General features: G+C 33.6%; 51 protein-coding genes and 1 tRNA gene (2 of these 52 only partly in view). 15 read left to right on the top strand and 37 right to left on the bottom strand.

What is annotated here, in order from left to right; genetic code table 11:
- From LNP81_RS01410 to LNP81_RS01400, 3 genes are all read right to left on the bottom strand, one after another.
- Positions 1-722, bottom strand: the 5' portion of a protein-coding gene (locus LNP81_RS01410; protein ID WP_230032906.1) for an alpha/beta fold hydrolase. 130 nt of this gene lie to the left of the window's left edge; 722 of the gene's 852 nt are visible here — the first part of the coding sequence; its start codon is at positions 720-722; its stop codon lies off the left edge, out of view.
- Between the two features lie 349 nt (positions 723-1071).
- Positions 1072-1851 (bottom strand): zinc ribbon domain-containing protein, encoded by a 780-nt coding sequence (locus LNP81_RS01405; RefSeq protein WP_065450969.1) that lies wholly within the window; start codon positions 1849-1851, stop codon positions 1072-1074.
- A gap of 3 nt (positions 1852-1854) precedes the next feature.
- Positions 1855-2949 carry a Nif3-like dinuclear metal center hexameric protein gene (locus LNP81_RS01400; RefSeq protein WP_230032904.1) on the bottom strand — a complete coding sequence of 365 codons (1095 nt, stop codon included), beginning with the start codon at positions 2947-2949 and terminating at the stop codon, positions 1855-1857.
- 182 nt (positions 2950-3131) lie between these two features.
- Here LNP81_RS01400 and LNP81_RS01395 point away from each other — a divergent pair, with 182 nt between their 5' ends.
- The gene (locus LNP81_RS01395) at positions 3132-3956 is read left to right on the top strand and encodes a KilA-N domain-containing protein (protein WP_346432733.1); all 825 of its coding nucleotides are present in this window, start codon (positions 3132-3134) and stop codon (positions 3954-3956) included.
- A 44-nt stretch (positions 3957-4000) separates the two neighbouring features.
- Positions 4001-5023 (top strand): tetraacyldisaccharide 4'-kinase, encoded by a 1023-nt coding sequence (lpxK, locus tag LNP81_RS01390; RefSeq protein WP_230032900.1) that lies wholly within the window; start codon positions 4001-4003, stop codon positions 5021-5023.
- A 42-nt stretch (positions 5024-5065) separates the two neighbouring features.
- Here lpxK and LNP81_RS01385 read toward each other — a convergent pair whose 3' ends face one another.
- The 3 genes from LNP81_RS01385 to lipA form a co-directional block, all read right to left on the bottom strand.
- The gene (locus LNP81_RS01385) at positions 5066-7237 is read right to left on the bottom strand and encodes a tetratricopeptide repeat-containing hybrid sensor histidine kinase/response regulator (protein WP_230032899.1); all 2172 of its coding nucleotides are present in this window, start codon (positions 7235-7237) and stop codon (positions 5066-5068) included.
- A 26-nt stretch (positions 7238-7263) separates the two neighbouring features.
- A complete protein-coding gene (gene gap / locus LNP81_RS01380; RefSeq protein ID WP_230032897.1) occupies positions 7264-8262 on the bottom strand; it encodes a type I glyceraldehyde-3-phosphate dehydrogenase in 999 nt (332 codons plus the stop codon).
- Positions 8263-8336: 74 nt separating this feature from the next.
- The gene (gene lipA, locus LNP81_RS01375) at positions 8337-9203 is read right to left on the bottom strand and encodes a lipoyl synthase (RefSeq protein ID WP_202701570.1); all 867 of its coding nucleotides are present in this window, start codon (positions 9201-9203) and stop codon (positions 8337-8339) included.
- Between the two features lie 328 nt (positions 9204-9531).
- Between lipA and LNP81_RS01370 the strand changes: the two genes are divergently transcribed.
- Positions 9532-10410, top strand: a complete 879-nt coding sequence (locus LNP81_RS01370) for a M48 family metalloprotease (RefSeq protein ID WP_230032895.1) — start codon at positions 9532-9534, stop codon at positions 10408-10410.
- Between the two features lie 66 nt (positions 10411-10476).
- Here the strand turns inward: LNP81_RS01370 and LNP81_RS01365 are convergent, their stop codons facing one another.
- From LNP81_RS01365 to hisC, 8 genes are all read right to left on the bottom strand, one after another.
- The gene (locus LNP81_RS01365) at positions 10477-10857 is read right to left on the bottom strand and encodes a PH domain-containing protein (protein WP_065450978.1); all 381 of its coding nucleotides are present in this window, start codon (positions 10855-10857) and stop codon (positions 10477-10479) included.
- A gap of 223 nt (positions 10858-11080) precedes the next feature.
- Positions 11081-11905, bottom strand: a complete 825-nt coding sequence (locus LNP81_RS01360; protein ID WP_230032893.1) for an energy transducer TonB — start codon at positions 11903-11905, stop codon at positions 11081-11083.
- Positions 11906-12061: 156 nt separating this feature from the next.
- On the bottom strand, positions 12062-12613 hold the full coding sequence (locus tag LNP81_RS01355; RefSeq protein ID WP_194616885.1) for an RNA polymerase sigma factor: 552 nt from the start codon (positions 12611-12613) through the stop codon (positions 12062-12064).
- The gene (locus tag LNP81_RS01350) at positions 12604-13710 is read right to left on the bottom strand and encodes a glycosyltransferase (RefSeq protein ID WP_230032891.1); all 1107 of its coding nucleotides are present in this window, start codon (positions 13708-13710) and stop codon (positions 12604-12606) included. The genes LNP81_RS01355 and LNP81_RS01350 overlap by 10 nt, the downstream gene beginning before the upstream one ends.
- Positions 13711-13793: 83 nt before the next feature.
- Positions 13794-14408: an FMN-binding negative transcriptional regulator gene (locus LNP81_RS01345; RefSeq protein WP_230032888.1), complete on the bottom strand. Its 615-nt coding sequence runs from the start codon at positions 14406-14408 to the stop codon at positions 13794-13796.
- Between the two features lie 2 nt (positions 14409-14410).
- On the bottom strand, positions 14411-14878 hold the full coding sequence (locus LNP81_RS01340; protein WP_230032886.1) for a GNAT family N-acetyltransferase: 468 nt from the start codon (positions 14876-14878) through the stop codon (positions 14411-14413).
- Positions 14879-15021: 143 nt separating this feature from the next.
- Entirely contained in the window at positions 15022-16035 is a 1014-nt protein-coding gene (gene murB / locus LNP81_RS01335) for a UDP-N-acetylmuramate dehydrogenase (RefSeq protein ID WP_230032884.1), read from the bottom strand.
- 152 nt (positions 16036-16187) lie between these two features.
- Positions 16188-17288, bottom strand: coding sequence for a histidinol-phosphate transaminase (hisC, locus tag LNP81_RS01330; protein WP_230032883.1), 1101 nt, complete (start codon positions 17286-17288; stop codon positions 16188-16190).
- Positions 17289-17440: 152 nt separating this feature from the next.
- Between hisC and LNP81_RS01325 the strand changes: the two genes are divergently transcribed.
- Positions 17441-18274, top strand: a complete 834-nt coding sequence (locus LNP81_RS01325; RefSeq protein ID WP_230032882.1) for a hypothetical protein — start codon at positions 17441-17443, stop codon at positions 18272-18274.
- Positions 18275-18322: 48 nt separating this feature from the next.
- Here the strand turns inward: LNP81_RS01325 and LNP81_RS01320 are convergent, their stop codons facing one another.
- The 4 genes from LNP81_RS01320 to recF form a co-directional block, all read right to left on the bottom strand.
- Positions 18323-19378, bottom strand: a complete 1056-nt coding sequence (locus LNP81_RS01320) for a glycosyltransferase (protein WP_230032881.1) — start codon at positions 19376-19378, stop codon at positions 18323-18325.
- An 89-nt stretch (positions 19379-19467) separates the two neighbouring features.
- Complete coding sequence (locus LNP81_RS01315) at positions 19468-20145, bottom strand: DUF2461 domain-containing protein (protein WP_230032880.1); 678 nt, start codon at positions 20143-20145, stop codon at positions 19468-19470.
- A gap of 10 nt (positions 20146-20155) precedes the next feature.
- Positions 20156-20854, bottom strand: a complete 699-nt coding sequence (locus tag LNP81_RS01310) for a thioredoxin domain-containing protein (protein ID WP_230032873.1) — start codon at positions 20852-20854, stop codon at positions 20156-20158.
- A 368-nt stretch (positions 20855-21222) separates the two neighbouring features.
- Positions 21223-22302: a DNA replication/repair protein RecF gene (gene recF / locus LNP81_RS01305; protein ID WP_121322067.1), complete on the bottom strand. Its 1080-nt coding sequence runs from the start codon at positions 22300-22302 to the stop codon at positions 21223-21225.
- Positions 22303-22715: 413 nt separating this feature from the next.
- On the opposite strand from recF, the gene LNP81_RS01300 reads away from it, so the two are divergent.
- From LNP81_RS01300 to LNP81_RS01270, 7 genes are all read left to right on the top strand, one after another.
- On the top strand, positions 22716-23501 hold the full coding sequence (locus LNP81_RS01300) for a tetratricopeptide repeat protein (protein ID WP_230032870.1): 786 nt from the start codon (positions 22716-22718) through the stop codon (positions 23499-23501).
- A gap of 76 nt (positions 23502-23577) precedes the next feature.
- Positions 23578-24150 carry a 6,7-dimethyl-8-ribityllumazine synthase gene (ribH, locus tag LNP81_RS01295; RefSeq protein WP_230032868.1) on the top strand — a complete coding sequence of 191 codons (573 nt, stop codon included), beginning with the start codon at positions 23578-23580 and terminating at the stop codon, positions 24148-24150.
- A gap of 164 nt (positions 24151-24314) precedes the next feature.
- Positions 24315-26243, top strand: a complete 1929-nt coding sequence (gene mutL, locus LNP81_RS01290; RefSeq protein WP_230032866.1) for a DNA mismatch repair endonuclease MutL — start codon at positions 24315-24317, stop codon at positions 26241-26243.
- Positions 26240-26989 carry a rhomboid family intramembrane serine protease gene (locus LNP81_RS01285; protein WP_230032864.1) on the top strand — a complete coding sequence of 250 codons (750 nt, stop codon included), beginning with the start codon at positions 26240-26242 and terminating at the stop codon, positions 26987-26989. Before mutL ends, LNP81_RS01285 begins: the two co-directional genes overlap by 4 nt.
- 41 nt (positions 26990-27030) lie before the next feature.
- A complete protein-coding gene (locus LNP81_RS01280; protein WP_230032862.1) occupies positions 27031-27894 on the top strand; it encodes a rhomboid family protein in 864 nt (287 codons plus the stop codon).
- Between the two features lie 18 nt (positions 27895-27912).
- Entirely contained in the window at positions 27913-28959 is a 1047-nt protein-coding gene (locus LNP81_RS01275) for an endonuclease/exonuclease/phosphatase family protein (RefSeq protein ID WP_230032860.1), read from the top strand.
- 161 nt (positions 28960-29120) lie between these two features.
- The gene (locus tag LNP81_RS01270) at positions 29121-31283 is read left to right on the top strand and encodes a S9 family peptidase (RefSeq protein ID WP_230032858.1); all 2163 of its coding nucleotides are present in this window, start codon (positions 29121-29123) and stop codon (positions 31281-31283) included.
- A 120-nt stretch (positions 31284-31403) separates the two neighbouring features.
- Here LNP81_RS01270 and LNP81_RS01265 read toward each other — a convergent pair whose 3' ends face one another.
- The 8 genes from LNP81_RS01265 to LNP81_RS01230 all read right to left on the bottom strand — a co-directional run bounded on the left by LNP81_RS01265 (position 31404) and on the right by LNP81_RS01230 (position 40685).
- Positions 31404-32018 (bottom strand): WbqC family protein, encoded by a 615-nt coding sequence (locus LNP81_RS01265; protein WP_230032855.1) that lies wholly within the window; start codon positions 32016-32018, stop codon positions 31404-31406.
- A gap of 90 nt (positions 32019-32108) precedes the next feature.
- Positions 32109-33665: a signal peptidase I gene (lepB, locus tag LNP81_RS01260; protein WP_230032853.1), complete on the bottom strand. Its 1557-nt coding sequence runs from the start codon at positions 33663-33665 to the stop codon at positions 32109-32111.
- Between the two features lie 64 nt (positions 33666-33729).
- Positions 33730-34434, bottom strand: a complete 705-nt coding sequence (gene dapB, locus LNP81_RS01255; RefSeq protein WP_230032852.1) for a 4-hydroxy-tetrahydrodipicolinate reductase — start codon at positions 34432-34434, stop codon at positions 33730-33732.
- 38 nt (positions 34435-34472) lie between these two features.
- Complete coding sequence (locus LNP81_RS01250) at positions 34473-35033, bottom strand: DUF5683 domain-containing protein (protein ID WP_230032851.1); 561 nt, start codon at positions 35031-35033, stop codon at positions 34473-34475.
- Positions 35033-35935 carry a ParB/RepB/Spo0J family partition protein gene (locus LNP81_RS01245; RefSeq protein WP_230032850.1) on the bottom strand — a complete coding sequence of 301 codons (903 nt, stop codon included), beginning with the start codon at positions 35933-35935 and terminating at the stop codon, positions 35033-35035. Before LNP81_RS01245 ends, LNP81_RS01250 begins: the two co-directional genes overlap by 1 nt.
- A 5-nt stretch (positions 35936-35940) precedes the next feature.
- Positions 35941-36708: a ParA family protein gene (locus LNP81_RS01240; protein WP_065450999.1), complete on the bottom strand. Its 768-nt coding sequence runs from the start codon at positions 36706-36708 to the stop codon at positions 35941-35943.
- A 244-nt stretch (positions 36709-36952) separates the two neighbouring features.
- Entirely contained in the window at positions 36953-38179 is a 1227-nt protein-coding gene (locus tag LNP81_RS01235) for a hypothetical protein (RefSeq protein ID WP_230032849.1), read from the bottom strand.
- Positions 38166-40685, bottom strand: coding sequence for a DUF2339 domain-containing protein (locus LNP81_RS01230; RefSeq protein ID WP_230032848.1), 2520 nt, complete (start codon positions 40683-40685; stop codon positions 38166-38168). The genes LNP81_RS01235 and LNP81_RS01230 overlap by 14 nt, the downstream gene beginning before the upstream one ends.
- 313 nt (positions 40686-40998) lie before the next feature.
- Between LNP81_RS01230 and LNP81_RS01225 the strand changes: the two genes are divergently transcribed.
- Entirely contained in the window at positions 40999-43167 is a 2169-nt protein-coding gene (locus LNP81_RS01225; protein ID WP_230032847.1) for a pectate lyase family protein, read from the top strand.
- A gap of 125 nt (positions 43168-43292) precedes the next feature.
- Here the strand turns inward: LNP81_RS01225 and LNP81_RS01220 are convergent, their stop codons facing one another.
- Positions 43293-43697 (bottom strand): septal ring lytic transglycosylase RlpA family protein, encoded by a 405-nt coding sequence (locus LNP81_RS01220; RefSeq protein ID WP_230032845.1) that lies wholly within the window; start codon positions 43695-43697, stop codon positions 43293-43295.
- Positions 43698-43921: 224 nt separating this feature from the next.
- On the opposite strand from LNP81_RS01220, the gene LNP81_RS01215 reads away from it, so the two are divergent.
- Both LNP81_RS01215 and trxB read left to right on the top strand, forming a co-directional pair.
- Positions 43922-43996, top strand: a tRNA-Pro gene (locus LNP81_RS01215).
- 1244 nt (positions 43997-45240) lie between these two features.
- Entirely contained in the window at positions 45241-46188 is a 948-nt protein-coding gene (gene trxB, locus LNP81_RS01210) for a thioredoxin-disulfide reductase (RefSeq protein WP_230032844.1), read from the top strand.
- A gap of 150 nt (positions 46189-46338) precedes the next feature.
- Here the strand turns inward: trxB and LNP81_RS01205 are convergent, their stop codons facing one another.
- The 5 genes from LNP81_RS01205 to LNP81_RS01185 form a co-directional block, all read right to left on the bottom strand.
- Complete coding sequence (locus LNP81_RS01205) at positions 46339-47172, bottom strand: GIN domain-containing protein (RefSeq protein WP_230032843.1); 834 nt, start codon at positions 47170-47172, stop codon at positions 46339-46341.
- 85 nt (positions 47173-47257) lie between these two features.
- The gene (locus LNP81_RS01200; protein ID WP_230032841.1) at positions 47258-47989 is read right to left on the bottom strand and encodes a head GIN domain-containing protein; all 732 of its coding nucleotides are present in this window, start codon (positions 47987-47989) and stop codon (positions 47258-47260) included.
- Positions 47990-47992: 3 nt separating this feature from the next.
- Positions 47993-49738 (bottom strand): PspC domain-containing protein, encoded by a 1746-nt coding sequence (locus tag LNP81_RS01195; RefSeq protein WP_230032839.1) that lies wholly within the window; start codon positions 49736-49738, stop codon positions 47993-47995.
- Between the two features lie 3 nt (positions 49739-49741).
- Entirely contained in the window at positions 49742-50074 is a 333-nt protein-coding gene (locus LNP81_RS01190) for a PadR family transcriptional regulator (protein ID WP_008464689.1), read from the bottom strand.
- A 178-nt stretch (positions 50075-50252) separates the two neighbouring features.
- On the bottom strand, positions 50253-50732 hold the full coding sequence (locus LNP81_RS01185) for a DUF4870 domain-containing protein (RefSeq protein WP_230032835.1): 480 nt from the start codon (positions 50730-50732) through the stop codon (positions 50253-50255).
- Positions 50733-50963: 231 nt separating this feature from the next.
- On the opposite strand from LNP81_RS01185, the gene LNP81_RS01180 reads away from it, so the two are divergent.
- Positions 50964-51416 (top strand): DUF4442 domain-containing protein, encoded by a 453-nt coding sequence (locus LNP81_RS01180; RefSeq protein WP_230032833.1) that lies wholly within the window; start codon positions 50964-50966, stop codon positions 51414-51416.
- Between the two features lie 347 nt (positions 51417-51763).
- On the opposite strand, the gene LNP81_RS01175 is transcribed toward LNP81_RS01180, so the two are convergent.
- The 5 genes from LNP81_RS01175 to LNP81_RS01155 form a co-directional block, all read right to left on the bottom strand.
- On the bottom strand, positions 51764-51919 hold the full coding sequence (locus LNP81_RS01175) for a hypothetical protein (protein ID WP_230032827.1): 156 nt from the start codon (positions 51917-51919) through the stop codon (positions 51764-51766).
- Positions 51920-52050: 131 nt separating this feature from the next.
- Positions 52051-54303, bottom strand: coding sequence for a multicopper oxidase family protein (locus LNP81_RS01170; RefSeq protein ID WP_230032826.1), 2253 nt, complete (start codon positions 54301-54303; stop codon positions 52051-52053).
- Between the two features lie 9 nt (positions 54304-54312).
- Entirely contained in the window at positions 54313-56847 is a 2535-nt protein-coding gene (locus LNP81_RS01165) for a heavy metal translocating P-type ATPase (protein ID WP_230032825.1), read from the bottom strand.
- Between the two features lie 233 nt (positions 56848-57080).
- Positions 57081-57641 (bottom strand): AraC family transcriptional regulator, encoded by a 561-nt coding sequence (locus LNP81_RS01160; protein WP_230032824.1) that lies wholly within the window; start codon positions 57639-57641, stop codon positions 57081-57083.
- 2 nt (positions 57642-57643) lie between these two features.
- Positions 57644-57671, bottom strand: the 3' portion of a protein-coding gene (locus LNP81_RS01155) for a DUF3347 domain-containing protein (protein ID WP_230032822.1). 503 nt of this gene lie beyond the right edge of the window; the window shows 28 of its 531 coding nt (coding positions 504-531); its start codon lies beyond the right edge, outside the window; the stop codon is at positions 57644-57646.

The raw sequence follows: 57671 nt of genomic DNA, 5'->3' as shown, positions 1-57671 counted from the left end.
GCGACAATTTTATCTGAAGTGTCGTGCGCAATGAAACCCGAAACATTAAATTGTGATGCGAATTTTTGTGCGGAGAAATCCCCAATTTTAAAGTTGAAACGATTGATGAATTTAGTTTCAAGAAGCGAAAACATTTTTGTATTCAGGCTCAACATGGCAATATAATTGTCGATCAAAGTTTTTAAATCTGATGGCGCTCCAAGAATCACCATTTTATTAATACTCGTGTTAGGAAATAAATATTGATGATAAACGCAAGCTGCGCCACCAATCGAATGACCAATAATAATTGTGGGTTGATACTTTTCTACCGCTTTGTTGATGAATTCGGCATAAAGCGGAATGTTAAATTCTTTGCCACTGCTTTGTCCGTGAGCCGGAGCATCAATTGCAATAATGGTACTTCCTGATTTTTGAAGATGTGGTAAGGTTTTTTTCCAGCGTGCGGCATTGCTTTCCCAACCGTGAACAAGCAGAATTTTGGTTTCGTTTCCTTTCCAGATATAAGTCTGAAAATGATGTTCGTTATGATGAAACGTTTCAGTTTCTGTATTTTTTAATATTTTGGGTAAATCTTCTTTTTGCAATCTTCCAATTCTGGGCTGACTAAAAAGAGCATAAGAAAGTTCAACAGCTTTTTGCGGACGAACATAACTTAGAAAATTAATATACGACCCAACCGATTTTAATGTAATGAAACGGATTCCTTTTTTAATTCCCAAAACTTAATTTTTTATAAAGATAAAAATATGATTTTAAACTTGATGAAAAATATTTTGCCACAGATTTAAAAATCCTTTTGTTAATCTTTAATTGATCAATTATAATACCTCTATAAAGAGAAAAAAATTATCGAAGAGAACAATAAGTTTTCTTTTACTCTTAGCTTTTATAAAAAGGCATCCCGAAGCCTCGGGACGCAAAGCTTTGTATTGATTTAGCTTTTCGAACTTTGTGCTTTCAAAAGCAATCTTAGATAAAATCTTTGCGTTCTTTGCGGTAAAATTCTCCATAACATTTTAGCAAAATAAAGGCAAAAAAAAATCCCGATTAAATCGGGATTTTGAATATTTAGAATTTAGAGAACAATTGTTCCATTTTTTCTTTTTCTTCTTCAGCTAGTGCGCTGTCAACTAAAATTCTTCCAGAGTGCTCATCAGTAATGATTTTCTTTCTAGAAGCAATTTCTACCTGTGTTTGAGGCGGAATTGTAAAGAATGATCCTGCAGAAGCTCCTCTTTCGATAGATACAACCGCTAATCCGTTACGAACACTAGTTCTGATTCTAGTATAAGCAGCCAATAATCTTTCTTCGATCTGAGCAGAGAACTCAGCTGATTTCTCAGATAAGAAGATTTCTTCTTTTTGAGTTTCAGCCATAATAGCATCTAGTTCAGATTTTTTATGTTTTAAGTGAGAACTTTTAGCGTCAAGTTTTTCTTTTAAGTTCGAAGTAACTTCTTTCTTATGTTCGATAGAAGCTTTCATTTCTTTGATTTGCTTTTCAGCCAATTGAATTTCTAATTCCTGAAATTCAACCTCTTTAGTCAAAGAATTAAATTCTCTGTTATTACGAACTGATTCTTGTTGTTTTGTGTATTTTTTGATAACCTCTTTGTGCTCATCAATAGCATTTTTCTTTGCTTTGATAAGATCTTCAATAACCTCAAGTTCACTTTTCAGTTTCTCTGAACGCGTGCTTAAACCTGCAACTTCATCTTCTAGATCTTCCACTTCTAAAGGAAGTTCTCCTCTCACGTTTCTGATTTCGTCAATTCTAGAGTCAATAAGCTGTAAATCGTATATTGCTCTTAACTTGTCCTCAACACTTAATTCTTTCGTATTCGCCATATTCTATAAGTACTTAACTGGATTTGTATTTTCTTCTGATAAAATGATGGCAAAATTAAGGATTTTTTTTCGAAGATAATCAACAATATAGTTTTTTGTATAGCGTTCGCTCTCAAAATGACCAATATCGGCTAAAAGTAGTCGATTTTCGGCTTCATAAAACTGATGGTATTTTAAATCGGCAGTCAAAAATGCATCGGCTCCGGCCATAATTGCATTTTTTATGGCAAAACTTCCTGAGCCTCCCAAAACGGCAACTTTCCTGATTTTTTTTCCCGTAAAAGCCGAATGGCGAATTCCGTCGGCAATCATCTTCTTTTTTACAAAAAACAGAAAATCTTTTTCATCCATTTCTGTTTCAAATTCTCCAATCATTCCTAAACCAATATTCTGATGCGCGTTTTGTAAATCATAAACTTCATAAGCGACTTCTTCGTAAATATGATTCGCGAAAAGTGCTTTGAGGATTTTAGATTGTAAATGTTTTTCAAAAACAACTTCAATTTTTATTTCGGTTCCGGTATGTAATTTTCCTTTTTCTCCAATCACGGGATTGCTGTCTTCATTTCCTTTAAAAGTAAAAAAGCCTTCGGTATTAAAACTGCAATTGTCATAATTGCCAATAGTTCCGGCGCCAGCTTCAAACATAGCATTTCGAACTTTATCAGCATTGTCAGGAGTCGTATAAGTAACTAGTTTTTTGATGAAATTTTGTTTAGGAATTAAGACCTTAGTATTCGTTAACCCTAAAGCATCACAAAATATTTTATTAACTCCCGCCGAATGATTATCTAAAGCTGTGTGAACTGCATAAATAGCAATATCATTTTTGATCGCTTTCAGGATCGCGCGCTCTACATAATTTTTACCTGTAATTTTTTTAATTCCGGAGAATAAAATCGGATGAAAGCAAACTACAAGATTGCAGCTTTTTGCAATAGCTTCATCGATGACATTCTCTAAAGCATCATGACAAACTAAAACTCCGGTGCTATCAGTTTCAGCATCGCCAACTAAAAGGCCAACATTGTCAAAATCTTCGGCGTAAGCCAAAGGTGCCATTTCTTCGAGAACTGCTAATATTTCTTTGATTTTCATTATTTTTTATTTCAGGTTTTAAGTTTCATTTTTTTGCGATTAAGGAAATCTGAAACTTGAAACAAATTAACGAAAAAAATTATACTTTCGTAAAAGGAATACAGTAAGTAAGTTTTTTCTTCTTTTTGTGTTTTGTGAATTTTGACATGTCAAGGTTCTCTTAAAAAATATAAACATAATGTATGGCAAAATTGAATAAAATGGAGGTGAATGGTAATTCAATTTCATTGCTCTCGAACTTAGAACAAGATTATATTTGTATAACTGATATTGCGCGCTACAAGGATCCCGATCATATCGATGATATTATAAAAAATTGGTTGCGAAACAGAAATACTATTGAACTTTTAGGATTTTGGGAAATTTTAAATAATCCTGATTTTAAACCCGTCGAATTCGACGGGTTTAAAAAACAAGCTGGTTTGAATAGTTTTACCATGACTGCTAAAAAATGGATAGAAGCCACTAATGCTATTGGTATAGTATCTAAATCAGGGAGATACGGAGGGACTTATGCACATAAAGATATTGCATTTGAATTCGCTTCCTGGATTTCTATTGAGTTTAAACTCTATATTATTAAAGAGTTTCAGCGTCTAAAGGAAGATGAAAATAAAACCAAAAATTTAGATTGGAATTTACAAAGGACAATCTCTAAAATTAATTACAAAATCCATACTGACGCAATAAAGGAAAATTTGATTCCATTAAGTCTAACCGTGGCTCAAAAGAATTTTATTTATGCTGATGAAGCTGATACTTTAAATGTGGCTATTTTTGGGAAAACAGCAAAACAATGGCGGACTGAGAATCCTGATCAAAAAGGTAATATTAGAGATATTGCTTCAATAGAACAATTAGTTGTATTATCAAATCTTGAAAGTATTAATGCTGTTTTGATACAACAAGAAATACAGCAAGTCGATAGATTAATGAAGTTGAATGAAATTGCAATTGTTCAAATGAAATCTCTTACTAATACTAAAGCATTTGATAGATTGAAGTAATCATTAATTTTGTGGTAGAAATTTAAAAATCATACTTTCGTAAAATGAAATTACTTCGAAAAATACTTTTTCCTTTCGCTATTTTATACGGATTCATTACGAGTTTGCGGAATTTTCTTTTTGATAAAGGAATTCTAAAATCAACATCTTTTGATATTCCGGTTATTGCTGTTGGAAATTTAAGCGTTGGAGGAACCGGGAAAACGCCTCAAATAGAATATTTAATCAGGTTATTATCTGATCGATATAAAGTGGCTACTTTAAGCCGTGGTTATAAACGTAAATCGGAAGGGTTTGTTTTGGCCAGTTCAGGTTCTAATGCAGAGATTTTAGGTGATGAACCTTTTCAGTTTTATCAAAAATTCCCCAATGTTCAGGTGGCGGTTGATGCCGATAGAACAAACGGAATTATACAGTTGCTTTCGCAGAATGAAAAACCTCAGGTGGTTTTATTAGATGATGCTTATCAGCACCGAAAAGTAAAAGCGGGTTTTTATATTTTATTGAGTTCGTACGGTGATTTGTATGCGGATGATTTTATGTTGCCAACCGGAAATCTTCGCGAAAGCAGAAGTGGAGCCAATAGGGCCAATATTGTAATTGTCACTAAATGCCCGAAAGATTTATCAGATGCAGCACAAGCAGAAATTCGTTTGAAATTGAAACTGACTTGTTCGCAGCAAATCTATTTTACTTTTATAGATTATGATGATTCTATTTACGGTGAAAATGATAAAATAGCAATAAAAGAAGTTAAATCAGAATCGAAATTACTTTTGGCCGGAATTGCAAAACCAACTCCGTTTTTTGATTATTTAAAAAATGAAAAGGACGAATGCCTGACTTATCCGGACCATCATAATTTTTCTGATAGTGATTTAGATTTGATTCAAAATAAAGCAGGAAATAAAAGAATCATTACAACAGAAAAAGATTATGTACGTTTAAAAGATTCTAAACTTGCTCCACAATTGTACTATTTACCAATAAAAAGTACATTTATCAATCACCAGCAAAATTTTGACGCATCAATTCTGGAGTATGTTAAATTGAACTTAGAATCTTAGCAACTAAGTCCCGAAGCTTCGGGATAGTACTTCTAAAAAATTTTAATCAAAAAATTTAGCAATTGTACTGTAAAACTCATCCGGTACAAATGGTTTTGTGATCACATCGTTCATCCCAAAAGATAAAAGCATATCCCTGTTTTCGTCAAGCGAAATTGCTGTTAGAGCTATAATTGGGGTCGTTTTATCAAATTCTCTAATTAGTTTTGTGGCGGTTGTACCGTTGATTCCCGGTAAATGAACATCCATTAAAATCATGTCAAAACGTTTTACTTTTAAAAGCTCGACGGCATCTTCGCCATTGTCGATTATTTCGCAACTAATGGCTTTGTTCTCAAGCATTTTTCGAGTAATCATTTGATTGATTTTGTTGTCTTCAATCAATAAAATCGATTTGTTTTTTAATTGCTTGTCGTTATACGGTTTTGCTTCTTCTATCACTTCCAGAGGTTCTTTATTGATCTTAAAATTCAATTTGAAGGTAAAAGTAGAACCTTTACCAACTTCACTTTTTAGTTTTATTTCTCCACCTAAAAGCTCAATAAGTTTTTTTACGATTGTAAGTCCCAAGCCAGTTCCGCCATATTTGCGATTGACTTCTATTGATCCTTGTGAAAAACTTTCAAAAACAGTTTGTAGTTTATCTTCAGGAATACCAATTCCGGTATCTACGATTTCAAAATAAACAGTTGCGTTATCATCTTCTTTTGTATATAATTTTGCAATTACATTTACATTTCCGTTTTGCGTAAATTTTAATGCATTGTTGATTAAATTTAAAATAATCTGAGAAATTTTAGTAGGATCTCCAATTAAAGTATCCGGAATTGATTCGTCTATTTCAAGGTTGAAATAGTTTTTATTGGCTGTTGCTAATTCTTTTAAGGAGCTTTGAATATTAAATAATAATTCTTTTAAGTTGAAACTAATATTTTCTATTTCGACTTTTGTAGAGTCTATTTTGTTGATTTCCAGAATTTCATTGATAAATGTTGTGAGATAATTTCCTGAAAATTTAAGAGACTCCAGATATTTTAATTGTGTCTTTTTTGGGTTATCTTCCAAAAGTAAATGCGTAATTCCGTTAATGGCGTTTAATGGTGTGCGGAGTTCATGACTTACCGTAGATAAAAATTCAGACCTTGCCTTTGATGCTTTTTCGGCTTTGTTTTTAGCCAGAATAAGTTCTTTGTTTTTTTCTCTTAAAAGTAAATTATTCTGATTTCTGATGATATTGTTTTTGTACAATGCCAAGCTCAAAAGAGATAAGATCGAGATAAGGGCAATAGCCAAAATGCTGACTAATTTTGAATAGCGATATGTTTTTAACTGAATTTTTTCTTCGCTTTCGCGTTTAATAGTATTGTTTAAGGATTGATTCTTTTTGAATTTTTCGAACTCATTAAGATCCAGCTTTGCGTTTTTTAATTTTAGAATATAATTTTCTAACTGATAATGTTCGTCTAAATAAGAATAGGCGAGGTCAAAATTTTTATTTTGCTTATAATATTGACTTATTGCTAAAACAATTTTGGATTTTTGAGCAATATTATTGGTTTTTGCATTGTATTCTAAGGCATTATCCAGATAAATAATAGCCGAATCGTTTCGTTTAAGTTGCGTTTCTATTAAACCAAGTTGATAATAAGAGTCGATTTTTGTTTTTAAATTGGAAGAATTATCCGGTTTCTTAGTAATTTCGAAGAATGATTTTGCGGCCAAAGCTAAATTTTTGTTTGCTTTTAGCGCCATTGCTTTTTGATAGCTTAAAACCTCGGCGTGATCAATAATTTTTAGCTGATTTAAAAGATCATCTGCTTTCTTGTAATACGTATCAGCAATTTTGTAATTGCCTTGCGCTGTATTTGTCACGCCAATATAATGCAACGCCAGAACTTTGGTGCAAGTAGGTTTTATATTGTCAAATAAAGAAATACTTTTATGAAAGTTTTTTAAAGCTTCGTCGTATTTTTTTTGATTGTAGTAAATTTTGCCAAGTTTGAAAGTTTGATTGGCTAATCCTTCAGATTGATGGTTTGCTTCACAAAAACCAATAGATTTTTTGGTATAAAAAACAGCCTCATTGTATTTTTTTTTGTTCAGATTGGCGTTTACTAACTTATTATAATAGAAAACACTATCCGTATTCTTTTTAGTTTGAGAATACAAAAATGAATTTAAAATACAAAAAAGAATCAAAAAGTGGTATTTCATGTATTGCAATGCTTTTACAATGAATCTTATTTTTTTCTTATTAGTAAAATCAAATCTATTAATCTTGATGAATAGCCAATTTCGTTATCATACCAACCTACAACTTTTACCATTTTATCAATAACGGAAGTAAGTTGTGCGTCAAATAAACACGAATGTGTATTGCCAATTACATCAACAGAAACGATAGGATCTTCTGTATAATCTAATATTCCTTTTAAATTTGTTTTTGAGGCTTCTTGAAATGCTTTATTTATTTCTTCAATAGTAACAGCACGTTTTACATTAAACGTGATATCTGTCAATGAACCATCGGGAACGGGAACGCGAATTCCACAACCTCCGATTTTTTCATGCAATTTAGGAAAAATTTTTGTTAATGCCTTAGCTGCACCTGTAGTTGTTGGAACAATTGATTGACTTGCACCTCTCGCACGGCGTAAATCCTTATGTGGCTGGTCATGAAGACTTTGGTCTGTTGTGTAAGAATGTATGGTTGTGATGTATGCTTGCTCGATTCCGCACAATTCATCGATGATTTTTATCATCGGGGCGGCATTATTTGTCGTGCAACTTGCATTCGAAACTATATTTTCGCTTCCGTCCAGAATATTTTCATTAACACCTAACACTACCGTTTTGATACTATCAACTTCTGATGGAGCAGAAAGAATTACTTTTTTTGCTCCCGCTTCGATATGAGCATTAAGTTCTTCGTGTGTTTTATATTTTCCTGTAGATTCAATTACAAAGTCAATATTATGGCTTTTCCAGTCTAGATTTGAAATGCTTTTTTCATGAAAAAACAAATAATGTTTTTCATTAACAATGATTCCTGTTTCGTCACGACTAACAATAAAAGGCAAAACCCCATGAATACTGTCGTATTTTATCAAATGCGACATAGTTTTGTTATCAGCAATATCGTTGATGGCAACGACTTCAATATCAGGATGGTTTAAAAGTAAGCGGAATAAATTTCTACCAATTCTTCCGAAACCATTAATAGCAATTCTTGTTTTCAATCTTTAGGTTTATTCGGTTAATTGTTTATTCGTTCAATCGGTTGACCAATTAAACGAATAAACGATTAAACTTTTTATAAAATGTGTTTTTGTGCTTTGTATGAAGAGCGAACAAGTGGGCCGCTTTCTACATGACGGAATCCTAATTCAAGACCAAATTTTTCGTATCGTGCAAACTGGTCCGGGGTAATAAACTCTTTTACAGGTAAATGTTTTTTACTTGGCTGTAGGTATTGACCAATTGTAACAACATCTACATTTGCATTGCGTAAATCTGTCATAGTCTGAAAAACTTCTTCTTCAGTTTCTCCAAGACCTAACATAATTCCAGATTTTGTTCTGTTAATCCCTTTTTCTTTCAGGTAACGTAAAACCTCTAAACTTCGATCGTATTTTGCCTGAATACGTACTTCACGAGTCAAACGACGAACGGTTTCAACATTGTGAGACACTACTTCAGGATTTGCTTCCACAATTCTATCAATATTTCTTTCGATTCCTTGAAAATCAGGAATTAAAGTTTCAAGAGTGGTGTTTGGGTTCATTCTGCGAATTGCCTTAACGGTTTCGATCCAGATAATAGAACCACCATCTTTCAAATCATCTCTGTCAACACTTGTAATAACAGCGTGCTTAATGTTCATGATTTTTATAGAACGCGCGACTTTCTCAGGTTCATCCCAATCTACCGTTTCCGGTCTTCCGGTTTTTACACCGCAAAATCCGCAGGAACGCGTACAAACATTTCCTAAAATCATAAAAGTAGCTGTTCCTTCGCCCCAACATTCACCCATATTTGGGCAACTTCCTGAGGTACAAATGGTGTTTAAGCTATATTTATCTACCAAACCACGAAGTTCAGTATATTTTTGTCCAATTGGAAGTTTTACTTTTAACCATTTCGGTTTTCCAGTTGGTATATTTTCAATGACTGTTTCCATATATCAAAATTCAAAGTACAAAGATAAGGAATGTAGTTTATTTGATGATTCGTTTACCATTTAATTTGGTATTGATCCCTATATAGTTTGTAAAAGCTTATTTGATGATAATTTTATACTCATGTTAAATTATTGTTTTTAAATCATGATGCGAATAAAAATGAATGATTTTTGTTTGTTTATTTGATTAAGAAGAATAATTATAGCACAAGGTTGATTTTTAATCGTTTAATATTTATATCTTTATTTGTTATAAATTGAGCTTAAATGAAATAAAAAAACGCAAACATTGTAATACATTTGTTGTTAAATTGTAATAATATAAAACATGAAAAAGAAATTTATTGTATTGGGAGTTTTGTTTGCCGCTTTTGGTTTTACTAAAATGAATGCACAGATTAATTTTGGTGATAAAGCCATTGGAGCGGTTCAAAAAGGAGTTACGGGTTTTACTTTTAGTAATGCCGATGCTGCTGCACTTTCTAAAGCTGCAGTAGATAAAATGGATACTGAAAATGAAGTTGCAAGTGCAACTGATCCTTACACTTTAAGATTGAACAGGGTATTTGGAAAATATACTGCCGGCGACGGATACACTTTAAATTATAAAGTGTATAAATTAAAAGAGGTTAATGCTTTTGCAACCGCAGACGGAAGTGTTCGTGTATATTCTGGTTTAATGGATATTATGGATGATAATGAACTTCTTGCTGTAATTGGTCATGAAATTGGTCACGTTGCCAATAATGATTCAAGAGATGCGATAAAAGCGGCTTACAGAAAAGAAGCTTTGTTAGAAGGTGCGGCTTCACAATCTGCGACCATCGCAAGTGTTACAGATAGTCAGCTGGGTAAAATAGGAAGTGCCATAATCGACAGTAAATTTAGCCGTAAACAAGAAGCTGAAGCTGATTTGTTCTCCTATAATTTCCTGAAAAAGAATGGTTATAACGTAAATGCCGAAGAATCTGCTTTTAGAATTCTGGCTAAGATGAGTGAAGGATCGCAAGCGTCATTTATTGATCAGATGATGAGTTCACATCCGGATTCACAACAAAGAGCCGAAGATGCTAAAAAAAGAGCCGAAAAAGACGGTTTGTACAAACCTTATGTGCAACAAAAAATTGTAAATACTGCACCTGTAGCTACGAAAACGACAACCAAAAAAGCTACAACTACGAAAAAAACAACTACTAAAAAGAAATAATAATTTCTGATAGAAAAATAAAACCCGATAAGTTTCTGAGAAATTTGTCGGGTTTTTATTTTAAGATTAACCTAAAACGTGAAAAGCCAGTACTTTTTGTACATCGTACACATTTACAGATTTATTAAATTGCTTTACAATACTTGGGTTTAGCTCGCTTGAAACCCAAATTTTCAATTCGGCATCAAGGTCAAAAGTTCCTGCTGTTTCAACGCTAAAACGAGTGATGCTTTTGTAGGCGATAGATTTGTATTCTGTTTTGCTGCCTGTAATTCCTTGTACGTCAACCAGGATTAATCTTTTGTTGGTAAAGATAAAAGTATCACGAATAAGTTTAAAACCCATTTCGATTTCTTCGTTATCAGTCAAAAGTTGTCCGTATTTTTTAATTAAATCTTCCTGACTTACTGAACCTGCGTTGCCAAGGATAGCTGAAAATATTCCCATTTTTTAGTTTTTAATTTTGATAGATTTGATTTTCCTTTAAAAGGTGTTGTAAAAGTAATTAAAATTAAAAATAATATTGATTTTCTGCCATTAAGAGATTAAGAAAAATTAAGTCAAAAAGTTGTGCCTAATTTTTCTTAATCTCTTAATGATTCAATTAAAATATAGTTTTAAATTAAAGCCATAAAAAAAGCAGAACCTAAGTTCTGCTTTTCTATTTTTATTATTGAGCTTCCGTTTTTATAGTAATCGGAAGATTATAGGCAGTTCGAACTGCTTTCCCGTTTAATACTCCGGGAATCCATTTTGTTTTTAATGATTTTAGTACTCTGATTGCTTCTTTTCCAAGTCCGTAACCAGGATCGTTTTTCACCATGATATCGGTAATAGAACCGTCTCTTTCGATTACGAATGAAACATACACTTTTAAAGTTCTGTCAGCATCCAGTTCCGGTCTGTTGAAATTGTTACCTACATAAGTATAAAACTTGGCCATTCCTCCTGGAAATTCCGGCATTTTGTCTAAAAGCGCAGGAAGTACAGGTTCGTTGGTTATTGGTGCTACTGATACAACTTCTGTATCTCCACCAGGATTTCCAGGTATTGGATTCGCGATAGTTCCTGATCCGTCTCCTGTATTAGGTACTGCAGAAGGATTTTGATCGTTTGTAGCAATCTTGTCTACAGCCTGTTCAGTTGGTACTAAAACCGGATGTGATAATTGACTCAAATCTGTTTCCGAAGCTGCTGCTGCCTGTTGTTGAACTGGCGGTGCCGGCGGCGTTGGCTGAACAGGAATTGGAGCTAAATTTACCGGTGTCAGCGGTTCGTAAATAATTGGTCCTTCCTCTATAGGAGATGGAGTTTTAAAGTGGTTAATTAACACTGATACACTTCCCAAAGCCGCTAATAATAGCAAACCCATAAATAGAGCTGAGATGGTAGTTTTTGAATTCTCCTGACGTAATTGATACGCGCCGTACTCTTTGTTTTTGTTTTCGAAAACAAGATTGGTCCAGCTTGTTTCGTAGATACTTGATTTAGACATGATTTATGGATTTTAAGGTTAAGTAACATTTAAATCATAAGCGATAAGGTTTTGGGTTTGGCAAACAACGGAAACGTTGTTGTTTTAATGTGTGGATAATTTACTTTTTTAAGAATAAAGTGAATTATATTTTATTCTTTACCTAAAGATAATAAATTATCTATTACGTTCGATAATTTCTGCCAATAATTTTTTAGCACGAAGTAATTTTACTTTTACATTGCTCAGAGGCTCATCGATTTTAAGTGCGATTTCCTGATAAGTCATTTCCTGAAAATAACGCAGCTGGATTACTTCCTGATAATGTGGTTTCAGTTCTTTGATGCATTGTAGCAGGCGGGAAAGATTTTGCTCTTTAATTAAAGCATCTTCGGCTGATGGAGTAGGGTCGGCAATATTGTAAGCCTGTTGGTCTTCGTTGTCAGTGATTTCTATAAAAAGATTGGTTTTCTTTTTACGCAATAAATCAATATATACATTTTTTGCAATAGCAATTAACCAGGTGTTGAATTGAAATTCAGGGTTGTAAGAACCTATTTTGTCAAATGCTTTAGAGAAGGTTTCAATCGTAATATCTTCGGCAGTAGTTTCGTTTTCAGTACGCTTTAGCATAAAGCCGTACACTTCGTTCCAGAAATAATCTAATAAAAAAGTAAAGGCGATTTGATCGCCCTTTTTTGCTTTTTCTATTTTAGAATTTATTTCCAATATACAGGTTTTGAAAAGATATTAGTTATAAAGATATTAATTTGTGTGAATATAAGCATGATTTCTACGATAGGAAACCAAACTTTAATATCATTTTCTTTTAATTTTCCGGCAGAAAACCCAATTACAGTCCATGCCACGGTATAACGTGTTGCTAAAATAGCCAGTACTGCAATCCATTGAAATTGGAAAGCTAATAATACTATAACTAAGATAAAGAAGAATAATTGTGATATAAAAAACAGAGCCAACTGCATTTTGTCGAAAAACTTATAATGCTCGGCAGTAGAAATGTGTCTTCTTTTTTGAGTAAACCACTCTCTGTAAGTTTCTTTTGGTTTTGAGTAGGTGAAACTTTCCGGAGTGTAAGATATAGTTGTATTGTTTTTGTTTGCTGCCTGATTGATAAACAAGTCATCGTCGCCAGAACGAATCTGAATGTGCTCTATAAAACCATTTACATTAAAAAACTCTTCTTTTTTGTAAGCTAAATTACGACCAACTCCCATATATGGAAGTCCTAATTTTGCCCATGAAAAATATTGTACCGCTGTTAAAACAGTTTCAAAACGAATGATTTTATTCAATAAAGAACGCTCAACTTTCTCATAACCTCCGTAGCCTAAAACAATCGTTTTATTCATGGTAAATTGAGAAGTCATTGCCGTAATCCAGTTTTTCGAAGTTGGATAGCAATCTGCATCAGTAAATAATAAGTATTCTTTTTTAGATGCTTTGATTCCTAAGGTTAAAGCATATTTTTTATTACCCCAAAAAGCTTCGTTATTTTGCACTTTTACTAAACGAATATTAGGATATTGTTGTTCAAATTGCTCAAAAACTTCCAAGGTTTCGTCGCTTGAAGCATCGTCTATTAAAACAATTTCGAAATCAGGATAATCTTGTTCTGCCAATAGCGGAATAAACTTTTTAACGTTTTCTTCTTCATTTTTAGCACATACAATTACCGAAACAGGTAATTTTTTTGATGTAATATCTTGTGGTTTGGCAAAAGCAAACTTTCCAAAAATCCCTAAGTAATAGAAAACCTGGATAACAACAATAGCAATAAAGAAGTAAAATAAAGTTATAAGCATCTGATTTTAATGTCTTTTAATTTCTGAATCTTGCGCGTGCAAATGTACTTATGAATTCCTAGATTTCAATGGCTAAAGCCAATTTACTTTCGGCATTTTGACATTTCTTTTGCAACAGCAATAGCCTGAGGGTTTTCAGTTTTTTCTAATTCCGTAATAATGTTTTTATAATTGTGGTCGTCGCGGTTTTGAGACAGTTTTTTGGTGGCCTGAATTTCATCAATTTCAATTTCAAAACCAAATATTCCTCTCGCTTCGCGCATTGTTTTTGATGATAAATCCTCAACATGAACCGGATTCTCAGAACCCGCTTCATATTTATCAACCAATTTTTTAAGCTGCTCTATTGTGGTTGCTTCGTCTACAATTTTAATTCGGCCATAAACATGTACGGCTATATAATTCCAGGTAGGTACATTTTCGTGATCGTACCAGGAAGACGAAATGTAACTATGCGGTCCTGTAAAAACAGCCAAAACCTGGTCGTTCTCGGCAAAACCTTCTGCTTGCGGATTTAATTTTGAAATATGTCCTTGTAAAATTTCTTTTCCATCGGCTGTAACTTCAAGTTCTATCGGGATATGCGTTGCGCATAATTTTCCCTTAGTTTGATTGATCAGGATGCCAAAACTATTTTCTTTCAAAAAAGTTCTAATCGATTCCGGATCTTCTTCTTTGTATATTTTAGGAGTATACATTTTTATGAATTTTGATTTAGAGATTTTCCCAGGCAAATGGCTTCCGGTCGATCTGTATATTTTCCGTAATTCGGAATTACTTTGTATCCTTGTTTTTGATAAAACTGAACAGCACTTTCATTTTTTAATCGTGTTTCTAAAACCAAATTGGTATAACCAAGATTTACAGCTTCGTTTTCTAAAAAAACTAAAATCGTTTGTCCAATTTTCTTTCCCGGGTATTTCGAATACATTCGTTTTACTTCTCCAATATTTTTGTCAATTGGCCTAATAGCGCCACAACCCACAATTTCATTGTTAATTTCGGCTATGACAAATACAAATTTTGAATTTTCGTTTTCCCAATCCTGAAAAGAATTTTTTCCATCACTTCCAAAACGAAGGTAAAGATTTTCTGATAATTCTTCTGTAATTGCCAAAACTTTTTCGTCGTCCGGATTTGCTATTTTTATAGAAATACTTTGTATCATCTTATTTGAAGAAAATGAGTTTTTTAGATTTGTCACATCGAGCGTTCCGAAACTTCGGAAGAGATGCTTCGTTGATATAAAGGACTTCGACTTCGCTCAGTCTGACAATATTGTGATTAGTAAAAATTAGTCAATTCGTGTTCTTAAATCACATTAACTTCCGCTTCAATATGAATTCCAAACTTTTCGAAAACAGTTTTTTGAACCTCTCTCGAAACGGCTAAAATTTCCTGTCCGGTTGCGTTTCCATAATTTACCAAAACCAAAGCCTGATTTTTGTGAACTCCGGCATCACCAAAACGTTTTCCTTTAAAACCTGCTTGTTCTATTAACCACCCTGCCGGAACTTTTACCTCAGTTTCTGAAACTTCATAATATTTCATTTCAGGAAATTTTTGATGGATTTTTTCGAAATCAGATTTTAATAAAATCGGATTTTTAAAGAAACTTCCGCTATTTCCTAATTCTTTAGGATCCGGTAATTTGCTTTGTCTGATGGCAATTACAGCATTACTAACGTCTTTTAAAGTTGGAGTTGTCACATTGTTTTTAGCCAATTCAGCAGTAATGTCTCCGTACGAAGTATTGATTTTGTGATTGCGTTTTGTGAGTTTATAAATTACCGAAGTAATAATGTATTGATCTTTAACTTCATTTTTAAAAATGCTTTCTCTGTAGCCAAAATTACATTCGGTATTGGTGAAAGTTTTTATTTCCTGAGTTTCAATATTCATGGCTTCGCAAGAAACAAAAGTGTCTTTTATTTCGGTTCCGTAAGCGCCAATATTCTGAACAGGAGTTGTGCCAACATTTCCGGGAATCAGAGACATATTTTCTAAACCTCCAAAATTGTTATCTATGGTATAAAGAACGAAATCGTGCCAGGTTTCGCCAGCCTGACTTTCGACCCAAACAAAATCGTCATCTTCCTTAATGATTTTTTTACCTTTTAAATCAATATGAATGACCAAAGCCTCAATATCTTTAGTTAAAAGCATATTGCTTCCGCCTCCTAAAACAAATTTTTTCGCGTTTTTGTTTTCTTCTAAAATGGTTTTCAATTCATCAACTGAATGAACGGCAACAAATTGTTTGGCTTTGGCTTCGATACCAAAAGTATTGTGGTTTTTTAAAGAAAAATTGGATTGAATTTCCATAAATAAAAGGCTTTTTTGTCCCGAAACGTCGGAATATTTCTGAGTTCAAAAGTAAGGATTATTATTTATTTGGGTTGGTTTTCTATAAAATAACAGACAATTAAATGATTAAAATGATGCGTGAGAGAGGATCAATTGGTTTTTGCGAAGTTTTATTTTATAGCTTCAATAAATTGCTGCATTTCTTTCATTGTTCCAATAGTAATTCTGCTCCATTTTCCATTTTCTTCATAGATTTTGGTTCCTATAATATTATTGAGTTCTAATTGTTTAAAGAAATCCTTTTTATAATTCTCCAGCGAGAAATAAATAAAGTTAGAATAGGAAGGAATACATGTTAAGTTGAGTTGTGTAAGTTGGTCAATGGTATATTTCTTAGCCTCTTCATTTTTTGCATATACTTCCTGAATGAATTTTTCATCATTTAATGAAGCGATTGCGGCGACTGTAGATACCTTACTAATTGATAAGCCAGGAGATGATTTTAAAATATTGAGTGAATCAATTGTCGCAGCATTTGCAATAGCATAACCTACTCTTGCACCAGCTAAACCATACATTTTTGAGAAAGTTTTGGTTATAATTAAATTTTTGTTGTCAATAACCAGATCACTTAATGATTGTTCTTTTGTAAAATCGATATAGGCTTCATCGACAAAGACAATCGCTTTTTTGGTAGCCTCTTTTACAAAAGATACTAATTTTTCTCTATCACATATTGTTCCTGTCGGATTGTTAGGATTGCAGATATAGATCATTTTTGTATCTGAATCAATTGCTTGTAACATGGCTGTTAAATCATGTTTTTTGTCTTTAGTTAACGGAACAGCGATTTTTTTTATTCCTAATTTTTCAGATGGAGATGTCCAGTAGTCAAATGTATTTTCGGCGATTATAAAATTACCTTTATTTAAAGAACTGTATTGAAGAACTAAATCTAAAATTTCTGTTGAGCCGGCACCAAGCAGAATGTTATTATCTAAGACATTGTTCTTTTTTGCAATAGCGGTAATTAATTCAGGATAAATATTCCAGGCGTATCGATTGCTGTTATTGATACTTTTGGTCATAGCAATTCTGGCTAAGGGAGAAGGGCCATAAGGATTTTCGTTTGATCGTAATAAGATGGGAGATTTATCGAAATTTGGTAAAAGATATTCTTCGGATGGATTTGCAAATGCTTCAAATTGGCAAAAACCTAATCCTACCGCACCTAAACCTATTTGTTTTAACCAGTTTCTTCTATTACTCATCTCTTTTTTATTAAATTAAACGATTCAACAATATGTCGTTGCAATTGAAGAAAAGTTACATGCTGGTTTTTCTTAATAAAATTTTTAATTTGAATTAAAGTTTGTGTTCTATCTTTTGTATGTTTGGTTCTCTGTATCTCAAATATATATGTATGAAAGAATTTTGTAAATTATTAGTTTTTTTAATCGTGATTTTTCAAGTTTTAAGTTGTGATAAAAAGAAAACCGATATTGCAATTAAGAAGGTTGAAAGCAATAAAACCTCTGATAAAGCTGCAATTGTAAAAGTTAATAATGAAGTTGATGATTTTTCTTTTCCTGTTGATAGTACGTTACAGGTTAAAATTCTTCGAACCGAAATATTTCATAACGATGAGGTTGAGCAGCATTTCGACAAGAAAGTTTGGTTTGGTCTCTTTAAAAAAGATAATGTTTATACTCTTTCTCAAACCCAGGTATTTATAAAATCTGTAAATGATCCTATTGTAGATGAAAACGAAGAAGATAAAACGGGTTGGGAAGTTACAACATCAATAAAAGATACTTGTATTGTTCTAATTGAAAAAAAGCCATATTTGAGTAATAGAGAAGTGTGGAATATAAAAGTGCCTGCAAATCTTGGTGATAATGAGGATTTTGAATTTAATTATAAAAATATTGAATATACTTTATTTGCACTTGTGAAAAAAAGAAAAGAAAAAGTCGATTCAGAATGGATTGAGGTTTCTGATTATAGCCTTTATTTAAGAGCATATGAAAATGGCAAAGAAACTAAGACACTTTTAGTTGCGAAAAAAAACATTGACGAAAGGTTTATAGAAATAGTATTTGCAGGCGATATCGACGGAGATGGAAGGTTAGATTTAATTATTGATACCTCAAATCATTATAATGTTTCAAGTCCAACGCTATATTTATCAAAACCGGCATCCGAAGAAAAGAAGATTATTAAACCGGTTGGAGTTTTTACAACCGTAGGATGTTAGGTTTTATTCAAAGCTTAGCGTTCATAGCGTAAAATCTTTGCGGTTAAATTACTTTCGAGAATCCAGCAATTCATGATATTTATCCGCAATAACCTTCATATTAGTATCATAATTCGCATTTTCCTCTACAAATTTTCTGTTTTGAATAATAGCATTATTTCGGGATTCAGTATTTTCAAAAGACCAAATTAGTTCTTCGGCCAGCATTTCGATATTATCAATTTCAATCAATTGTCCGTTTTCGCGATGTTTGATCCAGCTTTGATTTCCCGGAATATCTGAGACTACAGGATAACAATTACAAGCCATTGCCTCGAATAGAGACGCCGAAACTCCTTCGGTAATTGGCATGCTGATATAAATATTCGATTGTTGCAATAATTTAGGAAGTTTAGTATTTGGGATTCTTCCTGTAAAAATTACTTTGCTTTCGATTTGAAGTTCTTTTGCCAAGTCTTTTAGAAACTGTAATCGTGTTCCGTCGCCAACAATTGTCAACGAAAAATTAATTTCTTTTTGATGTAAAATTGCAAATGCTTTTAGAATAGAATCATGGCGATATTCCTGTTGTAAAGATCGCGTTACAATTGCTTCAATTTTGTTTGAATGGTTTGTTGAAGGAGAAAAAAGTGATAAATCAATTCCTTTTGGGATCACTAAAACTTTATTCATATCAACGCCAATTGCTTTCATCGAAATGGTCATCACCGGACCCCAGGCATGAATTAAATCGGCTTTTTTGAAAGCGTGTTTCTGAATGATTTTTTTTAAGGGTAATAAAACCGAACCTTCCGGCCATAAATCTGTTCGGCCTTGTTGTGCAATTGCGATAGGATGCATTCCTGAAATCGCAGCCAGAAAACCGTAACTGGTTGTTCTTTCTGCAATAATCATATCCGGTTTTTCTCGACGGATTGTTTTTCGAATAGAAAGAGGAGAAAAGACATATTCTAAAATACGCTTGAATCGGTTGAGTTTTGAATTGTTGGGTGTTTGAAGTTCCCAGGTACAAATTTCAAAATCGCCAAATTCTTTCAAACCATTCATCCATGTAATAGCGTCCGCACGATAAGATTCTCCCAGAAAAAGTATTTTTCTTTTCATTCATTGAAGTTTTTCGCAACGAATTTCACCAATTCTCACTAATTAATTCGTGCTTATTCGTGAAATTCGTGGCAAACTTTTATTTTAAACTAAAATTCATCCGTCTCTAAAGCGCGATTGATGAATTCGTTTAAAGGTTTTAAAGCAATTAGTTTTTTGCTCATTTTGGCAACAAAGTCTTTTTGAGTGACTTCAGCAATATCATATTTTTGAGTAGCTGTAAAGCTTTTTAGTTTTAAAAACTCAATTGCAGGATGGTCTTTTTCGTAACCTCGTGGCGGGTTTTTAAGCGAATTGGTTTCATTTACATCTAAACTTCCAAACTCTTTCTTAAAGTTTTTATCGGCAATAATAGCTTCCAGATCTTCATGAAAAAAAGCAATTTCTTTACGTACTTTTTTCAAGTCTTCCGCTTCTGGCGAATAAAAACCGCCGGCAATAAAACTGGCGCCTTTTTCAATATGTACATAATATCCGGCGCGATTAGCTCCTTTGGCGCCGGTAGACATCCAGACTCCTAAATGCGCTTTATAAGGTGATTTGTCTTTAGAGAATCGAATGTCGCGATTGATTCTGAAGGTACAATTTTTAACTTCCAGCAATTCTAATGACGGATCAAGAGGTTTCATTACATCAAGAAAATCACTTACTAACTGGTGATAATCTTTTTTGAAAATTTCATATCTCTTTTTATTATCCTGAAACCAATCTCTATTGTTGTTCTTTTTTAAATCGTCTAAAAATTGCAATGATTCTTTCGTTAGCATATTCTTTATTTTATTGCAGTTGTTTTTTTAAGTCTTCTTCACTGATAAAACCTGTAGTTTTCCATTGTACAGCTTTGTTTTCGTATAATACAATTGTTGGTAATTGGTCAATTTTTAGCTGAGTTGCCAATGTCTTATTCTTATCAACATCAATTCTAATAATCTTTACTTTATCAGCCATGTCTTTTTGCATTGTTAAAAGAAACGGTTCCATTTGCTTGCATGGTCCGCACCAAACAGCATAAAAATCGACCAAAACCTTTTTATCTGAATTTAATAAATCATTAAAATCATTCATAGACATTCCGGCTTCTGCCGCTGCGGGAATTCCAAATCCTTCTTCGTTCCAGTTCAGGAAACCGCCATCTAATTCGTAGACAGTATCAAAACCTAATTCTTTTAGTTTTGTAGCTGCTTTTTTGCTTCTTCCTCCGCTTAGGCAATAGACAAAAACAGGTTTCGATTTGTCATAAGATGCTGCTTTTGCTTCGAAATCATCACCGTTCCAATTTACGTTTTTGGCATTGTCGATATGTTCCGATTCGAATTCGTCAGGAGTTCGAACGTCTAAAATTTGTGGATGATCGGTTGTTTTAATTTTTTCTGCAAATTCTTTTGGATGCAGTGACTCAAAAGTGCTTGATTTTTTATCGTTGCATGAAATGAATATAATTGAAACTATTAGCAATAAAATTTTGGGGAATTTCATGGGATTAAATTTTAAAAATGGTATCGCTAAAGTAATGATTTTTCAATTTTGAATTCTTAATAGAAAGTGAAATAAAAAAAGTTTGCCACGAATTACAAGAATTAATACGAATTTTTCTTTTAGTTTAAATTTTGTCTTTGATTAAGTAACTGCAATATTGTCATTCCGAGGAACGAGGAATCTCCGCAAGAAACTCCTAATGTAAAATCGCCAATCTTTGTCGAGCTTCTCGCGAGGATTTCTCCTTGCGTCGAAATGACAAAAATGCGCACACAAACTTTGAATACACCAAGCTAACAAAGAAAAATGCGAGCTAATTCGTGAAATTGCTTCGCCTATTCACTATCGCTCGGGTCGTCGCAAAAAAATCACAAATTAAAAATCTTATAACTCTGATGCGTCGATTTTACAATAGTTTCGGTACGTTCAGGATGTGTGTCTGAAATAAAAAGCTGACCAAAAGTTTCGCTGTTTACCATTTCGATGATTTTACCAACCCGGGTTTCGTCAAGCTTATCAAAAATATCATCAAAAAGCAATAAAGGTTTTACGCCGCTTTGTTTTTTTAGAAATTCAAACTGAGCTAATTTTAAAGCAATCAAAAATGATTTTTGCTGACCTTGCGATCCGAATTTTTTTATGGGATGCGAATCAATCTCAAAAGATAAATCGTCTTTATGAATTCCTACGCTTGTATAATGCAACGCGCGATCTCTATTAATATTTTCCTGTAAAAGCGTTAATAAGTCTTTTTCGAACAAATGACTTTCGTAAACTAGTTGCACTGTTTCTTCAGATCCGGTTATGGCCTGATGATGTACATTAAATATAGGTATAAATTGTTCGAGGAAATCTTTTCTTTTTTCAAAAATCGATTGCCCAAAACTATTCAGCTGCTCATTATATATAGATAAGGTGTCATTGTCGAAAGTATGATTGAGTGCAAAATACTTTAGCAAAGCATTTCGCTGTACAATTACTTTTTGGTATTGAATAAGCTGATGCAGATAAGTGGAGTCTAATTGCGAGATCACACTGTCCATAAATTTACGACGCGTTTCGCTTCCTTCGATAATTAAATCACGATCTGCCGGAGAAATTATTACTAACGGAATGAACCCAATATGATCGGAGAATTTATCGTAAGCTTTTCCGTTACGTTTTAAAATTTTCTTTTGCCCTTTTTTTAAACTGCAAACAATTTGTTCTGTTCTGTCATTCTTTTCCAGTTCGGCATCAATTACAAAAAACTCTTCTCCGTGTTTGATGTTTTGTACGGCCAACGGATTAAAATAGCTTTTTCCGTAAGCCAGATGATAAATAGCATCAAGCACATTCGTTTTTCCAATTCCGTTTTTGCCCACAAAACAATTGATCTTGCGGTCAAAATCAAAACTGACTTCGGAGAAATTTTTATAATTGAATAAAGAAATTTTGTTTAAATACATTTTTTTCGAAACTGTAATGATAAAAGTTGGCATTTCCTATTTATGACTTCTCCTGCAGATTAGGTTTTTTCTACAGCTCCGGATAACTATCGGGATAAAAGATTAAAAAGGATTTTGTTCTGCAAATTTAATTGAATAAAAGCGTAATCTGTTACAATCTGTGAAATCTGTGGTTAAAAATTACTTTTGATGGTATTGGAAACTTTTGTTAAGTAGAAAATAGTCAGATGCAAATGGCTAAAAAGATCCAAATAGTTAGGCTTTTAGGGGATTTTAGGATGAATTATTTCGGGATTAAAGTGAAAGAATTAGCTGTTTAGTGAATTATTTTTTTTAAATAGATATAAATTTGCTTTTTTTTACGTTAGTTTCAATAAAAATTTTATTTTTGCCGTTCACTAAATTAATTTTAAATGGCTACTTACAATAAAAGAGGATATAAAGCACCAAAGGAAAAGGAAGTTAAAGAGGAGGTTGTGAATGAAGAACAACAAGTAATTCTTGATGGGAAAAACAGCAAAACTGCTGAGGTTTTTTCAAAATTAGATGAAACTGCTTCAAGAACTGAGGATTGGGTTGCTAAAAATCAAAAAATCATTATTGGTTTAGTTGCCGGTATTGCAGTGGCTACTATTGGATATTTGGCTTACCAAAAATTCATCGAAGCTCCTAAGCAAGACGAAGCTGCAAGCGAAATGTTTGTTGCTCAACAAAATTTTGATAAAGCGACTAATGGTGTAGCTAGCGATTCATTATATAAATTGGCTTTGAATGGTTCTGAAGGTAAATTTGGATTCGTGAAAATTGCTGAAGAATATTCTGGAACTGATGCTGGAAATTTAGCGAACTATTATGCTGGTATGGCATATTTGAATACAGGTAAATTTGATGACGCTATTAAATATTTAGGTAACTTTAAATCTAAAGAAGCTATCGTTAATGCTTTGGCAATTGGTGGAATTGGAGATGCTTATTCTCAAAAAAATCAACAAAAAGAAGCTTTAGACTATTATGTAAAAGCAGCTGAATCTAACAAAAACGATTTTACAACGCCTCGTTTCTTATTAAAAGCTGGTAAAACGGCTTTGGCTTTAGGTCAAAAAGAAGATGCTTTGAAATATTTAACAGATATTAAAGAAAACTATGATGCAACTCCAGAAGCAGCTTCTGTAGATGTATTGATTGGATTAGCGCAATAAATATTATTGTAGAGTTCAGATTTTAGATTTAAGATTTGTATTTTAGCAATCTGAAATAAAAATCTAAATATCAAAGATGGCTACCGAAAATAAAAATTTATCAGAATACGATAAAAACACGATCCCAAATGCGAAAGATTTTCGATTTGGGATTGTTGTTTCTGAGTGGAATGAAACTATAACCGAAGGGCTTTATAATGGTGCTTTTGAAGCATTAATCGATAATGAAGTTCCGGCTCAACAAATTATCCGATGGAATGTTCCAGGAAGTTTTGAGTTGATTTATGGTGCGAAAAAAATGTTGCAGACGCAAAATGTAGATGCAGTTATTGTAATTGGATGTGTAATCCAGGGACAAACGAAACATTTTGATTTTGTATGCGAAGGCGTAACGCAGGGAATTAAAGATTTGAATGTTCAAACTGATATTCCGGTTATTTTTTGCGTTTTAACAGACAACAATATGCAGCAGTCAATCGATAGAAGTGGAGGAATTCACGGAAACAAAGGTACTGAAGCTGCAATTGCTGCAATCAAAATGGCTTATATCCGCCAGCAAGCTTCGATGTCGCATCCATTTAATCAGCCGTTATTGTCTTCAGGAGCAATTCAGATAGAAGAAACACCGATAAAAATCGAGAAAGAATAGCAATATTTTTCTTCTAAAATATTAAAAACCTGTACTGTGTAAAATAGTACAGGTTTTTTGTTTTTTTTATGACAGCACTTATTCTAAAAGCCAAGAGAAATTCATTAAATTTGTGCTTCTTGGTTCGAAAATTTTAACCTTAACTTTTTAATTATTTTTTCTTAATGTCGAGTATCATTCAATTACTTCCTGATCACGTTGCTAACCAAATTGCCGCTGGAGAAGTGGTTCAAAGACCTGCTTCAGTCGTAAAAGAGCTGTTAGAAAATGCTGTTGATGCTAAAGCAACCGACATTAAGTTGATTATTAAAGATGCCGGAAAATCATTAGTTCAGGTAATTGATAATGGTTCAGGAATGAGTGTGACTGATGCGCGTTTGTGTTTTGAGCGTCATGCCACTTCTAAAATCCGTCAGGCAGAAGATTTATTTTCCTTATGCACAAAAGGTTTTCGTGGAGAAGCATTGGCTTCTATTGCGGCAATCGCGCACATGGAAATGAAAACCAAACAAGATCAGGACGAACTGGGAACGCATATTGTGATAGAAGGAAGTAAATTTGTTTCGCAGGAAGTGGCTGTTTTACCAAAAGGAACTTCGTTTGCTGTTAAAAATTTATTTTTTAATATTCCTGCCCGACGCAATTTTTTAAAATCTGATATAGTTGAATTTCGTCATGTTATGGATGAGTTTCAGCGTGTAGCTTTGGCACATCCTAATATTCATTTTACATTTTATCATAACGGAAGCGAAATGTATAATTTGCCTGCTGCAGGTTATCGCCAGCGTATCGTAGGAATTATGTCAGGTAAAACCAATGAAAAATTGGTTCCGGTTAACGAAGATACAGAAATTATCAATGTTCAGGGATTTGTTTGCAAACCTGAATTTGCCAAGAAAAGCAGGGGAGAACAGTTCTTTTTTGTAAACGATCGTTTTATAAAAAGCGGTTATTTGCATCATGCGGTAATGGCTGCTTATGACGGACTTTTGAAAGATGGTTCACAGCCAAGTTATTTCTTGTTTTTACAAGTTCCGCCAAATACGATCGATATCAACATTCATCCTACTAAAACAGAAATTAAGTTCGATGATGAGCAAGCTTTGTATGCTATTTTAAGAGCTTCGATCAAGCATAGTTTAGGGCAATTTAATGTTGCGCCTGTTCTTGATTTTGATCGTGATGCTAATCTAGATACGCCGTATCATTATAAAGATTTAGAGGCAGAAACGCCAACAATTCAGGTAGACGGAACTTTTAATCCGTTTACAGATGATAAAACCAATCAGCATTATGCTAAATCGGGTTCGGGTTCAAGTTCCGGTTCCAGTTTTAGTTCAGGATCCGGATCCGGATCTGGTTCAGGATCAAATTCATATTCAGGATATAATAAAAGAGTCGAACCAACGGCAACGTGGGAAAGTTTGTATGTAGGTCTGGAAACCGATACAATAGAGAGCTCACCTTTTACATTCGAAAATGAAGAAGTAACTTCGTCCTTGTTCAATGATAATGAAATTGAGCAGGCAAGTCAGGGGACGTATCAAATTCATAAAAAATATATTGTTTCGCCTATAAAATCCGGAATGGTAATCGTTGATCAGCAACGTGCGCATCAACGTATTTTATACGAACAATTTTTGCTCAATATGACCGTAAATCAGGCTTCGAGTCAGCAATTGTTGTTTCCGCTGAATTTGTTTTATTCTTCTGATGAAATGACATTAATCGAAGAATTAAAACCTTCATTAGAAACAACCGGTTTTGTTTTTGACCAAGCGCAGACCGATCATATTGTGATTTCGGGAATTCCGGTAAATATTACCGAAAGTGAAGTTTCTCTTGTAATTGAACAATTATTGAGCGATTTACAAGACGGAATCCCGGCAAGCAGTTATAGCCAGAATGATACAATTGCCAAATCTATGGCCAAAAGTTTAGCGGTTAAAACAGGATCTTACTTAACCGAAAAAGAACAAGATAATCTGGTAAACGGTTTGTTTGCCTGTAAAGATCCAAATATTTCACCTTTTCAAAAACCTACTTTCATTACCATGCGTGTGGAAGATATAGATAAAAAGTTTGCCTTATGATGAAAATGACTCCCGTAGTAAAACAATTATTGATAATCAATATTATCTTTTTTATTGGCTGCAATTTAGTTCCCGCTGCACAAGTATATTTTGCTCTTTTCTTTCCTGAAAATCCAGGATTTAAATTTTGGCAGCCTATCACACACATGTTTATGCATGGTAGTGTGATGCATATTGCTTTTAATATGTTTGCGTTATATTCTTTTGGATCAACACTGGAGCATTTTTGGGGCGGTAAAAAATTCTTGTTTTTTTACATCTCTTGCGGATTAGGAGCGGCTTTAATAAATTATGCTGTAAATTATTATTTTTATCAGGATGCATTGAATACATTATTAGCTAGTGGGTATAATAAAGTACAAATTTTGCAATTGCTAGACCAAGGAAAAATAGATACAAGATGGCAGCAAATATTGACTGTTTCTGAGTTTAAGCATTTTACTGAAGCTTATTTTGGAACTGTTGTCGGAGCTTCCGGAGCTATTTATGGATTATTGGTTGCCTTTACCTTTATGTTTCCTAATGCTGAATTGGGAATTATGTTTATACCAATTCCAATTAAAGCGAAATATTTTGTACCGGTTTACATGCTTTTATACGATGGTTTCTTCGGAATTTTAGGAAATTCTTTCTTAGGAGTTGCAGATGGAGTTGCGCATTATGCGCATATTGGAGGTGCTTTGTTTGGTTTTTTAATTATGTGGTACTGGAAAAAAAATCAGTTTAACAATAATCGTTGGAATTAATTTTTAACTTTAATATAGAATAAAAACCAAAAGAAGCTTTTATGAATATTCTTGATGATTTAAAATTACAGTATAAATTAGGTGGTATAGCAATGCGTGTTATTTACTGGAACGTTGCTTGTTTTATGATCGCTTTAGTGTTTTTTTATCAATATTCAGGAGGCGGTTTTGCTTATCCGGATTGGCTGGCTTTATCATCAGATCCAAATGTGTTTTTGTTTAAACCCTGGGCATTCTTAACCTATGCTTTTTTTCATGCATCGTTTTGGCATTTATTGTTCAATATGATGGTTTTAAATTTTGCCAGTAATTTGTTCCTGACCTTTTTTACTCAAAAACAATATTTAGGTTTGTACATTTTGGGTGCAATTTTCTCTGGAGTTGTTTTTGCGCTAAGTTTTTATTTTTCGAACGTAGCAGGTTCTATTGTTGGTGCTTCGGCAGCTATTATGGCAATCCTGGTTGCGGTAACTACCTATCAGCCTTTGATGGGTGTGCGTTTAATGTTTTTTGGAAACGTTAAGCTTTGGCACATTACAGCTGTAATTTTAGTTTTGGATTTAATGCAGTTCCGATTAGAGAATACCGGCGGACATATTTCGCATTTAGCCGGAGCAATTTTTGGATTTGTCTTCATTAAATTGCTTCAAAACGGAATAGATTTAAGTAAAATAGTGTCCAGAACATTAGATTTTTTTGCGAATCTATTCAAAAAATCCCCTTCGACCCCTTTCAAAAAAGTTCATAAAAATTACCAAAAACCTACAGAAAAAGTGACGTCAAGGATTGTTACGAAAGATAAAACGCAACAACAAATTGATGAAATTTTGGACAAGATTAGCCAGTCTGGTTATGATTGTTTGACAAAAGAAGAAAAAGAGTTTTTATTTAAAGCTGGAAAATAATCCTTTTAGCAAGAAAATATGAAAAACCTTTCGTGGTTTAATAAAATAATGTTCTTTTTGAATATAGTACTGACTGTAGTGACATTTAGTATTTATATTTTACCTTTTCTGGCACCTAGAAGTTTTCCTCTTCTATCGGTGCTTACACTCTTTATGCCGGTTTTTTTTGTATTGAATGGGTTGTTCTTTATTTATTGGGCAATTCAGTTTAAAAAACGCCTTATTTTGTCCGGTTTGGTTTTATTGACCGGAATTACCTTTATCAGCAAGTTTTATAAATTCTCAGCCAAGGAATATGTCAAAGACGAAAAAGACTTCTCTATTATGAGTTATAATGTGCGTCTTTTTAATGTTTTTAAATGGCTGGACCGGGATGATATTCCGTCAAATATTAAAGCTTTTATAGATGAAAAAGATCCGGACATTCTCTGTATTCAGGAATACTCCAATTCTGCTCATATCGACTTAAAAGTATATCCTCATCGTTATATTTTTATAGATGGAAATCAGATTAAAACCGGACAGGCCATTTTTTCTAAGTTTCCTATTATATTCGAAGGGAATATTATTTTTCCTAATTCGGATAATAATGTCATTTATGCTGATATAAAGCGTGGTAAAGATGTTATTCGTGTGTATAATATGCACTTGCAATCGATTAAGATTTCGCCTGATGTCACTAATATTTCGAATAATATAGATAATGTAAATCAGGAAAAGTCACAGCTTATTTATACCCGAATAAGTAAAGGATTCAGACAGCAACAAGAGCAGGCAGAAATATTTAAAGAGAATATCAAAAAATGCAAAACTCCCTTTATTATTTGTGGGGATATGAATAATAGTCCGTTTTCGTATGTATACCGAAGCATAAAAGGAAAACAAAAAGATGCTTTTGAAGAAGCAGGAGAGGGCTTTGGCGCGACTTATAAGTTCCGTTATTACCCAGCCCGAATTGACTATATTTTTACAGATAGTAAAATGAAAGTAAAAGGTTTTGAAAGCTTTCCTGATTTCGAAAACTCAGATCATTATCCTATAATGGCAAGGCTTTCTATGGAATAGTGCTTTTAATCATAAAAGAGCGCAAAGGTTTATTTAGAGTTCCTAAAGTTTAATTAATAAGCTTTACGAACTTTGCTTTTCTAACCTTTGCGCTCTTTGTGTTTACGAAAATAATCTGAAAGATTAAAGAAATTGAACAATTACTAAATACCACCTAAATCATGATTAAAAAACATTTTTTATTACTTCTTTTTGTTTGCTCAGGTATATTTGCTCAGAAAGATATTGACATTAATGAGTTAAAATGGCTGCCAAATTCGCATTCATTTTGGGTAAATTCAGCTGAGAATATTTTGGTTTATGATGTAGATAAATTAAATCAGAGTACAACTGTTTTAACTGCTAAACAATTAAAAGACGCTGGTTTTAATGGAAACATCGAAGAGTTGGTCTGGAATCAAAATAATACAAAAATATTGGTTTATACCAACTCAAAAAAAGTATGGCGTGCTAATACAAAAGGAGATTATTGGTTCTTTGATTTAAAAACCGGAAAAGGACGAAAACTTGGTGTGACCTTAGAAGAATCGTCTCTTATGTTTGCAAAGTTCTCTAGTGATAATGAAAATGTTGCATATGTTTCAAAACATAATATTTATTTGGAAAATCTAACTTCAGGTAAAATTACGCCTCTAACAACTGACGGAACGGATAAGGTTATTAACGGAACTTTTGATTGGGTTTATGAAGAAGAATTGGCAGCGAGAGATGGATTTCGCTGGAGTCCTGACGGAAAAAGTATTGCTTTTTGGCGTGTTGATGCAACAGATACAAAGTTTCATTTGATGATTAATAATACGGATGCTTTATATCCGTTTGTTGTTCCTGTTGAATATCCTAAAGCGGGAGAAAAACCTTCGGCTGCGAAGATTGGAGTTATTGATGTTGCTTCTGTAAAAACAAATTGGCTTAATATTCCGGGGGAACCTGATAATAATTACTTGGTTCGTATGGAATGGGTTGCCGCAAATGAAGTAATGGTGATTCAGCTTAACAGACATCAAAACCAAGCTTCTATTTATAACTGTAACACTCAATCAGGAAAAGCAAATTTAATTTATCAGGAGAAATCTCCTGAGTGGATTGATGTTTTCGATATTTCTTCGGGAGTATACGATGGTTTTCCATGTCAATTTGTAGATAACGGAAAAGCTTTTTTATGGAGTTCTGATGCTGATGGATGGATGCATGTTTATAAAATTAGTAGTGACGGAAAAAAGAAGGAACTAATTACGACCGGAAAGTTTGATGCTTATTTTAAAGCCTATAATGAGAAAACAAAATCTATCTATTATATTGCCAGTCCAACAGATGCAACACAACGCTATTTGTATGAAACGAATTTGAATTCGAAGAAAACAAAAAGACTTACTCCTGAAGCTTTTGAGGGGACTAATAAATATGAATTCTCTACAGACGGATCTTATGCAAAACACACCAATTCTAATATCAACCGTAATCCTAATATTAGATTGGTTTCGCTTTCAGATCATAAAAAAATACTGCCAAAAGAAGATGATGTTTTTACAGCTCCTGCACGTGAATTTTCTTTGGAAAAATTTAAAGTAACCACCGTTGATGGTGTTGAAATGGATGGGATAATGGCAAAGCCTCTGGATTTTGATTCATCTAAAAAATACCCATTGTTTTTTTATGTTTATGGCGAACCAGTAGCTACTGTCGCGAATGATGTGCCGTATTTTAATGGATTTATAGATCATTTGATTCCAAAAGGATATATCGGGATTGCAATGGACAACAGAGGAACTCCATCTCTTAAAGGAACAAAATGGAGAAAATCTATTTATAAAAATATAGGAATTATCAATACGCGTGATCAGGCGATGGCGGCGAAAGAAGTTTTGAAATGGAATTTTATCGATAAAGATAGAGTTGCTGTTCACGGATGGAGCGGTGGTGGAGCTGTTACTTTGAATTTGATGTTTCAGTATCCCGAAATATACAAGACCGGGGTAGCGATTGCTGCGGTTACAGATCAGCATTTTTATGATAATATATACACAGAACGTTATATGGGATTGCCAGATGAAAATGAATCAGCTTATATTCAGGCTTCGCCGGTGACTCATGCAAAGAATTTAAAAGGAAATTTGCTGTACATTCACGGAACAGGAGATGATAATGTGCATTATAAAAATGCAGAGGTTTTGATCAATGAATTAATTAAATATGATAAAGTTTTTAATTTAATGATTTATCCAAATCGTTCGCATTCTATCTACGAAGGTGCTGGTACCCGCAAACATTTGGTAGATACTTTCTTGAAATTTATAGAAGAAAAATGTTCTCCGGGAGCAAAGTAAATAAACTCTGAAAATAAAAAAAAAGGAGAATTTCTGTAATGAAATCTCCTTTTTTTTATTTTATAAATGCTGTAGTGTCAGCAAATAAAAATATAGTATTTTTTATGTAATCGAAATAATTTACAATATTTTCTGGCTCTTTAGATAATCCATTGCAAATTTACCTTCGTTAAAAAGTAAATCCAAAACACTTAAATTGTTGATGAATCCGTGTTTGTCATCAAAAACCTGAGTATATTTTTCAAATATATTTGAATCTTTTTTTCCGTTTGCCAACACTCTGAAATCAGTAATGTTTTCGACCTCATGAAAATATTCTGTTGTTTTAGAAAATTCTAATTTCATTCGTAAACACTTCGTTACTATCTCTAGAACTTCCATATTTAGATCCATTAAAAAAGTGTGTTGCTTTTCGAAAATAGGAGCGATATCATCTTCAAAGAACTCAAAAAAAGGAGAACTTCTATAAGCTGCTTCTAAGGATTTAAAATGCTGTTTCTGCCAGTCAAATTCATTTTCGATCATAACATCTTTTGTTTTTTGATGAGCAGATTTCGAATGTTTAACAGGGATGTTTAATAACTGAATTCCGTTTGGACTATAGATATAAGTACGGTTTCTATTGGTCTGTTTTTGAAAATTATCTTCCATTTCAAAGGTAATATTTTCAGATTGAGCCATAACTGCAAAGTGACTAATCGACGGAAAATAGGTAGGAAGTAATAACGAGTTCATTATATTCTTTGTTTAAAAGTTTCAGGTTTCATGTTTCAAGTTCGCAAAGAACCCGAAATATGAAACCTGAAACAAAAATAACTAATTTTTTTATGCTTTGTTTTCTTTTCTTTTTCTCCAGAAATATTCTCCAACAAAATAAAGTGCAAGAATAATCAGGAAGTATTTAAAGTAAGATTGTGGCTGTCCTTCACCATTAACAGTAGTAAAAACTCTGTCCCAACGAATTTTGTTAATTCCTTTTCCGTTGGTATCCCAGCTCATCCAGATAAAAACTGGTTTTCCTACGATATGATTGGCAGGAACGTAACCCCAGTAACGGCTATCTTCAGAGTTATGACGGTTGTCTCCCATCATCCAGTAGTAATCTTGTTTGAAGGTGTAGGTTGTAGCTTGTTTCCCGTTTATTAAAAAATGAGAACCGTCCAGCTGTAAAGTATTGCCTTCGTATTTGGTAATGATTTCTTTGTAAAATGGCAAAGATTCATTGGTCAAAGCTACTGTTTTTCCTGCTTGAGGAATGTAAATAGGGCCAAAGTTATCCTGACTCCATTTGTTGATATGAGGAAAAATCGCGTTGTCATTTCCTCTGTCAATTTCTCTTTTTACAGCAGTAATTCCGGGAGTATTTTTTAAACGTTCAGCGCTCGCTTCTGTTAATGCTCTAAAATAAATAGTATCTCTCTTTTCCTGGTCTTTAATATAAGCACCATCAGTAATATCAAGCTCTTTCATTAATGATTCAAAATCAACCGAAGTTTTTCCGTCTAAAGCTACTGAATATGAATATTGTGGTTTTGCTCTTTCAGGCAGAATTAATTTTTTCCCGTTAATGAAAACAAAACCGTCTACAATCGATAAGCTGTCGCCAGGAATACCAACACATCTTTTTACGTAATTTGATTTTTTATCGATAGGTTTTATAACCCCGGGTCTTCCTTTTGGCTCATAGAAATAATGAACAGTATCTACAGGCCAGTTGAAAACAACGATGTCTGATCGTTTTATTTTTTCTAAAGCCGGTAATCTAAAATATGGCAATTGCGGCCAGCTTAAATATGACTTTCTTTTTAAGAATGGTATGGTATCGTGAACCATTGGCAGCGCCACAGTTGTCATAGGTACACGAGGGCCATAATTTACTTTGCTTACAAACAGGAAATCACCAATTAATAATGATTTTTCCAGAGATGAAGTAGGTATTGTATAAGGTTGTACCACATAAGTATGTACTAATGTTGCTACGATAATAGCAAAAAGTAACGAACTAATAGTGTCAGCAGTTTTATTTTGAGGTCTTAATTCTCTGTTGGCATTATATTCTAATTTCTGAGTATAATTTACATAATAGATGTAAAATCCAAAAGTGAAAATCCCTAATAAAGTATCTAGAGTAGATTTTTTGCCAAATGTTCTTAAGGTTTCTACCCAAACAACAGGAAACATAATTAAGTTAATAATCGGGATGAAAAGTAATATAATCCACCAGGTTGGGCGGCTAATTATTTTCATTAAAATTATTGAATTGTAAACCGGAATTGCAGCTTCCCAGGTTTTTCTCCCGGCTGCCTGATACAGTTTCCAGGTTCCTAAAAAATGAATTACTTGTACGGCTAAGAAAAATACGAACCAAAGATATAGTGTCATAGTTTTTTTGTTTATGTTTCAAGTTTCAGGTTGTTCTGTTGAAAACCTTATCCTTTAAATTTGATTATTTTAAATTTAATACATCTTTCATGCTGTAAATTCCTGTTTTACCAGCAAGCCATTCAGCAGCAATTACAGCTCCAAGAGCAAAACCTTCGCGGTTGTGTGCAGTATGTTTTAATTCGATGCTGTCTACAATTGAGTCGTAAGTTACGGTATGAGTTCCTGGAACATCTCCAATTCTTTTAGCTTCAATATGAATTTCATTATTGTTTTTTGCTTCTTCTAAAGTCCAATTGGCATAATTGCTATTTTCGATCACACCTTTTGCTAAAGAAATAGCTGTTCCGCTTGGAGCATCTAGTTTTTGTGTATGATGTATTTCTTCCATCGATACTTTATAAGAATCAAATTGAGACATGATTTTAGCCAAATATTCATTTAATTCGAAGAAAATATTAACTCCTAAACTAAAATTTGAGCTGGATATAAATCCACCTTGTTTTTCGTTGCAAAGTGCGATCATTTCATCAAAATGCTCTAACCATCCTGTTGTTCCTGAAACTACAGGTACATTGTTGTTAAAACAGCTCGAAATGTTGCTTACTGCTGCGGTTGGAACGCTAAAGTCGATTGCAACATCTGCAGTTGAAAGTCCGTCGTATGTATTGAATTCGTCTTTCTTTAAAACAATTTCATGACCTCTTTCTAAAGCAATTCGTTCAATTACTTTACCCATTTTTCCGTAACCTAAAAGCGCAATTTTCATTTTGTATATTTTTTTTGAATTTAAATAACGAACGCTATTTAAAAGTGGTAATTAAAAGTTAGTCCAACATTTGGGCGAAAAGTTATATCATTGGGATATACTTCCGGACGCATTGATAATCTTTCGTTTACGTTGAATTGAATCAAAGCGGCGTCAACATTGGCGTCTATGATGTTTAGGGCATAAAAAGCAACAACGAATAAAGCTGATAAATCCCTGTTTCGCTGATAGAATTTCTGACCTGCAACAAGTCGGCTTTCATCAAGAAATTTATATTTATCGTCGTTATAGCCTTCTAATCTTCGTTTGTAAGCATTACGATAATCGCGGTATTTGTTATTGTTATCAATATAAAAATACAAACTCGTACCAATTGCTCCGTAAACCAAAGGGATTTTCCAGTATTTTTTATTGTATGCCTGACCTAAACCGGGTAAAATTGCAGAATAAAAAGCTGCTTTTGCCGGTGTAAGCGGATCAATTTCTTGTAATTTGCTAGTGTCTTTAACAACCAAAACCGTTTCTTCTTTTGCCTGGGCAAAAAGAGAGACGGTTCCTATGAGAAAGAACAATAGGCTTATGGGGACAATCTTATTCACTATCCGTTTATTAATTTTATAATTCTATTAAAGTCGGCTTCAGAATTAAAAGGAATAGTGATTTTTCCTTTTCCGTTGCCAGCGACTTTTACATCAACTTTCGCACCAAAATAATCGTTGAAAGTGTTTTTTTGTGTTTCTCTAACAACAAAAGAAGATTCTGCTTTTGGTTTCCCTTCTGCTTTTGGCTTTAAACTTTCGTGATAATTTTTTACTAAAGTTTCTGTTTCACGAACAGATAAATTCTCGCTTACGATTTTTTGATAAATATCAGTCTGAATATCTAAATCTTCAATATTGATAATTGCTCTACCGTGGCCCATGGTGATAAAACCGTCGCGAATACCGGTTTGAATAATCGGATCCAGTTTTAAAAGACGTAAATAATTGGCAATTGTAGAACGTTTTTTTCCAACGCGCTCGCTCATTTGTTCCTGAGTCAATTGAATTTCATCGATCAAACGTTGGTACGAAAGTGCGATCTCGATTGGATCTAAGTCATGACGCTGAATGTTCTCTACCAAAGCCATAACCAATGACTCATTGTCATTCGCAATACGAATGTAAGCAGGAACGTGAGTTAAACCTACTAAAGTTGAAGCGCGTAAACGACGCTCTCCTGAAATTAGCTGGTATTTATTGAAGTCTAATTTTCGAACAGTAATAGGTTGAATCACACCAAGTTCTTTAATAGAAGTGGCTAATTCGCGTAACGATTCTTCATTAAAATTGCTTCTAGGCTGAAACGGATTTATTTCGATAGCACTTATTTCAAGCTCAATGATGTTTCCAACAACTTTGTCAGCATTTTTGTCTTCTACTGATGTAATGTCGTTTTCCGGATCTTTTAATAATGCTGATAATCCTCTTCCTAAGGCTTGTTTTTTAATTGCTTTTGTCATAAAAACTATTTACTGTTTTTCTTTATAATTTCTTGAGCTAAATGAATGTAATTAACGGCTCCTTTGCTTGTTGCGTCATAATTAATGATGCTTTCGCCAAAACTTGGAGCTTCACTTAATTTTACATTTCGCTGAATAACGGTATCAAAAACCATATCGTTAAAGTGTTTTTGAACCTCTTCTACAACCTGATTGGATAAACGTAATCTCGAATCGTACATGGTTAGTAACAATCCTTCGATATCAAGATCCGGGTTGTGTATTTTTTGAATACTTTTTATCGTGTTCAGTAATTTTCCTAATCCTTCAAGTGCAAAATATTCGCATTGAATAGGAATAACAACTGAATCCGCTGCTGTTAAAGCATTTAAGGTTAATAAACCTAATGAAGGTGCACAGTCGATAATGATATAATCATATTCGTCTTTTACACTTTCCAGTGCTTTTTTAAGCATGTACTCTCTGTTTTCTTTGTCAACCAATTCAATTTCGATGGCAACAAGGTCAATGTGCGCAGGGATCACATCAACATTTACAGCTGAACATTTTATAATGGTTTCTTTGGGAGTGTTACTGTGTTCAAGTATTTGGTAGGTACCCATCTCAACAGATTCTACATCGATCCCAAGGCCAGATGTGGCATTTGCTTGAGGATCAGCGTCGATCAATAATACTTTCTTTTCTAAAACACCCAATGAGGCTGCAAGATTTACCGATGTAGTAGTCTTTCCAACGCCTCCTTTTTGATTAGCAATCGCAATGATTTTGCCCATTTATTTTCTGAATTTTGAACCGTAAAAATACAATTATTTATGGTTTCTGAAAATCTATTTTGTTAACATTTAAGAAACTTCTGTTAATCGTTGTATGGTGCGTGTTTTGAGGAATTTAATTTCTTATAGAATAAAAAAATAGTAACGAAAATTCGTGCTATTTTATTGTTGTTTTTGGCATAAAAGAACAAAATTGTGTTTTAAATCTTAAAATAAAGTTTAAATGTTAAATTTGACTTTTAGCTTAATTTTTTGTCTTTAAATCTTTTATTAAACTGGCTGTAAAAAATAAAATTGTAATGCCGCCTAAAACAATACAAAGCCACATAAACCAGGATTGTTGCCAAAATGATTTGTTCTGGATTTGTTCTTTTACTGTTTGGCTGTGCTCAATATCATAAAGATGCGTTTGCGGTAAAATGGAAGCAATTTTGCTTTTAAAATTAGCGATATCATATTCAGGCGCAGTGAGATTGTTGTTTCCGGTTTTTAAGATATAAGTTTCGTCTGAGTTTAAGTTAGCAATAATAGAAATCAACTTTTGCTCGAACTTTATTTTTGAAATTGACAAAGGCTGATTGTCGTGGTTTTCAATTTTTATAAAAAACTCTTTTTCGAATATTTCACCAATAGTAAAACTGTTTTTTATATTTGAATTTAACTCGAAAGAAACAATTTCTTCTTCAGATTCTACAGGTTTTCTTTTCTTTTCACGTTTTACTTTCTTGTACAAAATAGCTTTACGATTGTAGTATGTTGGTTTTGAAATTTCAAACGAAATTTGATTGATAACTTGTGGTGCATCAAAAAGGACGTGAATTTGGGTTTCTTTATTAACTGTATTTTCGGTTATACTTGATTTTTTTGGAGTAACTTCCAGTGAAATGCTTTTTTGAATTTGACTGTTAAAATTCCCAGCTTTCAGAATGTTAACAGGAAGTGTTTTTTGATCATCAAAATCTATTTTTAAATAGCGATATGTAGTCAATGGATATGAAATCGTTTTAACGACACTCGTTTCTGAAGTGCTGCTTAATTCATACAGCATTTGAGAATTTGAAATTCCAAACCATTCTTTTTGGTCGTCACTTCCGGATATAGAGTATTTTTTTTCAACATCAGAATTTGCAATAAAAAGCGAAAGCTGATTATGACTTTTATTCGACGGAATTGCAATAATAACCGAAGTGCTCTTTTTGGGCAAAACTGTTTTTGAAACAATAGTATATTCTTCAAAAGTATTTGATGAAACATTTTTAGCTGTTTGAATAAAATATGGGACCTCATTTCCTTTAGAGTCAAATAATCTAATGTCGCTCAAATCCTGTTTCGAAAAAGATCGGACTTCAGGTGATACAATGATTTCATGAAAGCCATTTTGAGTGACTTTTTTTAGTTTCGCAGTAGTTTGATATTGCCCAAACGAAAGGTTTGCGATAAATAGTAAGGCGAGAAATTTATTCAGTTTCATTGGTTTCTTTTGGCTTGTTTTCATCAATAACTAATACTTTTATTTTTTGATATACAAAAGAGATAATCAAAATCAAGATTCCTAAAAGGATAAACGATATGATTTTTCCGGTTTCGGAAATATTACTAATGTCGTATAAAAATAGTTTTAAGATCGTTAATCCCAGCAAAGCTAAAGCGATTATTCGCAGAGATTTTAGTTGCTTTTTTATTCCAATAATTAAAAACACAAAAGCTAAAACTCCCCAAAGAACTGGAAATCCTGTTTTGACGATTTTAGTTCTGGCCAATGCAATATAATCTTCGGCAATAAATTCACGTAAATAAGGTAAGTTAGATTTATAACTCGCATACATAGGACTCGTTTGTATGTCCTGAGCCGTTACCGGAGAATTCATAAAAATAAGACCATGAAGCATCACTTCTGAACTTGCGATATAAATAATAAAAAATGCTGCGATCCACATAAAGTATCGGCTTTTAAGAAAGGTAAAGTCTACTTTTTTATAAATCTGAAACAATTGGTACCCAAAAAATATCGTGATAATCAATGAAATATAATGTAGGCAGAAAGCAATTGCTCTTCCGCTTCCTGAACTAATAATGTCTTTGTGCTCAAAAAAAGGATAGTTAGAGAACCAAAAGGCAAACAATACAATATTCGAAATAGCGAGTAATAAAGCGCCCTGATATCCGGTTTCTGTTTTTCTTTTTATCAGATAAGAAGAAAACAAAGCCGAGAATAACAAGTGATACAAAATAGGGAATGCGATCGAACTGTAAAGGTTATCGATATAATGATTCGATTGATAAATAACTTCGAATAAACCGGTGAAATAACTAATTACAAAAGCTACTTCTAAAACGATTCTTTTATATTTTTCAGGATTAAAGCTGATGCCGAATATCGTTGAATTTTCGGTTTCATTTTTTAATAAATACCAAATGGCAAACAATGAGCCTGCAGCAAAAACACCCGTTATAAATATAGGATTTATGATAATATTTAAAGGTAAAGTGCCATTGTAGTATTTGTTCCAGTCCATGATCAGACTGAAAATCATTAGAATATGAACTATTATAGAGCCAAATCGATAGCTTGTAATTTTAGATTTTTGAGATAACCATAATAATAGAACGGCTTCTGCGGCCCAAAATAAGGTAATATAATTCCCTTCGAACTGAATAGGAATTGCTAATGTTATAAATGTCAGCGTTAGACCAATAAGTAAATAAGCAGCTTTCTGGTCGAGATCGAATTTTTTGTATAAAATCCAGGCATAAATTAAATTCAGCAAGGCAAGAATCGTAGTAAATAAACCTTTTAATTCCGGATGATAATTGGTCAAAATCGCCATTCCTGCAGCATAAAACAAAAAGGTATTGCTGGCCAAAATAGTGAGTTGGGTTTTAGAAAATTCTCCTTTAGATCGAATGTTATTTACAAGGTTCATTAATATAAAAATGAAATAGAAAATAAAACCAAATATTAAACCTCCTAAATAATGGGGTTTATCAGAACTTAAATCTCTGGTTAACCAAGCCGTATATAATAGGACCGTAAAGATGTAGGTAAGTATATTAACCAGATTCCATTTTTTATAATATGCGATAGCTAAAATTCCAATATTTAGAATAATGATATAGCTAAAAAGAACTACATAATTTCCTTCGCCAGTGCTTACCATAAACGGAACCGCAAATCCGCCTATTAGTGAAAGAACAGCTAGTTCGACCCTGTCATAAGATAATGATATTAAAGCGCTAAAAGCTGTAATAATGACCATTATACTAAAGGCGACCGTTTGATTGAATAAATGGTAATCGTGAAAAGCGATTCCTATTGTGAAATAAAAAATTGCAATCGCTCCGGCAACAATGACCGAACTGAAGGCTGCGTAATTTTTGCGCAGTTTATGAGCAATTCCCATAACTAGTGCACCGCATAATACGCCAATTCCAACTCTTGCTGGTTCGTTGATCCAGTCTTTGTCGATGGCATATTTTACAAAATAACTAATTCCTAAAACCAGAATTAAAACTCCAATTTTGTTGATCAGGTTTTCTCCGATGAATTTCTCTAAATCCGGATTTTTCTCCTTGAAGTTTTCCCAAAATGATTTTTGTGGTTCTATAGGTTTTTTGATAGTGTCCTTGCGTGTTGGAGCAGGCTGTAATTCAATAGGGAAAAGAGGTTTGTCTGGTTTTATTTCAGTAGCATCTTCTCTTTTGTTTAGAATGGGAGTTGTTTCTTTTGTAGCTTCTGGTTTAGCAATTTCAAAATTTACTTTGTTCGATTGTTCAGGCTCAATCTTAAATTCTTCTTTTTTTGCAACAGGAATTGGTGCAACAGGAATAATTTCAGCAGGTTTTTCAACTGTTTTTAAAAGATCGATCTTCTTGTTAAGTTTCTGAATGTCGTTTTCGAGGTGATTAAAACGACCTTTGATGGTATTAAAGATATAGATTAAGAAACAAAATAACGCAACTAAAAGAAAACTTTCCATAAAGAACTAAGTATAATGTTATGATTGGTAAATATAATAACATTTTAATACGAAGGGGATTTTTTTAGTTCTTTTCGTGTTAAATGAAGTATTTGTTTTTTTCTATAGAATTCACTTGATCTAAAACTCTCTATTTGTAATTGCAACTCTGTTATTTACTCAGTCTTTTACTTTTAGCATTGCTATTAAAGGAAAATTAAGCCTTTGTATAGTTTTTGATGAGAAAATTGGGAGCAAATACGGACATATAGATTAAAGATTATGACTATTTTTCGAATCCTTAAAAACTATATTAAACCCAAAAAGATTATTTATGATTAAAAAATTAATCTCAGTATTTACTGCATTTACAGTCATGCTGATGCTATGCAGTTTTGTAACACTAAATTCATCCGATAAAAAAAAACAGGAAAATAGGATAGAAGGCAAAATTGTTTACAACAAGAAAAAACACAGTATAATGTTATCATGGCCGGCATTTGGCTCTTCGGGAAATTATGTAATTACAAGGGGAGGAAGTCGTTTGGCATCAGATTTTGTTTCTGTTGGTTCGACTACGAAATTGATATTTACAGATAATAAGCCAAATAAAGATAAATACGAGAACTATTATAAAATTAGCCGTAATGCTCTAACGATAATAATTTCGTTAGAGAACGAAATCTTTGGTAGTAATATGTATTTCTACGATCGAAAATATGAAAAAGCAGAAACTGCGAGAAATGAAATTAATTCGCAGTTTGGTGCTATTGGTCTTGGCGGATCAAATGGCGAATGGACTACAAAACGTCAGGCGTATTATTTTAAAGCAAATATTGAGGGTCAAACTTACGATTCGGGCGGGTCAGGTTCTGCATCTTCTGCAGCAGCAAATTCAATCGAATTAGGATTTTATTCTCATATAGGAGGGTTGGGCAAAGTGCCGTCGGCTGTTAAATTAGGTTCGATATTCACAAGGCCTCATCTTTCTGGTGGAGCAAATGCTACGTGTACATTTTGGCGTTCTGTAGAAAATGTAGCAGTAATGCGGGATTTTGGATGGACCGTTTCTCAGTCCACCAGTGCAAGAAGAATGCTGATTGAAAGTACTTCGAAATATATTTCAGATATTGGAGACACTAACTTTTGGGGAAGCGGTGGTTTTATTGCCGACACACATTATACATCGTCCAGACCAAACTGGGGCGGGCAACAACAATGGTACACCAGAAATGCTGTTTTTCCTTCAGGTTCTGAGGCAATGGGAGGTTCGTACAATATGGTTTGGCAAGGTTGCGTCAATCCTCCAAAAGCAGATGATGCCAATTCGCCAGTTCCTAGTACACCTATTATAAGAGAAAAACCTTTTCTTTTTATCGATAATGATGGCGAGTATAAAGTATTTGTTCCGGCATGGCAAAAGGACAGAGTGGGAGTTTCCTGGTCATCAACAGATATGGGGAAAGGAAAAATTCAGGATTTGCTTACCGACTGGTATGTTGCCAAAGAAGGCGACACTGATGTTGAAATTAATAATGCACTAAAATCAGGTAAAAATATATTTTTTACCCCAGGGCATTACGCATTAAATGCTCCTATTCAAGTCAATAGAAAAGATGCCGTACTTTTAGGCGCTGGTATAGCGTCAGTAACATTAGAGCCTACTGAGAAAAATACGTGGGGATGTATTTATGCTGATGACAAAGACGGGATTATCATTGCAGGTCTTCTTATGGATTCATTTAATAGCACAACGTATCAGGTTAGAATTGGTAATGAAGGAGCAAATACAGACCATTCTGCAGATCCTATTTTACTTTCAGATATCACTTGTAGAGTAGGCGGGGTTCAGTCAAAAAATATTCAGATACATGCTTCTATGGAAATCAACAGCAACAATGTGGTAGGGGATCATTTCTGGTTGTGGCGTGCAGACCATGGTTCGCAAAAAGGCGGAGATTTACGTTGGCTAAGAGACAGATGTAAAAACGGACTTATTGTTACAGGAGATGATGTTATACTTTATGCTTTATTTGTCGAACACTTTCAAGAATATGAAGTATTATGGTTAGGAGAACGCGGCAGAACTTATTTCTTTCAAAACGAACCTCCATACGATGCCCCAAATCAGGCAAGCTGGAGCAGTCAGGGAGGTAAAGTAGATGGTTATGCAGCATTCAAAGTCGCAAATACTGTAAAAGAACATCAAAGTATAGGCATGGGATCTTATGCAGTTTTTACAGGAACGGATGGCAAAGTGAATAAGAAAAATGGTTTTGAAGCTCCAAATAGCCCAAATGTGAAACTAGAAAAGTTGTGTATTACACGTTTTGCGGGGCCGGGTAATATTCAAAATGTGATTAATAGTATTGGCGGTAGTACAGCAACAGGTGTAAAACGTGTCGCATTATATAACAATGGAGAAGGTACTCAGCCGTACGACGAAGAATTTGATTTGCCAAATCGTGAATCCTATCCTGCCTATATTGTTATGGAAAAGTAAAAAAGAAGCGTTACTATTAAACTGGAAAATCTTTCAAATAAAAAAAACTCTGAAGACGAATTGATCTTCGGAGTTTTTTATTATCTAAAATAGTGCATAATATTTCAATATTTAAGAAGCAGGATTTAATTTACCAAAATCTCAATTTTTACATTCATTGCACCACTATTTTTGTTTGAAGCAATATCCATAAAAGCTTTTTTAGAGAGATCAATTTCTCGACCTTTTACAAAAGGTCCTCTATCGGTAACTTCTACGATGGTGGATTTTTTATTTAATACGTTTGTGATTTTTAGTTTTGTACCAAAAGGAAGTTTTTTATGCGCAGCAGTAAGTTTATTGTTGTCGAATCTTTTACCACTTGCTGTTTTTCTTCCGGTAAATTTATCATGATAATAAGAAGCATGCGCTTTTTCTTTATACAGTTTTAAATTCTCAATCTTCGTGTTTTCATCTCTTGATATAGGACTCTCTTGCGCAATAGCTGTCATTGAGATAGCGAAAACAATATATAATAGTATTCTTTTCATTTTCTTGAATTTTTTTGCAAAAAAAGATTAATCTGTATGATTAAGTTTATTGTAAAGGCCATATTTATAATATTAAAAGACATATTTGTATTTTTTTTTAAATGAATAATTGACTTTAATTGGCTCATTTGTTTCTAATTATAATTTGTTGGAAAATATTTTTTTTCTTATTTCTAAAATTGTTTTGGATAAGCAAAAAATAGTTATATATTTGCACCCGCTTACGGGGTGTAGCGTAGCCCGGTTATCGCGCCTGCTTTGGGAGCAGGAGGCCGCAGGTTCGAATCCTGCCACCCCGACAAAAGTCTTTTCATTTTTTGAAAAGACTTTTTTTTTGCATTGAATTGAAATTGCAATCTCATTAGAAAGTAAAAGTTAAAATCATAACGGTTATCGCGTCCCGATTGGAAATCGGGAAGGCCGCAGGTTAGAATCCTGCCACCCCGACAAAAGTCTTTTCATTTTTTGAAAAGACTTTTTTTTTGCATGAAACTGAAATCTTAAAATTAATCTCAAAACTTTTGAAGAGAGAGAAAAAATTTACCACAGAGAACACTAAGTTTTTTAACATTCTTAATCAAGTAAAAATACAAAGGGCACAAAGCTTCGCGGACTTAGATTGTGTAATACCACTTCAATCTCCGTAAACTCTGCGGAAAACCTTTGCGATCTCTGCGGTAAAAAATAATTAGAGAGCAAAAAAAATACCACAGAGAACACTAAATCTTTTAAGCAATGTAAATTCAGTAAAAACACATCCCGAAGCCTCGGGACACAAAGCTTTGCGGACTTAGATTGTGTAACACAATTCCAATCTCCGTAAACTCTGCGGAAAACCTTTGTGATCTCTGCGGTAAAAAATAGTTAGAGAGCAAAAAAATTACCACAGAGAGCACTAAGTTTTTTAACATTCTTAATCAAGTAAAAACACAAAGGACACAAAGTTTTGCGGACTTAGATTGTGTAACACAATTCCAATCTCCTTAAACTCTGCGGAAAACCTTTGCGATCTCTGCGGTAAAAAATAATTAGGACGTAAAAAAATTACCACAGAGAACACTAAGTTTTTTATACATTCTTAATCAAGTAAAAACACAAAGGACACAAAGCTTCGCGGACTTAGATTGTGTAATACAACTTCAATCTCCGTAAACTCTGCGGAAAACCTTTGCGATCTCTGCGGTAAAAAATAGTTAGAGAGAAAAAAAATTACCACAGAGAGCACTAAGTTTTTTAAGATTCTTAATCAAGTAAAAACACAAAGGACACAAAGCTTTGCGGACTTAGATTGTCTAACACAACTCCAATCTTAGCGAACTCTGTGGGAAACCTTTGCGATCTCTGCGGTAAAGAAATAATTACGAAACATAATTTTTTTTCAGTGTTTATCTATAATATTTAGAATTGATATGTCACGAAGAATTTTTATTTCTACCATATTCACTATTCTCTATTTCAGAATAGCAAAAACTGATTAATTGAGTTCTTTATTCCAACAATAAAAACTTACTTTTGCACCATCAATTATTAATAGAATCATATTATGTCAGATACAATCGAAAAAATTAAATGCCTAATCATAGGTTCTGGTCCTGCAGGTTATACTGCTGCTATTTATGCTGCCAGAGCAAATATGAATCCAGTTTTATATCAAGGAATGCAGCCTGGTGGTCAGTTGACTACGACTAACGAAGTAGAAAATTTCCCGGGTTATGTTGATGGTGTTACAGGACCAGAAATGATGGTTCAATTACAAGAGCAAGCAAAACGTTTCGGATCTGATATCCGTGATGGTTGGGCTACAAAAGTTGATTTTTCAGGAGATATTCATAAAGTATGGATTAACGATTCTATCGAATTGCACTGTGAAACAGTTATTATTTCTACTGGAGCATCGGCTAAATATTTAGGATTACCATCAGAACAACATTATTTACAAATGGGTGGTGGAGTTTCTGCTTGTGCCGTTTGTGATGGTTTTTTCTACCGTAATCAGGAAGTTGTAATTGTTGGAGCAGGAGATTCTGCTTGTGAAGAAGCACATTACTTGTCTAAACTTTGTAAAAAAGTAACGATGTTGGTAAGAAGCGAAAAATTCAGAGCTTCTAAAATCATGGAAGAACGCGTTCGCAAAACCGAAAATATAGAAATTTTATTAAACCATGATACTGTTGAAGTATTGGGAGATGGAAATGTTGTACACGGCATTAAAGCGTTGAATAAAACTACCGCTGAAGTTGTTGAAATTTCTGCTACAGGATTTTTCGTTGCTATTGGTCACAAACCAAATACAGATATTTTTAAAGACTACCTTACTCTTGACGAAACAGGTTATATCATCAATACTCCGGGAACATCTAATACCAATATACCAGGTGTTTTTGTAGCAGGTGATGCTGCAGATCACGTATACCGTCAGGCAATTACTGCTGCAGGTACAGGATGTATGGCTGCATTAGATGCTGAGAGATATTTAGCGTCTAAGGAATAAGTTTTCAGTCCCAGTTTCAGTTTTCAGTTTATTGAAATAGGAATAGAGCTATAAAATAAAAAGTCCTATTCGCCGCGGCGAATAGGACTTTTGTTTGTTTTATATTTAAGAAGTTTCAGACTGAAAACTGAAACTGAAAACTGAGACTTTCTACTTTATCTTCTTCAATAATTTAGCTTCTTCAGAAAAACGTGTCAGCGTAATAGCAGGACTTCCTAAAAGAGAAAGTTCCGCTTTATCTCCAAGCGCTATTGAGGCTGTAGTTTCTATTAAAACACTTCCTGTAGCATAATTTTCTGCAGTAATATTGGCATCTTTCAAAGTAAATTTGATTCCTGTAAAGATGGAATTATTATCTAAACGAATCGTAGCTTTTTCGGCAATTCCTTCAATATTGGCAACCGATTTTTGATATAAGTCACATTTGAATTTTATAGCCGATACCAATGTTTTAATCGAGGAATTTTTACTCAATTGTAAATTTGCATCTTCAGACTTTAAGTTCAGTTCGGTTTTTGATTTATCATCAGCAAATAAGGTAAACTTTTTAGAATTTACATTCAGGAATAACTTAGCATAATCAAAAGTATTAAATGTAATATCGTCTAACTGAAGTTCCTGAATAGCATAAACGATAGCATCATTTTTGGCTATTACAGTTTTTAATGAACTTGTATAGGTAACGCGAACAATTAGCTTTTTAAAAATAGTACTTTCTTTAGAAGTGTATAAACGAAGTACTTTTTCTCTTAAATCCATACCGATAATATCGTGTAAATTATCGTCGGCTTCAATTTTTATTTCATTTTTTTCTCCTCTTTCAAGGTAAACTTCTAAATTATCATCGGCTTCAATCCCATCAAATTCTCCTACTTCTTTTACCGAAGTGGTTACGATTTTAGATCCTTTTATTTTTTCTCTTCTTTGACCAAAAGTTAATGTTGTAACCAATAATAATAGGAGTAAGGCTGTATTTTTTTTCATTAATTCTAGATTTGATTTTCACAAATATAAAAAAATCATCCACTTTCGATGAATGATTTTTTTATATTTAACAGATAAATATCTTTTACCCCTGGCTAATGCTTCCTCCTGAGTTAGAAGTTTTCTCGATTGTCTTAGGTGCAATATCGTAATTGATACTTCCTCCGCTGCGTGCTTCGGCTTTTAAACTTACAATAGGATGTACACTTGTATGTGCACCACTAGAAACTTCTGCCTGCACATCATTTACCATTAATTTTTCGGCACTAATAGTGGAGCCACTTGAGGCCGAAGTTCTAATTTTTAAAGCTTTTCCTTCAACTCTTATCGAACTTCCGCTTCCGGTATCGCAAGTAATAGTATCAAATTCTAAATTAATATTTATAGTTGCAGCGCTTGAACTTTCGATGTCAAGATCTTCTCCCTGAAGAACACCTATGTTTGTTACTGTAGCAGCGCTTGAAGCTTCTAGCTTATTAATTTTAGGCATTTTTACCGTTACTTTTTTCTTGGTAACTCTAAACGAATTGTGTTTAGATTTAATGATCAAAGTTCCGTTTTCGACTGTTGTAATAATGTCTTTCTGAATATTATCATCCGCTTCAACAACAATTTCAGTTGCGTCAGATTGTTCTATTACCAGGTCGATAGCATTGCTTACAGCTATTTTTGTAAAATCTCCCTGAACAATTCTTTTTTCAGTAGTAACATTTCCACTTCCTTCAATTGAGTTCACATTAAAGTTGCATGAGGCAAACAATAGTGCTGTGATAGTGGCAACAATGAATTTCGTAATATGAATGATTATTTTTATCATGGCTTAGTTAATTTTGATTATAACTCCGTTTTTGTCAGTGGTTAATCTGCCTTTGGTTTTTTTTCCGTTTAAAATTTCTTTTCCATTAATTTTAACCGAAACCTCATTTACTGTGTCATTCTCAGTCTGAGTTTCTTCATCTGAATCATAATTGTTTTCATTGTCATTTTTATAATCATTTTCGTTAGATGGACAATTCAGACATTTAATTTTTGAACCTTCTACTTTATAGTCGTAATTACCACTAAAGTGTAAGTTGAAAACTTCATTTTCAGAGTCATCATATTCTTGTATAGATGCATCTGGTTTGAACAATTGACCTTCAGGTAAATACAAATATATGTCAACTTCCTGACCTCTGAATTTATTTTTTACATCGGTAAGAAAATAATTATCCAAAACTAAATGATTACCGTTGATCTGAAATTTGTAATTAATTTTTTCTGCTCTTTGTTTTGCTGAGATAAACGAATTACCTCTTGCACTTTTTTCTATCTGAATATAAGGAGCAGCTTCATCCGTACGCAAAACATGTAAACGAACATCATTTGAATACAACAATTGATTGTTAGCAGAATCTTGTACAAATTCAAATTCTCTATGGTGATTTAGATCTTTAGCATAATAATCATTGTATCTAAATTTTACAAACAAAGTATCTTTTGTCGTAATGTTAAGTACTTTTTTCTCAACGGTTTTATTGTCGTATGAAATTTCGGTCGCTTGTTTGATTCCAATACTAATTGCAATTGCAACCGAGATAATCCAAATCGCTAGCAAAGTATATTTTACAATATTCCCGATAGATTTTAAGTTTGGAGATAACAATTTGAAACCTAAAAGTGTCAAAAAGAAAAACGGAATTCCAACTGCAAAGAACATTAATAAACCAAATGACCAGATAGGATAATCAGTAAAGTTTCCTGCTTCAACGAAGTTTTGCCAAGGAAAATCGATAAAGATGTTTGTTCCTAAAGTAAAAACTCCAATCAATAAAGCGATCAAAACACTAATTCCGGACACGATCAGGATTACTCCCAAAAACTTAGCGAAGATTTTAAAAACCGTCATAATAAAGTCTCCAAATGAACTACTTATTCTCTCAGCTCCCGACTTTACCTGGTTTCCCATTGCGTCATAATCTGCATTTTTGAATTTATCAGATAAGTTTTCAATTTCCTCACGAACTTTTTTCTCTATGTTCGAAATCGTAACCGGTTCACCAGTCATTTCCAGTTTTTCAGATGTTGTTACCGCTTCCGGTGTTACGATCCAAAGAACGAAATAAGCTAAAATTCCTGTTCCAAAACCTGCAAAAACAAATATTAAAAAGATAATTTTTATCCACACAGCGTCAATTCCAAAATAGTGTCCTAAACCAGTTGCTACACCACCAATCATACCTTTTTCTTTGTCGCGATATAATTTTTTATGTTTTCTGGTCGTATTATAGTCATTAAAAGACTGATTTGTTTTTTCTTCGTCTTCAAGGATATAATCTTCCGGTTGTCCCATTACAACAATCACTTCATCAACATCTTTCAGTCCTACAACATGCTTGTCGCTTTTTTGTTTCTCCAATAATAATTCAGAAACACGCATTTCGATATCTTTAATAATTTCATCTTGTCCAGATGAGTTGTTCAATGATCGTTTTATAGCGTCAAAATAGCGTGTCAATTTTAAATATGCGTCTTCATCTATATGAAAAACCATACCGCCTAAGTTAATATTTACTGTTTTGTTCATGACTTATTGATTTTGATTGGTGATTAGATTTACGGCGTCAGACAATTCAGTCCATGTTCCGCTAAGTTCGTTTAAAAATGTTTGTCCTATTTCGGTTAATCCATAATATTTTCGAGGTGGTCCTGAAGTAGATTCTTCCCAACGATAATTAAGCAAACCGTCGTTTTTCAGCCTGGTTAGAAGTGGGTAAACTGTTCCCTCAACAACTAGTAATTTTGCGTTTTTTAAAGTGTCTAATATTTCTGATGTGTATGCGTCTTTTTCTTTTAGAACCGATAAGATGCAAAACTCAAGAACACCTTTGCGCATCTGTGCTTTTGTGTTTTCAATGTTCATAATTTCATTTTGTTTTTTTTAGATTGAACAATTCGTTTTTTGATTGATGATGATTGATTGATGATGATTTTGATTGATGATTGAGTTCGAAACGATTCTTGTTGATTGCTTGTAAAGTTTCGACTATAACTTTTAATTCTTTATGTCACACTGGTCGAAGTGCTTCATAAAATAATGATTACTTTATAAAAGGAATCGTAAGCGGATATTTGTATAATTCTCCGTTTGAAGTTTTTATCGAAGCGTAAATCACTAAAAAGAATTCAACAAATTTTAACAATCCAAAAAGTAAAACCGCTGTTGCCCCAATACTTAAAATTCCAATATTTCCGTCGATGTTTAGATTTCTGATGATTAAATCTTCATCGTTAAAAACCGTATTGATTGGTAGGTTTTTTAAAAGCACGAATGCAAAAATCGGAATGGCAATTAAAGCTAAAATCAAAGTATAAAGCAAAAGACTCAATTGAAAATTTAAAGTTTGTTTTCCATTAAAATTTACAAATTCTGATTTGTCTTTGTAACTCGTCCAGATCAAAATTGGGAAAATGTAATTCCCAAACGGAATGATATATTGACTTAATGTACTTAGATGTGTGAACGTTGCGACGTTTCTTTCTGTTGTTGTTTCCATGATGAGTGGCGTTGTTGTTTCCATGATTAAAAGTATATAGTATTTTCTTATGCAAATATATGTCTAAAAGACAGTATCTTGTTTTGCATAGTACCAAATGTTAACAAAATTTTAACAAAATTAAAGTTTTGAAATTGCCGATAATGTATTGAAAATCATTGAAAATACCTGATTTTGCTGACTTTTTAGGAAAGTAATTGCGATTTATTGTGCGTGCATAGTTTTTTTGTATTTTTACATAAAAAAATAAATACCATGGCAATATCAGTTTCTAAACTCAACAAATTTGTATTATTCAAATTACCATCAGCATACTTTTGCGGTGTACGTGTAAAGGCAATCGACGAAGATAGATGCGTGGTAAGCGTAAAACACAGATGGATCAATCAAAATCCTTTTAACTCGATGTATTTTGCAGTTCAGGCAATGGCAGCAGAGTTAACAACCGGAGCATTGGTCATCTCTCAAATTCAGCAAAGCGGAAAAAAAATATCAATGCTCGTAGCCAATAATAAAGGAAACTTTACAAAAAAAGCCACTGGCAGAATCACATTCGTTTGCAATGACGGACATTTAATTGCCGAAGCAATTCAAAGAACAATAGCAACAGGCGAGGGCCAAACCTTCTGGATGAAATCTGTAGGAACAAACGAAGAAGGAGTTCAGGTTTCTGAAATGGATTTTGAATGGAGTGTTAGATTGAAATAAGTTTCTAAAATTTTTTGCCACAGATTAAAGGATTAAAAGGATTTCTAGGCGATGAACTTTGACAAAGTTTGAAACTTTCTCAAAGTTGATGTATAATTTTTTTGTCGCGAAATTAATATACGCATTTTTGTTATCCCGAACGAGGGATCTCCACAAGCAGTTCGACAGTTTAATGAAAAATACTTTGCGTTAGTTTCTGGCGGAGATCCCTCGTTCCTCGGGATGACAAGATTGTGATTACGGGACTTTTAAAAATCTTTTTAATCTGTGAGATCAGTGGCAAAAGAAACATAAAAAGAAAAGGCCTCGAATATATTCGAAGCCTTTTTGGTAAAATGATGTTGCTACTATTTTTTAGAACAACATTTTTTGTCTTTGTCACCTGATTTTTTAGAACAAGCTTCTTTTTTCGCTTTTTCTTTTTTAGGAGCTGGTTTTGTGTCTTGCGCTTGTAATCCAATTGTAAATAAAGCGATGGCTAAAACGGTAAATAATTTTTTCATTTTTAATATAATTTAGTTGTTAGATATTTTTCTTTTTTTGATTAAATGCTGATGATTCAAATATAATACGATTTAGTTTTCGAAATTGTCAACGATAAGTTAATGCAATCAAAATAGTATTAAAATTATTGTTAATAATTCAGATTCACTCCAAAACCAATTCCCATATCGCTGTCGTAATGTGTTGTGATTCCGAAGTTTCTTCCGGCAATATATTTTAACCCTGCCATATATTCCTTATCTGTATTCCACATCAAATTCATTCGCAAACGTCTCGAAAGCGGAATATCTTTTCGTTCAAATTGAATTCTCACATTTCCATCAGTATACATTTCAACCTGGGCTTTTACAAGCATTGGCAGTGTATATTCCATACCTACACTAAAAACCGAACGATTGTCTTTGGTATTCTTTTGTCCGAACATATTTTGTTCCTGTTCGTCCATTCCCATTTTTCTGTAACGCCAGTCAAAACCTATAAAAGGCATAAACCATTGCATTTTGCCAATATATCTACCAATATGAGTTTCCGTTTCATAACCGTGTTCATTATTATAACCCAATCTCCATTCGGTTCCAATACTCCATCGCGTGTTGCTGTACATGGCTTCACCGTCGTTTCCGTTTGAGGCAAAATCATTTTCGGCCATAAAATGAAACATACGATCATCCATTTTTAGCATTTTGTACGCCATTTTCGGGTCATGAATCAACGGATTTGGAGCTGAGTTTTCATAAGTAAAAATACGTCCCATTCCAGCCATCATGTGATATAAGATATGACAGTGGAAAAACCAATCTCCATCAGCATTTGCCTGAAACTCGATAGTGTCGGTTTCCATAGGCATAATATCAATTACATTTTTTAGCGGAGAATAATCACCATGCTCGTTTATAATCCTAAAATCGTGTCCGTGTAAATGCATCGGGTGACGCATCATTGATCCGTTGTACAAGGTAATCCGAACGGTTTCACCTTTTTTAATTAAGATTTTATCCGTTTCAGAAATCACTTTATTGTCCAGACTCCAAACGTAACGGTTCATGTTTCCTGATAATTCAAAACGTAATTCTTTTACCGGAGCATCTTTTGGTAACGTTGTTTTTGTTGGAGATTTTAGCATTCCGTAATTCAAAGTCGTAATCTCGGCAGTTTCTGTTGTATCGCTTGACATTTTCATATCCTCCATTTTCATGTCTTCCATATTATGCATAGAATGATCTTCGGTTTTTGCAGATTCCTCTTCGCCGGAAATTTCAGGATACATAACCGCGTTCATGTCCATTTTGTTCAAAGACATTTTCATCCCCATGTCATTCATTTCTCCGTTCATCTTCATCATATCGTTCATCATTTTCATCCCTTCAAAATACTTTAATTTCGGAAGATGAGAAACAGATTGTTTGGTTCCTTCACCTAAAAATAAAGAAGCAGATCCGGTTCTGTCTTCGGCTGTAGCCAAAAAAGCAAAGGATTTATGATCTTCAGGAATGGTAACGACAACATCATAAGTTTCAGAAACGGCAATAATCAATCGGTCGACTTCTACAGGTTCAACATCATTACCGTCACTCGCTACAACAGTTATTTTTCCACCGCCATAAGTCAGCCAGAAATAACTCGAAGCACCGCCATTTGCAATTCTCAATCTTACTTTGTCTCCGGCTTTAAACTGCGAAAGCTGATCTTCATTTTTTCCATTAATCAGAAATTTTTCATAATAAACATCACTCACGTCCATGGCATTCATACGTTTCCATTCATTGGTGACTTTCGTCGAAAACTGACCTTTTTTGATCGCTTCGGCATAACTTTGCGTTGTCCCTTTTTTAATAGCAAACCAATCATTGGCATTGTGTAACATTCGCTGTACATTCTCCGGTTTTAGATCCGTCCATTCGCTCAAAATAACCGGAACAGTCGGTAAATCGTCAATTCCTTTTCTAAAAGTAGAATCGTCTTTCTTTTTATTAATGATGAAAAGCCCGTACAAACCAATTTGTTCCTGTAAACCTGAATGGCTGTGATACCAATACGTTCCGTTCTGGATAATTGGGAAAGTGTATTTATGAGTCGTTCCCGGCTTAATCGGCATTTGTGTTAAATACGGAACGCCATCTTCTTTATTCGGAAGAAATAATCCGTGCCAATGCAGTGCAGTATTTTCTTTTTTTAAATCGTTATGCACATAAATCTCAGCAATATCACCTTCGGTAAAAGTTAATGTTGGCATCGGAATTTGTCCGTTGACTGCGATCGCGCGTTTTTCTTTTCCGGAAAAATTAACAATCGTATCACGAACATGCAAATCGTAACGAACTACTTTTTGTGCACTTGAACTTAAGGCAATCAAAAAGGCAATTATAGTAATATGTAATTTCATATTGATTTTTTAAAGGTTGAGGTTTCGCAATCGCAAAGCATTTACAATCACCGAAACAGAGCTTAAACTCATTGCCAAAGCGGCTAACATCGGCGAAAGCAAAATTCCGAATACAGGATATAAAATTCCCGCCGCAATTGGAACTCCTAAAACATTGTATATAAAGGCAAAAAACAGATTTTGCTTAATATTTTTCATAACCGAAAAGCTCAGCTTTTTAGCTTTTACAATGCCATTTAAATCTCCTTTTACAAGCGTTATTTTAGCACTTTCAATGGCAACGTCGGTTCCGGTTCCCATTGCAATCCCGATATCTGCTTTGGCTAAAGCCGGAGCATCGTTAATTCCGTCGCCGGCCATGGCAACAATTTTTCCTTCAGCTTGTAAACGTTCAATTTCTCTCAGTTTATCTTCAGGAAGACAATCGGCTTTAAAAGAACTTAAATGAAGCTGATCAGCTACTGCTTTTGCCGTGTTTTTGTTATCGCCCGTAAGCATAATAACTTCAACGCCCTGATCGATTAAATCTTTAATTGCTTTTGCACTGTTTACTTTTATGGCATCTGTAATGGTTACATAACCCGAAATAATATTGTTTACGGCAATGTAAGAAACCGTTTTTCCAAGATTTTGCTCGGCTGTAATTTTGCTTTCAAGATCATCAGAAACCGAAGCGTTAATCTGTTCCATTAGTTTTTTATTTCCTAATGCGATTTTCGAGTTGTTAACCGTTCCTAAAACTCCTTTTCCGGCAACAGCTTCAAAATCCGGAACTTCAAGTAATTGTTGGTTTTTAGCTTTAGCAAAATTAACAACGGCTTGCGCCAAAGGATGCTCACTATGCTGATTTAGCGAAGCAATGTTTTGCAACAGAATATCTTCGTTATTATCGATCGCATAAATTTTTTCTACTGTTGGTTTTCCTTCAGTAATAGTTCCTGTTTTATCTGTAATTAAAACATCGATTTTATTCATGTTTTCGAGCGCTTCGGCATTTTTAATTAAAATTCCGTGTTGTGCGCCTTTTCCAACTCCTACCATAACCGACATTGGTGTTGCCAACCCTAAAGCACAAGGGCAGGCGATGATTAAAACCGCAATCGCATTAATTAATCCATATATATAGGAAGGTTCGGGACCAAATTTCGCCCATAGAATAAAAGTCAATATAGAAATGGCAACTACTGTTGGAACAAAATACTTTGCAACACGGTCGGCGAGTTTTTGAATTGGTGCTCTCGAACGGCTTGCATCGTTTACCATTTGAATAATCTGCGAAAGCAAAGTTTCTGAACCTACTTTTTCGGCAATCATGACAAATGATTTGGTTCCGTTTATGGTTCCCGAAATTACATTGTCGCCCGCTTTTTTATCAACCGGAATGGGTTCTCCGGTAATCATGGCTTCATCAATACTGCTTTCTCCAGAAGTTATTTTTCCGTCAACCGGAATTTTTTCTCCAGGTTTTACTCGCAATAAATCACCTTTTTTAATATCGTGAATAGAAATTGTTCTGTCGTTTCCGTTTTCTACCAAAGTGGCTTCGGTTGGTGCTAATTTCAGTAATTCTTTAATCGCGCCATTGGTTTGTCCGTGAGCTTTGGCTTCTAATAGCTGTCCTAATAAAACTAACGTAATAATAACCGTGGCGGCTTCAAAATACAAATGAATGGTTCCGTGATGCGATTTGAATTCAGATGGAAAAAGATCAGGAAAAAACATTCCAGCCACGCTAAAAAGAAAGGCAACGCTGGTTCCAATTCCGATTAAAGTAAACATGTTTAAATTCCAGCTGATAATAGATTTATAGGCACGAACAAAAAACATCCATCCGGCGTAAAATAAAACCGGAATTGAAAACAGAAACTGAACCCAGTTCCATTTTTCAATCGACATAATGTTAAAAAGAGGATTGTTCGGAATCATTTCTGACATTGAGATAATGAAAATAGGAAGCGTGAACAATGTCGCAATCTTCATTTTCCTTAGCAATTCAGTATACGTTTTGTTTTCTTCAGATTCAGATGCCTGCATCGGAACTAAATCCATACCGCAGATTGGGCAGTCGCCCAGTTCATTCGAAATAACTTCCGGATGCATTGGGCAGGTAAATTGTGCGCCAATAGCAATTTGAGGTACCAAATCCATACCACAAACCGGACAGTCCCCGGGTTTATTATACGTTTTATCGCCTTCGCAATGCATTGGGCAGTAAAAAACTCCGGTTGCGTTATGATTATGAGTTACAACTTTTTTTTTATGATCATGACCGGCATGATTGTCTTTGTTTTGGCTGGAACAACAGGATTTAACAGGAGTTTCTGTTGTGTTTTTAGATGAAGTCATCTCAATAGTATATTTTCCGGCTTCGGTTAAGACTTCCTGAAATTTTTCAGTGGCAACATGTTTTTCCATTGTAATAGTTGCCAATGGAGGATTTAAAGTCACTTCGGCCTGAATTCCTTCTACTGAGTTCAAAGTTTTTTCTACTTTTTTTCGGCAGCCATCGCACGACATTCCTGAAATTATATATTGATGAGTCATTGTTTTTTGTTTTTTAAGGTATTACAATGCAAATTTCCGAAGTAAGATCTACAACGGTTTGTATAATTATGAGAATGATTTGTAATATTTAGGAAAGAGTATTTAACCGCAAAGGGCGCAAAGTTTTTTGGGATATGCTTGGTTTTATAAAAACGCTAAGTTCGCAAAGCTTTGTCTAAAATAACTTTGCTAACCTTGCGTAAATCTTTGCGCCCTTTGCGGTTAAATAAAATTTACAAATTCTCTATTTGAATGCGTTTTTTATCTTTCAATTGTTTGAAATAAGTAGGCGTGAAACCAGTAATTTTCTTGAACTGATTACTTAAATGAGCAACATTGCTATAGTTTAACATATCAGCAATTTCGCTTAGCGAAAGTTCATTATAAATCAAAAGCTCTTTTACCTTTTCTATTTTTTGGCTGATAAAGTATTTTTCGATCGTAGTATTTTCAATTTCCGAGAACAGATTACTTAGTGTGCTATAATCCTGGTTGAGGTTTTCAACCAAATAATCAGACAAATTAACTTTGAGTTCGTTGTTTTTATGATGAACCAAATCGACAATTAGATTTTTAATTTTCTCAATGGTTTTACTTTTTTTATCATCAATAAGATCAAAACCCAAAGCTTGCAGATTTTTAAGTAAAACTTCTTTCTGAGAATCGGTAATATTATCTTGCAGTTCGACTTCGCCTAATTCAACAGCAATAGTCTGAAGTCCGAGTTTATCCAACTCAGACTTCACAACCATTTTACAGCGACCACACACCATGTTTTTGATGTAGAGTGTCATATTTATTTGATGGTTTCTACCACGTTTCCG

Origin of the sequence: Flavobacterium piscisymbiosum, from assembly GCF_020905295.1 — a bacterium.
Taxonomy (GTDB): Bacteria; Bacteroidota; Bacteroidia; order Flavobacteriales; family Flavobacteriaceae; genus Flavobacterium; species Flavobacterium piscisymbiosum.
This window is presented reverse-complemented; position numbering and strand designations above follow the sequence as displayed.

Excerpts from the sequence above, each read along its gene's own strand:
- LNP81_RS01350 (WP_230032891.1), bottom strand. The coding sequence starts at position 13,710 with ATGCTTATAACTTTATTTTACTTCTTTATTGCTATTGTTGTTATCCAG.
- LNP81_RS01205 (WP_230032843.1), bottom strand. The coding sequence starts at position 47,172 with ATGAAAAAAAATACAGCCTTACTCCTATTATTATTGGTTACAACATTA.
- LNP81_RS01315 (WP_230032880.1), bottom strand. The coding sequence starts at position 20,145 with ATGCTAACGAAAGAATCATTGCAATTTTTAGACGATTTAAAAAAGAAC.
- LNP81_RS01400 (WP_230032904.1), bottom strand. The coding sequence starts at position 2,949 with ATGAAAATCAAAGAAATATTAGCAGTTCTCGAAGAAATGGCACCTTTG.
- LNP81_RS01225 (WP_230032847.1), top strand. The coding sequence starts at position 40,999 with ATGATTAAAAAATTAATCTCAGTATTTACTGCATTTACAGTCATGCTG.
- recF (WP_121322067.1), bottom strand. The coding sequence starts at position 22,302 with ATGTATTTAAACAAAATTTCTTTATTCAATTATAAAAATTTCTCCGAA.
- LNP81_RS01195 (WP_230032839.1), bottom strand. The coding sequence starts at position 49,738 with ATGAACAAAACAGTAAATATTAACTTAGGCGGTATGGTTTTTCATATA.
- mutL (WP_230032866.1), top strand. The coding sequence starts at position 24,315 with ATGTCGAGTATCATTCAATTACTTCCTGATCACGTTGCTAACCAAATT.
- LNP81_RS01245 (WP_230032850.1), bottom strand. The coding sequence starts at position 35,935 with ATGACAAAAGCAATTAAAAAACAAGCCTTAGGAAGAGGATTATCAGCA.
- LNP81_RS01170 (WP_230032826.1), bottom strand. The coding sequence starts at position 54,303 with ATGAAATTACATATTACTATAATTGCCTTTTTGATTGCCTTAAGTTCA.
- lepB (WP_230032853.1), bottom strand. The coding sequence starts at position 33,665 with ATGACACTATATCTTTGGTTCGTATTTTTCTTAGCCGTACAAGTAATT.
- LNP81_RS01220 (WP_230032845.1), bottom strand. The coding sequence starts at position 43,697 with ATGAAAAGAATACTATTATATATTGTTTTCGCTATCTCAATGACAGCT.
- LNP81_RS01190 (WP_008464689.1), bottom strand. The coding sequence starts at position 50,074 with ATGAACATTGAAAACACAAAAGCACAGATGCGCAAAGGTGTTCTTGAG.
- LNP81_RS01240 (WP_065450999.1), bottom strand. The coding sequence starts at position 36,708 with ATGGGCAAAATCATTGCGATTGCTAATCAAAAAGGAGGCGTTGGAAAG.
- hisC (WP_230032883.1), bottom strand. The coding sequence starts at position 17,288 with ATGAGTAATAGAAGAAACTGGTTAAAACAAATAGGTTTAGGTGCGGTA.
- LNP81_RS01360 (WP_230032893.1), bottom strand. The coding sequence starts at position 11,905 with ATGTCTAAATCAAGTATCTACGAAACAAGCTGGACCAATCTTGTTTTC.
- lipA (WP_202701570.1), bottom strand. The coding sequence starts at position 9,203 with ATGGAAACAGTCATTGAAAATATACCAACTGGAAAACCGAAATGGTTA.
- LNP81_RS01235 (WP_230032849.1), bottom strand. The coding sequence starts at position 38,179 with ATGAAACTGAATAAATTTCTCGCCTTACTATTTATCGCAAACCTTTCG.
- LNP81_RS01165 (WP_230032825.1), bottom strand. The coding sequence starts at position 56,847 with ATGACTCATCAATATATAATTTCAGGAATGTCGTGCGATGGCTGCCGA.
- trxB (WP_230032844.1), top strand. The coding sequence starts at position 45,241 with ATGTCAGATACAATCGAAAAAATTAAATGCCTAATCATAGGTTCTGGT.
- lpxK (WP_230032900.1), top strand. The coding sequence starts at position 4,001 with ATGAAATTACTTCGAAAAATACTTTTTCCTTTCGCTATTTTATACGGA.
- LNP81_RS01395 (WP_346432733.1), top strand. The coding sequence starts at position 3,132 with ATGGCAAAATTGAATAAAATGGAGGTGAATGGTAATTCAATTTCATTG.
- LNP81_RS01275 (WP_230032860.1), top strand. The coding sequence starts at position 27,913 with ATGAAAAACCTTTCGTGGTTTAATAAAATAATGTTCTTTTTGAATATA.
- LNP81_RS01200 (WP_230032841.1), bottom strand. The coding sequence starts at position 47,989 with ATGATAAAAATAATCATTCATATTACGAAATTCATTGTTGCCACTATC.
- LNP81_RS01340 (WP_230032886.1), bottom strand. The coding sequence starts at position 14,878 with ATGATACAAAGTATTTCTATAAAAATAGCAAATCCGGACGACGAAAAA.
- LNP81_RS01230 (WP_230032848.1), bottom strand. The coding sequence starts at position 40,685 with ATGGAAAGTTTTCTTTTAGTTGCGTTATTTTGTTTCTTAATCTATATC.
- LNP81_RS01365 (WP_065450978.1), bottom strand. The coding sequence starts at position 10,857 with ATGGGAATATTTTCAGCTATCCTTGGCAACGCAGGTTCAGTAAGTCAG.
- LNP81_RS01175 (WP_230032827.1), bottom strand. The coding sequence starts at position 51,919 with ATGAAAAAATTATTTACCGTTTTAGCCATCGCTTTATTTACAATTGGA.
- ribH (WP_230032868.1), top strand. The coding sequence starts at position 23,578 with ATGGCTACCGAAAATAAAAATTTATCAGAATACGATAAAAACACGATC.
- LNP81_RS01160 (WP_230032824.1), bottom strand. The coding sequence starts at position 57,641 with ATGACACTCTACATCAAAAACATGGTGTGTGGTCGCTGTAAAATGGTT.
- LNP81_RS01325 (WP_230032882.1), top strand. The coding sequence starts at position 17,441 with ATGAAAGAATTTTGTAAATTATTAGTTTTTTTAATCGTGATTTTTCAA.
- LNP81_RS01300 (WP_230032870.1), top strand. The coding sequence starts at position 22,716 with ATGGCTACTTACAATAAAAGAGGATATAAAGCACCAAAGGAAAAGGAA.
- LNP81_RS01370 (WP_230032895.1), top strand. The coding sequence starts at position 9,532 with ATGAAAAAGAAATTTATTGTATTGGGAGTTTTGTTTGCCGCTTTTGGT.
- LNP81_RS01270 (WP_230032858.1), top strand. The coding sequence starts at position 29,121 with ATGATTAAAAAACATTTTTTATTACTTCTTTTTGTTTGCTCAGGTATA.
- LNP81_RS01310 (WP_230032873.1), bottom strand. The coding sequence starts at position 20,854 with ATGAAATTCCCCAAAATTTTATTGCTAATAGTTTCAATTATATTCATT.
- LNP81_RS01280 (WP_230032862.1), top strand. The coding sequence starts at position 27,031 with ATGAATATTCTTGATGATTTAAAATTACAGTATAAATTAGGTGGTATA.
- LNP81_RS01185 (WP_230032835.1), bottom strand. The coding sequence starts at position 50,732 with ATGGAAACAACAACGCCACTCATCATGGAAACAACAACAGAAAGAAAC.
- LNP81_RS01345 (WP_230032888.1), bottom strand. The coding sequence starts at position 14,408 with ATGTATACTCCTAAAATATACAAAGAAGAAGATCCGGAATCGATTAGA.
- LNP81_RS01265 (WP_230032855.1), bottom strand. The coding sequence starts at position 32,018 with ATGAACTCGTTATTACTTCCTACCTATTTTCCGTCGATTAGTCACTTT.
- dapB (WP_230032852.1), bottom strand. The coding sequence starts at position 34,434 with ATGAAAATTGCGCTTTTAGGTTACGGAAAAATGGGTAAAGTAATTGAA.
- LNP81_RS01180 (WP_230032833.1), top strand. The coding sequence starts at position 50,964 with ATGGCAATATCAGTTTCTAAACTCAACAAATTTGTATTATTCAAATTA.
- LNP81_RS01320 (WP_230032881.1), bottom strand. The coding sequence starts at position 19,378 with ATGAAAAGAAAAATACTTTTTCTGGGAGAATCTTATCGTGCGGACGCT.
- LNP81_RS01385 (WP_230032899.1), bottom strand. The coding sequence starts at position 7,237 with ATGAAATACCACTTTTTGATTCTTTTTTGTATTTTAAATTCATTTTTG.
- LNP81_RS01285 (WP_230032864.1), top strand. The coding sequence starts at position 26,240 with ATGATGAAAATGACTCCCGTAGTAAAACAATTATTGATAATCAATATT.
- LNP81_RS01405 (WP_065450969.1), bottom strand. The coding sequence starts at position 1,851 with ATGGCGAATACGAAAGAATTAAGTGTTGAGGACAAGTTAAGAGCAATA.
- murB (WP_230032884.1), bottom strand. The coding sequence starts at position 16,035 with ATGGAAATTCAATCCAATTTTTCTTTAAAAAACCACAATACTTTTGGT.